The sequence below is a fragment of the Mucilaginibacter sp. GW821-FHT07G05 genome, assembly GCF_059418565.1.
In genome coordinates, this window is sequence record NZ_JBWKQC010000003.1 from 688,580 (window position 1) to 743,852 (window position 55,273).

General features: G+C 41.0%; 41 protein-coding genes and 1 other RNA gene (1 of these 42 only partly in view). 19 read left to right on the forward strand and 23 right to left on the reverse strand.

Annotated features, from left to right (window positions below; all coding sequences use genetic code 11):
• The 9 genes from AC07NA_RS11025 to AC07NA_RS11065 all read left to right on the forward strand — a co-directional run.
• Positions 1-2,428, forward strand: partial view of a SusC/RagA family TonB-linked outer membrane protein gene (locus AC07NA_RS11025; RefSeq protein ID WP_494897618.1) — the 3' portion only. 638 nt of this gene lie to the left of the window's left edge; 2,428 of the gene's 3,066 nt are visible here — the last part of the coding sequence; the start codon falls outside the window, past its left edge; the stop codon is at positions 2,426-2,428.
• 30 nt (positions 2,429-2,458) lie between these two features.
• Positions 2,459-4,045: a RagB/SusD family nutrient uptake outer membrane protein gene (locus AC07NA_RS11030; RefSeq protein ID WP_494897619.1), complete on the forward strand. Its 1,587-nt coding sequence runs from the start codon at positions 2,459-2,461 to the stop codon at positions 4,043-4,045.
• Positions 4,046-4,063: 18 nt separating this feature from the next.
• The gene (locus AC07NA_RS11035) at positions 4,064-4,702 is read left to right on the forward strand and encodes a fasciclin domain-containing protein (RefSeq protein WP_494897620.1); all 639 of its coding nucleotides are present in this window, start codon (positions 4,064-4,066) and stop codon (positions 4,700-4,702) included.
• A gap of 9 nt (positions 4,703-4,711) precedes the next feature.
• The gene (locus tag AC07NA_RS11040) at positions 4,712-5,554 is read left to right on the forward strand and encodes a hypothetical protein (RefSeq protein WP_494897621.1); all 843 of its coding nucleotides are present in this window, start codon (positions 4,712-4,714) and stop codon (positions 5,552-5,554) included.
• A gap of 11 nt (positions 5,555-5,565) precedes the next feature.
• The gene (locus tag AC07NA_RS11045) at positions 5,566-7,203 is read left to right on the forward strand and encodes a LamG-like jellyroll fold domain-containing protein (protein ID WP_494897622.1); all 1,638 of its coding nucleotides are present in this window, start codon (positions 5,566-5,568) and stop codon (positions 7,201-7,203) included.
• An 11-nt stretch (positions 7,204-7,214) separates the two neighbouring features.
• The gene (locus AC07NA_RS11050; RefSeq protein ID WP_345210773.1) at positions 7,215-7,703 is read left to right on the forward strand and encodes a hypothetical protein; all 489 of its coding nucleotides are present in this window, start codon (positions 7,215-7,217) and stop codon (positions 7,701-7,703) included.
• A 40-nt stretch (positions 7,704-7,743) separates the two neighbouring features.
• Entirely contained in the window at positions 7,744-9,282 is a 1,539-nt protein-coding gene (locus tag AC07NA_RS11055) for an Ig-like domain-containing protein (RefSeq protein WP_494897623.1), read from the forward strand.
• A 272-nt stretch (positions 9,283-9,554) separates the two neighbouring features.
• Positions 9,555-10,931, forward strand: coding sequence for an aspartate aminotransferase family protein (locus tag AC07NA_RS11060; RefSeq protein ID WP_494897624.1), 1,377 nt, complete (start codon positions 9,555-9,557; stop codon positions 10,929-10,931).
• Positions 10,932-10,962: 31 nt separating this feature from the next.
• A complete protein-coding gene (locus tag AC07NA_RS11065) occupies positions 10,963-11,904 on the forward strand; it encodes an alkaline phosphatase family protein (RefSeq protein ID WP_494897625.1) in 942 nt (313 codons plus the stop codon).
• 105 nt (positions 11,905-12,009) lie between these two features.
• On the opposite strand, the gene AC07NA_RS11070 is transcribed toward AC07NA_RS11065, so the two are convergent.
• On the reverse strand, positions 12,010-12,693 hold the full coding sequence (locus tag AC07NA_RS11070; protein ID WP_494897626.1) for an HAD-IA family hydrolase: 684 nt from the start codon (positions 12,691-12,693) through the stop codon (positions 12,010-12,012).
• A gap of 154 nt (positions 12,694-12,847) precedes the next feature.
• Between AC07NA_RS11070 and AC07NA_RS11075 the strand changes: the two genes are divergently transcribed.
• Both AC07NA_RS11075 and AC07NA_RS11080 read left to right on the forward strand, forming a co-directional pair.
• Positions 12,848-15,319, forward strand: coding sequence for a phosphocholine-specific phospholipase C (locus AC07NA_RS11075; RefSeq protein ID WP_494897627.1), 2,472 nt, complete (start codon positions 12,848-12,850; stop codon positions 15,317-15,319).
• Positions 15,320-15,509: 190 nt separating this feature from the next.
• Positions 15,510-16,769: a YdcF family protein gene (locus AC07NA_RS11080; protein WP_494897628.1), complete on the forward strand. Its 1,260-nt coding sequence runs from the start codon at positions 15,510-15,512 to the stop codon at positions 16,767-16,769.
• Positions 16,770-17,006: 237 nt separating this feature from the next.
• Here the strand turns inward: AC07NA_RS11080 and AC07NA_RS11085 are convergent, their stop codons facing one another.
• Complete coding sequence (locus tag AC07NA_RS11085) at positions 17,007-18,122, reverse strand: TlpA family protein disulfide reductase (protein ID WP_494897629.1); 1,116 nt, start codon at positions 18,120-18,122, stop codon at positions 17,007-17,009.
• 612 nt (positions 18,123-18,734) lie between these two features.
• On the opposite strand from AC07NA_RS11085, the gene omp85 reads away from it, so the two are divergent.
• Both omp85 and AC07NA_RS11095 read left to right on the forward strand, forming a co-directional pair.
• Positions 18,735-20,147 carry an Omp85 family outer membrane protein gene (gene omp85, locus AC07NA_RS11090; RefSeq protein WP_494897630.1) on the forward strand — a complete coding sequence of 471 codons (1,413 nt, stop codon included), beginning with the start codon at positions 18,735-18,737 and terminating at the stop codon, positions 20,145-20,147.
• A gap of 209 nt (positions 20,148-20,356) precedes the next feature.
• A complete protein-coding gene (locus tag AC07NA_RS11095) occupies positions 20,357-20,668 on the forward strand; it encodes a hypothetical protein (RefSeq protein WP_494897631.1) in 312 nt (103 codons plus the stop codon).
• Positions 20,669-21,188: 520 nt separating this feature from the next.
• Here the strand turns inward: AC07NA_RS11095 and AC07NA_RS11100 are convergent.
• From AC07NA_RS11100 to AC07NA_RS11110, 3 genes are read right to left on the reverse strand one after another with little or no spacing between them, the layout of a single operon-like run.
• Positions 21,189-22,916, reverse strand: coding sequence for a DNA-binding transcriptional response regulator (locus AC07NA_RS11100; RefSeq protein ID WP_494897632.1), 1,728 nt, complete (start codon positions 22,914-22,916; stop codon positions 21,189-21,191).
• Complete coding sequence (locus AC07NA_RS11105; RefSeq protein WP_494897633.1) at positions 22,867-23,577, reverse strand: hypothetical protein; 711 nt, start codon at positions 23,575-23,577, stop codon at positions 22,867-22,869. The genes AC07NA_RS11100 and AC07NA_RS11105 overlap by 50 nt, the downstream gene beginning before the upstream one ends.
• Positions 23,574-25,841 carry a reverse transcriptase family protein gene (locus AC07NA_RS11110; RefSeq protein WP_494897634.1) on the reverse strand — a complete coding sequence of 756 codons (2,268 nt, stop codon included), beginning with the start codon at positions 25,839-25,841 and terminating at the stop codon, positions 23,574-23,576. Before AC07NA_RS11110 ends, AC07NA_RS11105 begins: the two co-directional genes overlap by 4 nt.
• A gap of 281 nt (positions 25,842-26,122) precedes the next feature.
• Between AC07NA_RS11110 and AC07NA_RS11115 the strand changes: the two genes are divergently transcribed.
• Complete coding sequence (locus AC07NA_RS11115; protein WP_494897635.1) at positions 26,123-27,142, forward strand: helix-turn-helix transcriptional regulator; 1,020 nt, start codon at positions 26,123-26,125, stop codon at positions 27,140-27,142.
• Positions 27,143-28,270: 1,128 nt separating this feature from the next.
• Here AC07NA_RS11115 and AC07NA_RS11120 read toward each other — a convergent pair.
• The 14 genes from AC07NA_RS11120 to AC07NA_RS11185 all read right to left on the reverse strand — a co-directional run bounded on the left by AC07NA_RS11120 (position 28,271) and on the right by AC07NA_RS11185 (position 45,322).
• Positions 28,271-29,194 (reverse strand): restriction endonuclease, encoded by a 924-nt coding sequence (locus AC07NA_RS11120; RefSeq protein WP_494897636.1) that lies wholly within the window; start codon positions 29,192-29,194, stop codon positions 28,271-28,273.
• Between the two features lie 11 nt (positions 29,195-29,205).
• Positions 29,206-31,842, reverse strand: a complete 2,637-nt coding sequence (locus AC07NA_RS11125; protein ID WP_494897637.1) for a restriction endonuclease — start codon at positions 31,840-31,842, stop codon at positions 29,206-29,208.
• On the reverse strand, positions 31,839-32,447 hold the full coding sequence (locus tag AC07NA_RS11130) for a hypothetical protein (protein WP_494897638.1): 609 nt from the start codon (positions 32,445-32,447) through the stop codon (positions 31,839-31,841). Before AC07NA_RS11130 ends, AC07NA_RS11125 begins: the two co-directional genes overlap by 4 nt.
• A 2-nt stretch (positions 32,448-32,449) precedes the next feature.
• Positions 32,450-35,575: an HsdM family class I SAM-dependent methyltransferase gene (locus AC07NA_RS11135; protein WP_494897639.1), complete on the reverse strand. Its 3,126-nt coding sequence runs from the start codon at positions 35,573-35,575 to the stop codon at positions 32,450-32,452.
• Positions 35,576-35,577: 2 nt separating this feature from the next.
• Positions 35,578-37,419, reverse strand: coding sequence for a site-specific DNA-methyltransferase (locus AC07NA_RS11140; RefSeq protein ID WP_494897640.1), 1,842 nt, complete (start codon positions 37,417-37,419; stop codon positions 35,578-35,580).
• Between the two features lie 34 nt (positions 37,420-37,453).
• The gene (locus tag AC07NA_RS11145; RefSeq protein ID WP_494897641.1) at positions 37,454-38,317 is read right to left on the reverse strand and encodes a nucleotidyl transferase AbiEii/AbiGii toxin family protein; all 864 of its coding nucleotides are present in this window, start codon (positions 38,315-38,317) and stop codon (positions 37,454-37,456) included.
• Positions 38,317-39,063 (reverse strand): type IV toxin-antitoxin system AbiEi family antitoxin domain-containing protein, encoded by a 747-nt coding sequence (locus tag AC07NA_RS11150; RefSeq protein ID WP_494897642.1) that lies wholly within the window; start codon positions 39,061-39,063, stop codon positions 38,317-38,319. The genes AC07NA_RS11145 and AC07NA_RS11150 overlap by 1 nt, the downstream gene beginning before the upstream one ends.
• Before the next feature lie 150 nt (positions 39,064-39,213).
• The gene (locus tag AC07NA_RS11155) at positions 39,214-40,419 is read right to left on the reverse strand and encodes a relaxase/mobilization nuclease domain-containing protein (RefSeq protein ID WP_494897643.1); all 1,206 of its coding nucleotides are present in this window, start codon (positions 40,417-40,419) and stop codon (positions 39,214-39,216) included.
• Positions 40,416-40,826, reverse strand: coding sequence for a plasmid mobilization protein (locus tag AC07NA_RS11160; RefSeq protein WP_494897644.1), 411 nt, complete (start codon positions 40,824-40,826; stop codon positions 40,416-40,418). The genes AC07NA_RS11155 and AC07NA_RS11160 overlap by 4 nt, the downstream gene beginning before the upstream one ends.
• A 28-nt stretch (positions 40,827-40,854) precedes the next feature.
• Entirely contained in the window at positions 40,855-41,145 is a 291-nt protein-coding gene (locus AC07NA_RS11165; RefSeq protein WP_494897645.1) for a helix-turn-helix domain-containing protein, read from the reverse strand.
• Positions 41,146-41,524: 379 nt separating this feature from the next.
• On the reverse strand, positions 41,525-42,781 hold the full coding sequence (locus AC07NA_RS11170; RefSeq protein ID WP_494897646.1) for a site-specific integrase: 1,257 nt from the start codon (positions 42,779-42,781) through the stop codon (positions 41,525-41,527).
• Between the two features lie 247 nt (positions 42,782-43,028).
• Positions 43,029-43,397, reverse strand: a transfer-messenger RNA (tmRNA) gene (gene ssrA / locus AC07NA_RS11175).
• A gap of 140 nt (positions 43,398-43,537) precedes the next feature.
• Positions 43,538-44,764 carry a pyridoxal phosphate-dependent aminotransferase gene (locus AC07NA_RS11180; protein ID WP_494897648.1) on the reverse strand — a complete coding sequence of 409 codons (1,227 nt, stop codon included), beginning with the start codon at positions 44,762-44,764 and terminating at the stop codon, positions 43,538-43,540.
• 147 nt (positions 44,765-44,911) lie between these two features.
• Positions 44,912-45,322, reverse strand: coding sequence for a DUF1573 domain-containing protein (locus AC07NA_RS11185; protein WP_345210377.1), 411 nt, complete (start codon positions 45,320-45,322; stop codon positions 44,912-44,914).
• 135 nt (positions 45,323-45,457) lie between these two features.
• On the opposite strand from AC07NA_RS11185, the gene AC07NA_RS11190 reads away from it, so the two are divergent.
• The 4 genes from AC07NA_RS11190 (at position 45,458) to AC07NA_RS11205 (ending at position 50,837) form a co-directional block, all read left to right on the forward strand.
• Complete coding sequence (locus AC07NA_RS11190) at positions 45,458-47,890, forward strand: alpha-ketoacid dehydrogenase subunit alpha/beta (protein WP_494897649.1); 2,433 nt, start codon at positions 45,458-45,460, stop codon at positions 47,888-47,890.
• A 35-nt stretch (positions 47,891-47,925) separates the two neighbouring features.
• A complete protein-coding gene (locus tag AC07NA_RS11195) occupies positions 47,926-48,648 on the forward strand; it encodes a hypothetical protein (RefSeq protein WP_494897650.1) in 723 nt (240 codons plus the stop codon).
• A gap of 63 nt (positions 48,649-48,711) precedes the next feature.
• On the forward strand, positions 48,712-49,293 hold the full coding sequence (locus AC07NA_RS11200) for a nitroreductase family protein (protein WP_494897651.1): 582 nt from the start codon (positions 48,712-48,714) through the stop codon (positions 49,291-49,293).
• Between the two features lie 752 nt (positions 49,294-50,045).
• On the forward strand, positions 50,046-50,837 hold the full coding sequence (locus AC07NA_RS11205; RefSeq protein WP_494897652.1) for a murein L,D-transpeptidase catalytic domain family protein: 792 nt from the start codon (positions 50,046-50,048) through the stop codon (positions 50,835-50,837).
• Positions 50,838-50,911: 74 nt separating this feature from the next.
• On the opposite strand, the gene AC07NA_RS11210 is transcribed toward AC07NA_RS11205, so the two are convergent.
• Entirely contained in the window at positions 50,912-52,444 is a 1,533-nt protein-coding gene (locus tag AC07NA_RS11210; protein WP_494897653.1) for a L,D-transpeptidase family protein, read from the reverse strand.
• 122 nt (positions 52,445-52,566) lie between these two features.
• Here AC07NA_RS11210 and AC07NA_RS11215 point away from each other — a divergent pair, with 122 nt between their 5' ends.
• On the forward strand, positions 52,567-53,082 hold the full coding sequence (locus tag AC07NA_RS11215) for a DinB family protein (protein WP_494897654.1): 516 nt from the start codon (positions 52,567-52,569) through the stop codon (positions 53,080-53,082).
• Positions 53,083-53,086: 4 nt separating this feature from the next.
• Here AC07NA_RS11215 and AC07NA_RS11220 read toward each other — a convergent pair whose 3' ends face one another.
• From AC07NA_RS11220 to AC07NA_RS11230, 3 genes are all read right to left on the reverse strand, one after another.
• Positions 53,087-53,851, reverse strand: coding sequence for a hypothetical protein (locus tag AC07NA_RS11220; protein WP_494897655.1), 765 nt, complete (start codon positions 53,849-53,851; stop codon positions 53,087-53,089).
• A 48-nt stretch (positions 53,852-53,899) separates the two neighbouring features.
• Complete coding sequence (locus AC07NA_RS11225) at positions 53,900-54,295, reverse strand: VOC family protein (protein WP_494897656.1); 396 nt, start codon at positions 54,293-54,295, stop codon at positions 53,900-53,902.
• A gap of 96 nt (positions 54,296-54,391) precedes the next feature.
• Positions 54,392-55,018, reverse strand: a complete 627-nt coding sequence (locus tag AC07NA_RS11230) for an HAD family hydrolase (RefSeq protein WP_494897657.1) — start codon at positions 55,016-55,018, stop codon at positions 54,392-54,394.
• Between the last annotated feature and the right edge of the window lie 255 nt (positions 55,019-55,273).

A 55,273-nucleotide genomic window follows, 5' to 3' on the forward strand; every position in this document is an offset into this window, starting at 1 on the left:
GAGCGATATTGAAGACGTGGTAGTATTGAAAGATGCTTCTGCCGCGGCTATTTATGGTTCGAGGGCGGCAAACGGTGTAATTTTGATCACCACCAAAAAAGGAAAGATAGGCAAACCGCAGATCAATCTGAACATTCGTACGGGTATCAACTTTGTACCGCAATTGCTTGATGTTGCCGGTGGTAATAAAGAGCGCGAGCAGGTTACCCGCCTTTACAATCAGTACGCCCCTTACGGTGTATTTATGCCTGCCATGTATACCGATGTAACCAACCCGTTCTATGGTAATTCATCCGACTGGCAAGGGTACCTATACAATACTTCTGTTACCCAGGATTATAATGGTTCTATCAGGGGCGCGGGCGATTTTGGTCAGTATAGCATCAGCTTAGGGTATATGGATAACAGGGGTATCTTGTTCAATACCGGCTTCAAACGTTACAGCACTTTGGCCAGTACCACCTTTAACGCTTTAAATAAGAAACTCATCATTAACAATACGCTGGCTGTTTCACGTACAGATCAGGGCCGTAACCCCGATGCGCTTTCTACAACCTACTCATCTTTACTGCCGCTGCCTGATAATCCTTTGGTGCAGGGTGCCGAAGTATATCAACCAGGCAATGTTTCTAACCTGAACGACAGGGTACGTTTCAGTTCGGATGCTACATTGAATATCATTAAAGATTTGAGCTACAAAGCCAGCCTGAGTTTAGAGTATCTGCGCTTAATGCAGGATTCTTACTCGGTATCGCGCCGTACGCTCAGGGCAACCAATAGCAGCGGTGCCGGTGAAAACCGAAACCTGCTTTTTCAAAATACATTAACCTACGCGCCTAAGTTTGGCGACGGCCACAAGATCAGTTTATTGGTTGGGCAAAGTGCCGAGAAACTGGAATCGAAAATTACAACCGTAAACAGTGTAAGCGCTGCGCCAACCTTGTCACAAACGGTTAACTGGCCAAAGGGAAACAGCATAGGCAGCAGTAACTATACCGCCAATACGCTGATGTCATACTTCAGCAGGTTAGATTATTCATACAAAGAGAAATACCTGTTCGGTGCTTCTATCCGTACAGATGGATCATCAAAATTCGGCGCGGCTAACCGCTGGGGTATCTTCCCGTCTGTTTCGGCCGGTTGGAACTTTAGCAAAGAAAAAATATTTGAAAACTGGAACTGGTTATCAAGCGGAAAGATCCGCGGTAGCTACGGTTTATCAGGTACCACGTGGGATAACGATTACCTTGCCCTTGGTATCATGAACGGCGGTACGCTCGATCAGTACAATTCATTGCTGCAAATCTCTTACGGTGGTATCTCCGGCTACACACCTACCTGGTATAACGGTTTCAAAAACGAAAACCTTACCTGGGTAAAAACATCAATGAGCAACATCGGTGTGGATATTTCCTTATTCAAAAACAAAGTGGAGTTCATATTTGATGCTTATGAAAAGTTAACCAAAGGCTTGCTGTTAACCACGGCATTGCCAACTACCTCAGGTTATAACGAGGTTTACCGTAACGCTGCCAACGTGCTTAACCGCGGTTTAGAGTTTACCGTTAACACCAACATGAACTTAAGTTCAAAATTTACCTGGAGCACAGGCTTAAACTTTGCCTACAACAAAAACCGTGTGATAGCGCTGCCTGACGGTAATGCCGATATCATCAAAACCAGTACTTCCGGTCAGGATTTTGGCTCGATAGTACGTTCGGGTACCCCGCTTAACGGTTTCTTCTTCTACGAATCGCAGGGTATTTACCAAACAGAAAGCCAGATCCCGGTGAATCCTAAAACGGGCGCACGTTTAATAGGCTTGCAAGGTAAAACCCTTAAAGTGGGCGATAGGAATTTTAAAGATCAGAACGGCGATTATAAGATAGATGTATCTGATCGTGTTTACGCAGGCGACCCTAACCCGAAATGGACCGGTGGCTGGACGAACGACTTTAACTACAAAGGTTTCGGGCTAAACGTGGTTTCAACCTTCGTTATAGGTCGCGATATTGTGAATACGGCACTGCTTAACAGGCTGAGGTTCGGTAAAGATTTTGCCGGTAGCTCATCAATGCCAAATTTTGATAACTACTCTATATGGGAAAAAAGCGGCGACAATGCCAAATATCCAACCCTTAACCCATGGGGCGATGCTTCGCAGATTGTAAACTACGATTCGGAATACATTGAGGATGGTTCTTACTTCAAAATTAAAGCGGTTACATTTTCATACAATTTCACTAAGAAGATTATACCACGCCTGCCTTTCGACAGGATGAGGGTGTATTGCACTATGGATAACGTGGTCACCTTCCAAAAATACAGCGGACCCGATGCGGAGCTGGTGAGTATAGATGGTTTTGATATGTCGGGAGGTTACCCAATGCGCAGAATGTTACTGTTCGGGGTTTCATTAGGGTTTTAATCTGACGGAGAGATATAGGTTCAATTCAATATGAAGGCCGTTGTGATGAAAGATCATGATAGCATCATCAAAAAAATAAAAATTAAAGAGATGAAAAATAAGGTAATTGCCATGTTCCTGCTGGTGATAATGATTGCCGAAACAAGCTGTAAAAAGTGGCTGGACGAAAAACCGATCAATACGGTAACAGAAGACCAGGCCTGGCAAACAGGTGCCGATGCTGAAGGCGCGGTAGCAGCAGCTTTCGCTATTTTCCGAAGAGGATTGTCGGGTTTAACAAAAGACGATACCCCTTCAACTACACGTAACGGCTCATGGGGTGATTATTATTTCTGGGGTGATTCGCGCTCAGGCGACTGGATCACACCTAATAACGACGGCGACTGGAACGCGGGTTTCCAAAACCACCTGATACAGCGTACCGAGTTGGAGCCGATGACCAACTGGCGCCTTTTTTACAGGGCTATTGAGCAATGTAACCTGGTGCTGGAGAAAATACCGGCCATTACAAACGGACTTACCAATGAAAGAAAAGCCCAGCTATTGGCCGATGCACGTTTCCTGCGTGCTATGTCGCATTTTTATGCAGCACGTATTTGGGGCGATGTGCCTATTAACCTTACCGCGCGTAATGTAGAGGCACTGGGCAGAAGACCGCTTGCCGAGGTAATGAAAATGGTGGTTGATGAAGTGAACATAGCACTGCCCGATCTGGTATGGCAAAATAAAGGTACCCGTAAGGAGTCGATGTCGAGAGGTACAAAAGGTGCTGCCCTTGCCCTTAAGGCGCATGCTTTAATGTGGCTGAAAGATTACCAGGGTGCTTCTGATGCCATTAAAGAGATCATGGATTCGGGCGTTTTTAAACTGGTAACAATGGATGGCCTGCGCACTTTGTTTGATACCGGCGAATCTGAAGAGATCATCTTTGAGATGTACTACGATGTTAAAAAAGGGGAGTATTCAGATTACTACGGCCACATCATGACGTATTATCTAACCAACCCATACACCTCAAGGGGCGAGCTTTCATTAGCTGTGCCAAAATCAAAAATATTAGAGATCTATCCTGACTACGCGAGGGATAAATCAGACAAACGTGTAAACGAGTTTTTTCAAAGTATAGACTTTTCGGTAAGCAGCAGCGAGCTTAGACCAATATTCCCTGATCCATTGCAAAATGGTGAGCGTGCTATCATGTTCGCCAAATTCAGAAAGGTGAAAGACAGAACTTATAACCTGATGGATGCGCCGGTACCTATTTTCAGGTATGCTGATGTGCTGCTTCTGAAAGCTGAAGCCGATGCAAGGCTTGGCCGTGTTCCGGAAGCGTTGGAGAACCTGAACAAAGTACGTACCCGTGCCGGTATCCCGGTATTTACAAGGGATGATGCACCGGTTGTTATTGAAGAAGTACTGGCAGAAAGACGTAGAGAATTGATCGGTGAGTTTCACCGTGTGTATGACCTGGTTCGCTTAGGCCGCCTGCACGAGTTTAACAGCTTTATTACCGCTCAGGGCGAAAAAGACGGTGCCGGTTTCTTCCCGGTTAGCGACGAGGCCTTTGCCAACAACCCTAATATGGAGCAAACCTATTACTGGCAGTTTAATCAATAATATAAACACGCATTCGAAATGATAAAACTAATCAAAGCAATCGCGTTAATAGGTGTCCTGTTTGTAGTGGGATGCAAAGACGCCTATTTTACTGACGGGGGTAATGTACCCGCCGAGCAATCAGGTGTTTTGGGTGTATCCACTATGGATTACCTCACCAGTCACCCTGCTACGTTTGATACGCTGGCCCGTTTAATAAAGCTTACCGGCCTTGAAAGTGCTGTTAACGCCAAGGGCAACACATTTTTAGCCCCGAGGGACTATTCAATTCACAACTATTTTAAACTGTTATACCCTGATCCGGAGAAAAGACCTGCAACGTTGGAGGCCATTCCGCAGGAAGATATGGTGAAGATAACGGAGATCCTTAAAAACTATATTATTCCTAACGAAGAGATAGTTCGTAATAAACTGGCTACCACCTACAGCTACGCCACTACATTTGATGGTAAAAAAGCCCGCTTCAACATTATAACAGATGATTATTTGGGCAATGTTAACATGGGGGCCAAGTATGTGGTTTTCTCGCTTAACATCAGTCCTGATGGACAAAAAGAGGTTTACCAATCAGTACAGGTGGCCACTGCCGATCTGCGGTCGACCAACGGCATAGTGCATGTACTCAATTCAGACACACACATTTTTGGATTTAATTAAGTAATGGTGATGAAACGCAACAGAAAAATATCCTTGTTTTTGATAACGGCGGTTTTTGCCTGCGGTACACTGCTCATGAGTGCCTGTACCAAAATTCCGCAGGAGGGAAGCCTTGCACCCGATATCAGCTACAAGAACAGGAAGCAATACGCCATTTCGGGCTTGCAGCAAAACATCGGCAATTTCCAGGTATCTACCTCAACACTGCCGCTCAATTTTGAAATTGTTGAAGTGCGCGAACTTAACGGGCTTAAAACAACTGCCTTAAACGAAAATATACCGGTAGTGCGCTACAAAGAGCCTATTGTAGGTAACGAAACACCTGCCGAGCTACTACTTAAAACAGATACGGTAATGACACCGGCTGTAAGCATTAATCAGCATACCGGCCAGCTGGAAATACTGGAAGGTAACAGGATCCCTGCCGGCGAGTACCACTTTGATATAAGGGTGGCTAACCAATCGGGCGGCAGGGTGCTTAAAGACGCGCTGGTAATTGAATTTAAAGAATTTGAAGTGAAAACATGGTCGGCAGGGATGGCTAAACAGCCCGAAATAGAACGTGTTGGCGATACGCCTAACCAGATCAAGTTTGTAGGTTATTTGAACGGTACCCCGCTTGGCGGCGATCAGATCGACTTTACCAAAGATCGTGCTATGGGCTTTAAGGGCACATTTGTTAACGATGCCAATGACGGCGAGATATGGAATGTGAAATTCCCGGTAAAGGAGGCAGATACTTACTGTACCTGGAAAATAACAAGCAGTACAGGCGTAGTGAGCTATGTAAGCGAGAACTTCAATTTTGTGATAGGTCTGCCGGGTAGTTACGTGATTCGGTTATATAAATAAGGAGAAGAGAAATGAAACGTATTTTTAAATATTCCTGCTTAATACTGGCCCTCTTTTTAGGCGCCGGTGAAGGAGCTTACGCTCAGACGGCTAAAACCAAAAAAATACTGGTGATCGGCGTAGATGGTATTATCAATACTGCCATTGATTACGCGGCCACACCGGGTATTGATAAAATAACCGCTGACGCTTCGTACAGTATGAACGGTTATGGCGGTATACCTGCCTTTTCAAGTTCGGGTTGGGCAACCATGCTTACCGGTGTATCATCTGATAAACATGGGGTAACAATAAACAAATCGTACTCGGGTAATAAGTTTACGCAATACCCTTCGGTAGTGGCACGTATTAAAACAGGGGCGCCATCTATAGTAGTAGCTTCTATTGTACGTACACCCGAGATCAATACCTTGCTTAACCAGGCAGCCGATCAAAAATTTCAGTACGGTACTGATGAAGAAGTGTACAAAAAAGCTGCCGAGCTTGTAAAGCAGGCAGATATGGGCGCGGTATTCGTACAGTTCAGCAGCCCGGCCGAAGTGGGCGAGCAGGTTGGCTTTCAGCTTCGCCAGGCACGTTATGTACTCGCTATCCAAAAAATTGACGAATATGTTGCAGGCTTAAACGCGGCTATTGAAGCACGTACAGGTTATGCTAATGAAGACTGGGATATTTTCCTGGCATCTACCCACGGCGGTACAGAATCAGGCGTGCCTCAAAGCACAAGTCCGGAAGAGATCAACGTGCCTATCATTCTTTCGGGAAGCGAGCTGGATAACAAAGAGCTTGTAGGCGCGTCACTGGCCCCGAGAGAAAACGCGGATAATATCCTCACGATCAATAAAGCCAGTTCGGGCGATCGTACCTATGTGCGTGTGCCTATTAAAGGGACACCGCTACAGGGTATGAACAAGTTTACCATAGAAACATGGGTAAAGGCAGGCGCTAATACCAGTGACCCATCTATCATTGGAGATAAAAACTGGGATTCGGGAGGTTTACCGGGCTATACTATTTGCCGCAGCGGCTCAACCTGGAAGATCAACATCGCCAACCAAAAATCAGAACGTTACGATATAGGCTCAACCAAGGCGCTGGAAGACGGCAACTGGCATCACCTGGCCGTTACCTTCGATAAAACAAAAGTTTGCGCAGTTTACCAGGATGGAGTAAAGGTAGCCGAATCAACCCTTACCTATAAGGATGGCGATAATATGGCTTCACCTTATGATTATTTGTGCCTTGGGCAGGATGGTACGCAAACCTACAGTGGTGGCGCGCCAAACTGGGCCGGTTCATTCAACGAGGTAAGGATCTGGACAGATGTGCTTTCGGCCGCTACCATTCAAAAATATATGTACCTCCGCAATATCGAAACCAGCGATCACCCTAACAAAGCCTCTTTAAACCTCTACCTGAAAATGGATGATGTAAGGGGAACTATTGTAAAAGATTATAGCGGTAAAGGTAACAACGGCGAATTGGTTGGCCCGGCGAGCGAACGTCACCCGTATTACCCTATCGGCCTTACTGATGTATCAGTAAATATTTTGAGCCACCTGGGCATGCGTGCCGATGGTAGCTGGGGTTTAGAAGGAAGCGTACTGAAATCTAACGTTCCGTATCGCCTGTTTAAAGTGAACAATTAACACAAAATGATATGATAAAGAGATTTAGCTTAAGATCGGTTTTTATTGTGCTTGTGGCATTGATTGTTGTAGCAGGAGCTACTTCGTGCAACAAGGATTTGGTGCATCCCGATAACAACCTGAGTGCAGACCAACTGGTAGCAGGCAGGCTCGACGGTACCTGGGCAACGCCAAGGGATATTGTTACGCCTGAAAATGTACCGGCAGAAGTGTTTGGATCTATGCGTTTGGTATTTACCACAGAGGCATCTGGCAACCCGGCCAGGTTTATGGCGCAGGATTGCCCTGTTGTATTTGGCAACAACGCTTCGGGTACCTGGAGTGTGAAACAAACTGCCGATAGCGCCAAAGTTAACGTGGCAGGCATTGGCCCGGTGGACGACTTTAATATAAAGGTTTCATCAAACTCCTTAACTATCTCATTTTTTATGGGATGGGAAAATACCGATACCAAGGCGACCGGAAAAGGAAACTTCAGGGTAACACTTGCCCGTCAATAATAGCTGCACTGAAATATATAAAGAGATTTTCAATTAAGATATGAAGAAAATTTACACTAAACCATTTGCTGTATCATGCACAATGGTTATGCTTGGCCTGGCCTTGTTCACGTCATGTAAACAGGAAAACGATTATACAGTTGATACGGGTAACCCTGTTGTTGTCAGCTATAACCCTACTTCGGCCGTTGAGGGTGTTGCAGTAGGTAGTAACCTGGTGCTAACCTTTAACGAAATTATTAAAAAAGGTGCAGGTACCGTGGTAATTGCCAGTAAGGTAGATACCCAGCGGATAGATATTACCTCTGACGCGGTTACTATTGCCGATGATAAACGTATCCTGGTAATTAATCCGGTAAACGATCTGGAAGCAGATCAAAACTATACCGTAACCATTGAACAGGGTATTGTTACCGACTTGCTTGGCAATAAATTTATGGGCTTGCCCGATGGTTTTACCTGGACGTTTAAAACGGTTGGCTCAAGCGGACTTCCGCTTACTTCACTTAGTCCGCTACCGGGTAGTACCGATGGTTCTTTGTTAAAGCTTGAACTTACATTTGCCAACAACGTAATAAAAGGCGCTGGAAACATCGCGGTATATGAAACTACAGGTAACGTAAAAGTAGCAGAACTTGCAGTAGGCAGCCAGTCGGTTGTGGTTGAGGGTAAACGTGTAACAGTTAAACTGGCAACGCCGCTTAAATTTGGTACCGCTTACTACGTACTTGCCGATGCCGGTACTATTGTGGATGCTGATGGAAAAGCCTTTGAAGGGTTTTTAACCCCAACTTCATGGAGCTTTACCACTACCAGCGGCAGTAACACCGCTTTGGTTGCCTGGTTACCAATGGATAACGATCTACACGATGCCAGCGGAAACAAGCTTGACGCGATGTTGGGCGAGCATGCTACTGCCAGTGTAAGCTTTGTTAATGACGCTGACAGAGGTAGGGTTGCATCGTTTGTTTCCGGCTCGTATGCGGTATTCCCTAAGCATAATTTATTAAAACCGTCACTTACGCAAAACTTCAGCTTCAGCATTTGGGTGAAACTAAAAGGTATCGGTTCTGACCCTGCATTGTTCTCAAACTCTAATTGGGATAGCGGTGGTAACCCGGGCTTCGTGGTAGCTACCGATGGTGGCGATACCTATACAGGTCCGGGTTCACCAGGCAGAGGCTGGTTGGTGAAAATAACAGGTGATGCAGGCGGTGTAAGTAACCGTATGGACTGGAGAGCTAATGAAACTACCCCCCAAGCAGCGGCAGTGGCCGATGATAAATGGCACATGGTAACTGTAGTGGTTGACCAGACTGCTAAATTACTGCATGTATATATCGATGCCAAAGAAACCGTACAGGCTACAAAACCTGCCAGTTTTGACTTGAATACGTTAAAAGGTCCGCTTTGGGATAGCGCCAACGATTATCCGTTCACGATATGGGAAGATGGATCAGGCGTTTACAATAGCGGCGACGATACCCGCAAAACACTTAGCGGTTTAGTAGATGATGTAAGGATCTACAACAAAGCTCTAAGCGCAGTAGAAGTATCAGGCCTTTACGTAACTGACTAAATAGAGAATGTGCGATTCCCTCCCTCGGGAGGGTGCAGGGAGGGGTTTCATCAACAGGGCTTTTATTTAAAACTGCATAAACCCCTCCCTGCCACCGCAATAATCAACTCACCCGGTCTACGCTTCGCTGGACCACCCTCTCTACGGCTTTGCCGCAAAGAGGGTAGGAAGAAATGAAAAATAAAATCCCCCTCTTTCCGCTTGCGGAGAGAGGGGTGACAAGCGAAGCGATGTCGGGGTGAGTTAATACAAGCATTATAAAATTGAACTAAATGACAAACCGCGAAGGATATCTGCATACAGAGGGTGATCTTAATTTAAGTGAAAGCCGCGAACGTTGGAATCAAAGTATTAATGATCCGGCTTCGCAAGCTGCGCTGAAAAACGATTCGGATCATTTTCTGCATCAGGCCCTGTCTACGCCTTGTTTGGATGTACTGGAATCGGCAGAAGGTATCAGGATCACCAACCTGTCGGGGAAATCATATATTGATTTTCACGGAAACAACGTACATCAGCTGGGATACCATAACGAGTACATTATTGGCAGGGTAAAAGAGCAGTTAGATACACTGGCTTTTTGTCCGCGCCGGTATACCAATATCCCGGCTATAACGCTTGCCGAACGGCTTTCGGCATTAACGGATAATGCCTTGTCGCGGGTACTGTTTGCTCCGGGAGGAACATCAGCCATAGCGATGGCCATGAAACTGGCGCGTATTTATACCGGAAAGTACAAAACCATAGCCATGTACGATTCCTTTCACGGCGCATCTATGGATAGTATTTCGCTTGGCGGCGAATACGTTTTTCAGCAAGGGCTTGGCCCGCTGATGGCCGGTAGTGTACACGTGCCACCGGTTGATAGCTACAGAGGTATGTGGTTCAATCCCAACAATACCGACGGTGGCGATATGGCTTATGCCGATTACCTGGAGTATATTATACAAAAAGAAGGTGATGTGGGCATACTGGTGGCCGAAACTATTCGCAGTACCACTGTGCATGTGCCATCAAAAGCGTACTGGCAAAGGGTGCGCGAAATATGTGATAAGCATGGCGTATTACTGGTATTCGATGAAATCCCTATCGGGATGGGCCGCACCGGAACCATGTTTGCCTATCAGCATTACGGCATAGTGCCCGATATACTGGTACTGGGTAAAGGGCTGGGTGCCGGTATTATACCAATGGCCGCTATAGTTTGTAAGGATGAACTGAACGTTGCCGCACAGGTATCATTGGGGCATTTCACCCATGAAAAAAACCCTTTAGGCGCTGTTGCTGCCCTGGCCGCTTTCGATTATATGGAAAGCAATAACACCCTGGCGCATGTAGCACAAGCAGCCGAATTTATGGACAATCGCCTGCAAGCGATGAAACAGCGATTCGCCTTTATAGGCGATGTGCGCGGCAAGGGCCTTTTATGGGGAATTGAACTGGTAAAAGACCGCTCGACAAAAGAGAAAGACACGCAATCCGCAGAAAAAATATTGTACAAATGCCTCGAACTGGGCTTGAGCCTTAAGGTATCAGATGGTAATGTGCTATGCCTTTATCCGCCTTTGATCATTACCCTGCAAGAGCTGGATGAAGCCCTGAATATATTGGAACAAGCCATGGTGTATGCCAATGGTGGTGCAGAATAAACAATAGAAAACAAACAGAAGAAAAACTACTATGAAACGTATTTTAAGTGTATTGGCGATTATCGCTTTAGGAGGTACAAATTTGCAGGCCCAGCAAAGGAGCGGTAAACCGCTGGCTGAGCATGTAATAGTTATCGGTATTGACGGATTAAGCGTTAACGGTTTATTAAAAGCTAATGCCCCGGTTATGCACCGCATGATTGAGGAAGGCGCTTTTAAACAAAACGCGCGTACCGTATTACCATCATCAAGCTCATCAAACTGGTCGGCCATGATTTTGGGTGCAGGCCCTGAAATAACCGGTATCACCTCAAACGATTGGAAACCCGATGCTAAACACATGACCCCTGTAGCGGTTAATAAGGTTGGTCGTTCACCAAGCATTTACGACATTATTCGCCAGCAACGCCCGCAGGCCGAACAAGGTGTTGTTTTCCATTGGGATGATTACGGCCGCCTGCTGCAAAAAGAAATGGTGAACCATTACGAATATGCCAAAACAGAAACAGAGGCCGCCGAGAAGTTCGCGGATTATATCACTGCTAAAAAACCTACGTTCGCGTTGCTTCATTTTGACCACGTTGATGGTGCCGGACACGACAAAGGCCACATGACCCCGGAATATTTGCAATCTATTGCCAAAGCCGATAGCCTGATAGGCACGGTTTTAAAAGCGATTGAAAAAGCAGGCATAAAAGAAAATACAATGATAATAATTGTTGCCGATCATGGTGGTATCAACAAAGGCCACGGCGGCGAATCTGATGAAGAGATCAACATTCCGGTTATTTATTATGGTAAAGGCGTAAAAAAAGGCTACAAAATTCAGCAACCGGTATACCAGTATGACCTGGCCGCTACCATAGCCTTTGTATTTAACCTTAAGGTGCCTTATTCATGGACCTCGCGCCCGGTAAAGGCTGCCTTCACTGGTTTTTCTGAACCTGAAAATCTTAATGTAGGGCTTAACTAAGCGCTATAACCAGCTTATAATTTCTTTCACATAACAGAGCACGCGATTGTAAAGATCGCGTGCTTTTTGTATATATAAGAAAAGAATAGGGGCTTGGGGATGGTTTTAGTAACGATCTATGATGGGTAATAATTCCATCAGGTTATCGATAATATGATCCGGGTTGGCCGACTGTAATTGCCCCGGTGTATGCGCACCCGTGGTTATGCCAATGCTTAATGCGCTACCGGCATTTTTGCCTTCTTCAATATCAATTATCGAATCGCCTACCTTTATTATTTCGGCAGGTTTTATGCCAAACTTGTCAGCCGCGAAGAGTATCATATCCGGCTCGGGGCGGCCGCCGCTTACATCGGTAGCGGTAACCAGTTGGTCGTATTCTGTACCTTCTTTCCAATCCAGTATGTCAATAATAGATTGCGCTACCGGCCTGCTGTAACCCGTGTTCAGTACCCTGAAGATATTACGCTCTTTCAATGCCGAAAATAAATCAGCAGCATTGGGCTGCGGCAATAACTTAGCTGTTTGGTACGCCTCGGTCAACTGAACCGAAAAATTGCTGTAAATACGGTCGGCAAGTTCGGTATCGGTATTGCCTGCATAAGCTTTTAGTATGCTTTTAATGGCCTGCAATTTTTCTTTTCCGGCACCTTCCGCTAAAACTTCGTCAAGTGTAAAGTTATATCCGGCCTCGTTGATGGCCTTTTGTAGTGTTCTATAAACTATGTTGTTTTCGTTTACCGTAGTGCCGGCCATATCAAAAACAACCATTTTAATTGTTCTGCTCATGTTAAAGTATGTTTAGCAAAACTAAACATACTTTATTATTAATAAACAAACATTGCGTTAAATTTTAGTTAATGTGGCTTAATTATCTTTGGTTGGTGAAAAAGAATGTGCTTAATTAGTACGCTGTTCTGAAAAGCAATAATATTATATTTTTATGAGTGATACACGCCGTGAGTTTATAAAAAAAGCGACCCTGTTAACAGGTGCCGCCGGATTATTTTCGGTACTGCCCGAATCAATACAAAAGGCTTTGGCCATTGATGCCGAAAAGGGGAGTACCTACCTTGATGCCGAACACATTGTATTTCTGATGCAGGAAAACCGCTCGTTCGACCATTGTTATGGTACCTTACAGGGCGTTCGCGGTTTTGATGATCCGCGGGCTATGCATTTGCCTAATAATAACCTTGTTTGGCTGCAAAGCAACAAGGCAGGCGAAACGTATATCCCGTTCAATCTCGATATTAAAAACTCAAAAGCTACCTGGATGCAATCGTTACCACATTCGTGGGATAACCAGGTTGACGCGCGTAACAAAGGTAAAATGGACGGCTGGCTGGAAAGCAAGAAATCGGGCAACCCCGAATATAAACACATGCCACTAACCATGGGCTATTACGATAGGAGGGATATACCTTTCTATTACGCCCTTGCCGATGCCTTTACGGTTTGCGATCAAAACTTTTGCTCATCCTTAACAGGTACCAGCCCTAACCGCTGTTTTTACTGGTCGGGCACTATCCGCGAAGAGCAGAACGAAAACTCGCAAGCCAAAGTATATAACGGACAAATCGATTATCACGATCTTAACTGGAAAACGTTCCCCGAAAGGCTTGAAGAAGCTGGTGTATCATGGAAGGTATACCAAAATGAATTGAGCGTAGGTGTAGGGCTTGAAGGAGAGGAAGACGACTGGCTGGCCAACTTTACCGATAATGACCTCGAATTTTTTAAACAATACAACGTGCGCTTGCACAAGGCCTACCGCGATAACCTTCCGAAAGAATTGGCGGCGATTGAAAAATCGATCAGCGAATTGGAAAAGCAACCATCAACACCGGAGATTGCTAAAAAGCTTACGGAACAGAAGGCACAGCAGGAGCGGGTAAAAAAAGAGATAGCCGAATGGACTGCCGAAAGATATGATAAGCTGTCTGACTTTGAAAAGAACATCCATCAAAAGGCATTCGTAACCAATGTGAACGATCCTGATTATCACGAGCTGGAAACACTTGTGTATGATGATAACGGCGTAAAACGCGAAGTGAAAGTGCCAAAAGGCGATGTGCTGCACCAGTTTAGGGAAGATGTGAACAAAGGTAAACTGCCTACGGTATCGTGGCTTACGGCCTCGTCTAATTTCTCCGATCACCCGGGATCGCCATGGTATGGTGCCTGGTATATATCGGAGGTGATGGATATTTTGACCAAAAATCCGGAGGTGTGGAAAAAGACCATCTTTATCCTTAATTATGATGAGAACGATGGCTACTTCGACCACGTAGCCCCTTTTGTACCGCCGCATTCTGCAAAGCCAGAAACCGGTAAAAGTTCGGCAGGCTTGGATACCAGTGTTGAGCATGTAACCAAAGCGCAAAATGAAAAGGGCGGAAAAGATGGCGACAGTCACAGGGAAAGCCCGATAGGGCTTGGTTTCAGGGTGCCTATGGTAGTCGCCTCGCCATGGAGCCGCGGCGGCTGGGTAAACTCGCAGGTATTTGACCATACTTCGTGCCTGCAATTCCTGGAAACCTTTTTAAATAAAAAGAACGGTAAAAAACTAAAAGATACCAATATCAGCGACTGGAGGCGTACCGTATGCGGCGACCTTACCTCTGTGTTCAGGCCTTACAATGGCGAAAAGATCGCCTACCCGGTATCGTTAGATAGGGACAAAACCATACAAGGCATCTACAACAGTAAATTTAAAGCACTGCCGCACAACTATAAAGAGCTAAACGGACAGGACATTAAAGAGGTAAATGAGCATCCCGCTTCATTTAAAGCCTTCCCACAGCAGGAAAAAGGCAAAAGACGATCATGCGCTTTGCCTTATGACCTGCACGCCAACGGGCACCTGAACAAAACCGGCGACAGCTTTGAAATTTCGATGAAAAGTGCGACTGGCAACGGCGCGCCTTTTAATGTTGCTACCCATACATCAAATAGTGAGATAGGAAAAATGCAGGTATGGGATTTCGCAGTAAAGGGTAACGATGAAATTAGCTATGCATGGCCTTTAAATGGTTTTGAGAACAATACCTACCAGTTAATCTTAAACGGGCCTAACGGTTTTTCAAGGCATTTTGCAGGTAGTAAAAACGATCCGGAAGTTTCTGTTAACGTAGCCTACAGCAAAACAGGTGAGCTGCTGATCGATCTGGTTAACTTAAGCAAAACAAAAACATTCCAGCTAACCATAGCCGACCTCGCTTACAAGCAGCCAGCCCAAAAACTTACCCTCAAACCAGGGCAAACAACCAAGAAGGTGATCAACCTGCAAGCCAGCCACCATTGGTATGACCTGGGCATAGCAGTAGATGGAAACGACACCTTTTTACGCAGGTACACCGGGCGTGTAGAAACCGGTCAGCATGGCTTTACCGACCCGGCGATAGGTGCGTGAGGAATTTATTTTAATTACCCGGATACGGGTTTATTGAAGCCCGGGCCTTGTAATTGACAATTTGAGAAAGCGTATATTCAAAAAGGGGTATACGCTTTCTGTTTTTTTAGCAAGGCATATTTTAGCAGCAAATTTACATTCGGTAATAAAAGTACTGCAATAGTTCAACTATCTTTAACTCATGTACACAATGTTAAAATACAGATCAATTTTACTGGCCCTGTTGTGCTTATTTTTTTACAGCGGCGTTTCCGCGCAGGTAGGGCAGCCAAGAGCCGGGTATAAGCTGATATCGGGAAACGATTGGGTAAAAGCTAAAAACTATTATTTGCTCACACTGCTGCAACATGACAAAAGTGCCGGGGCACTTTTAGCTGCCGATGCCGGGCTTACTGAGCTTGCTCAAAAAAAACTAAACGCCCTGAATATCTCGCTTACCGAATGTAAAGATGCCTTATGCCTGCCGGGGCGACTGAAATTTAGTGTTGAAGAGATAAGCCAGGTGAGTGCCCGCCTTACCGCTCTGTGTAAACCCGGTAACGCTTTAGATAAACTGGTAAAAGAACATCTTGCGCCATCGGGTACCTATATTTATTACGATGCTAAAAGCCCTGCCGAACTATTGGTGAAAGCATGGGAGCAGGATGTAGACGCTGTAAACCATGCTATTGAAGTTTACGCCGAAGGCAAAAAGCCCAATTATCCCCAATCAGACTCTATAAGCTTTGATGTAACTAAAAAAGACTATTATATATTGATGTACGATTGCTCGACCGAAGTAGCCGATGTTGTTAACCGGCATTCGCTTTTCTTCGAAGCGCCGTTGCATGCCGCGCTGGTGTATCTCGAAATTAATGAACGACGGAACGCGGCCGATTGTGAACCTATGGCCACCACTGCTAACCGTGCCGCTGCCGAACGGGTAAAACAGATCAGCTGGGCATCGTACCCTTACTCGCATATTTTGGTGCCCGGTGCCGGGCCCGATAACCTGACCACCCCGCTTAGCGGCGAAGGTATGCTGCGTTGTAAGGCGGCCGCCCGGCAGTATTTTGCAGGGAAAGCACCTTTTGTTGTAGTATCAGGCGGGGCGGTACATCCGTTTAAAACTGTTTATAACGAGGCTGTGGAAATGAAGAAATACATGATCAACAGCTTACACCTACCCGAAAATGCCGTGATTATTGAGCCGCATGCCCGCCATACCACAACCAACATACGTAATGATGTGCGCCTGGTTTTCAGGTACGGCATGCCATTAACAAAACCCGGATTAGTAGTGACCGATAAATATCAGAATGATTTTATAATTACAATGGACAAGCGCTGTATTAACGAACTGAAATATGTTCCGTACAAGCTTGGCAAACGTTTATCTGAAACGGCACTGGAGTTTTATCCTGTTATCACTTCCTTGCAAATAGATGCCGACGAACCGATGGATCCGTGATTGGATTAAGTCTATGGGAGCCAAGTTGGAACTTATCATCGATTTTGTGTTTTGCCGGTTACAGATAACTATAAACGTAGCGATTTCTTAGCAAAAACTTACAATATAAAACATTATGTATATGTTGATACTAAACGAAAAAAGGAAATTGAAATATTATTATCCCGATAATAAAACGTTATGCCCACGTTTTGGAAAAGTAGATGGAAACGCTGAATTTCGATAATATTTTGTCTTCTATTTCATTGTATTTAATTCTTCAACCATTTCGTCCTTAAGTTTTTGGTAATAGCCTGTATAGCTTTTTACTATAGCGCCATCTTTATCAATTAAATAAAAGGTAGGGATGCCATCATACGGAAAAACTTGTTTCACATCGCTTTCCGTGGTATAGGATAAGTATTTTACCGCGAATTTTTTATCAAATTTATCGATAGCGTCATGTTTGTCAAATGGGTAAGCACTAATAATGACAAGATCATTGTATTGGGATTTTAATTGATTCATTAACTGGACTGCGTTAACGCAATGCGGACAGCCCAACCCGGTAAAATTTAATAAGACCATTTTACCTTTCATTGCTTCTAAAGTAATGGTTTTACCAGCGGCGTCATATAACTTAATACCCGGCGCTTTGGTGCCTTTGGTCAGCAGTTGATAGGTTTTATGAACCGGCGCTTTAAAATTAGCGGGAACACTGGCTATGGTCAGATCCGGAAACCTGGCAGGGTTTAAACTGTAATTGCTGTAAAGATGCTCCTCTACCCAACCACCAATTTCACCATCACCACCTATACCCTGCACTTTGCTGGTGATGCTATAAGGTAACAGCGTGTTTTTATTGATCAGCAATTCGGCGAAAGTATAACAATGCTGACCATTAGTTATAGCATCATAAGTAGTAATTCGTGTGTGGCTATAAGCTATTTTATTGATCAGCGTATCCTTCAAATTTTTAACATGGTCCGGTTGCTTAAGATTTGCGCCAATATATTGCGCCCAGTAAGCTAAAGTACGGGTATGTTGCCCGCTAATGGGTTTGTCGCTTAGCGTGTAAGTAGTGTCGCTCAAGTTAAGGCTGATCAGTTTATTACCATCGTATGAGGCGGCCATATTATTGCCGGTGACCTTAAAATAACCGTTGGTTTTGTTTTCGCGACTTTTTAAGGTTGTAAAGCATTTCAGCGTATCGGCAGAAAACTCATCCTGAAAAGACATTTTAGATCTGATAATAACCGTGTAGCTGATATTTTTTGCAGTTTGGAGCTTTTGATATGTTTTTTCCAATACCTGGGCATCAGCACTTATGGTAATAGACGATATAGATAGGAAAATTAAAAGCCAATGTTTCATAAACTAATTTATTAGGTAAATATATCAGGATTGTGATGGAATGAAGGCTAAAGACAAGCATTTAATTATAATGGAAGATTAAATGCTTTTTATTGTAATGAATTATAAGTATTTACATAGATTATTTAAAAGAGATTGATCTATGGTAAATTAGGAACATAGAATCATAAGCAAAAGTATATTCAACGTATTGTCGCAGGTATCACCTCCCTAAAAGAAACAAAAACCTTCAAAAATAATTTGAAGACTCTTCAATAGGGTCAGATGGATTCTAACCTTCATCCAAAAATGGTATAAGACAAGCTATCTATATGCTTAGCTTCTGTTAAATTATCGGACGTTGGCGAAGCCTGCTGTACCATGTTCCGTAGGTACTTTGATTGATATTAGTTAGGCCTTATACTCCTGTCATGCCCTTCCCATAATTTGGGATAGCCCAATGGATTATTCGATGTTTTTAACGTTTCTAATTGTTCTCTAATACTTCTCTAATCCCATTTTAATATTTTCAAAAAAATATATCATTTTTTGAAAATAATTAAAAAATGAACAGAAAAATTCAGAATTTATCCAGTATTCAGCAGGAATTTCAGGATCAAAACCAGTAATCCTATGAAATATCAGCTAATCTTAACAATCATTTTCGGCTTGCATTTTGCCGCCGCGGCACAGCAAACCGACAGCCTGTCACAAAACAAAGACAGCCTGTCTTTCATTAAATCCAAACGCATGTCTGATGCCGATCTCGCCAAAAAACGGGAAGGTAATTTTGTGACCGGCTTGCCCGATCTTTCTTCCGACCCGGTGACCGGCTTTGGCGTTGGTCTGCGTGCAAACCTGTACTTTAACGGCCGTCGGAACAATCCTTTGTTTGCCTACACCCCATACCTGATGAAACTGAAGGCTAACGCGGCCTATTACACTTCTAATGCAAAAGAACTGGTATTAGGTTTGGATATGCCTTACTATAAAGGTACCCGCTGGCGTTTCAGGGTAGATCTGAAACTTCAGCAGAACCCATCTAATCTATATTTCGGCCTGACTGAGCAGACCCTTGGCGATCTGCGTTTACCATCAAATCCCGGAGCTACTTTTAGTAAATATGAAGATTTCGACAATGCCAGAAAAACCCTGCGCCCCGGCGGCCCCGGTGAAGCGGAGCAGGTAACGGACGCGCTTTCAAACCGTTTCCGGGAAACAGAATTCATGCTGAACCTTAAAGCGGATTATGCCCTGGGGCAAAAAGGAAAATTTAGGGTTATGGGCGGTTATGAGATCCAGCACCTGAGCTATAAAACCTTTGAAGGGTTTGAGACGGATGCCGCTCAGCCGGGTACGGGGCAGGAAGTGAAAGCGCCTAATGGCTTTTCACTGCTTAAAAGGGATTTTGACCAGGGCCGGACATCAGGTTTTAACGGGGGATGGGTGTCACTTATACAAACCGCGCTGATTTATGATGTACGCGATTTTGAACCCGACCCTACACGCGGTGCCTATGTTGAACTGGCTAACGAATTCTCGGGTAAAGTGATCGGTTCGCAGTTCTCTTTCGATAAAGTGTTTATCCAGGGCAGGTATTATCAAAAGCTGCCTTTCGGCTCGCGCACTTTGCTGGCCGGGCGTGTAGCCGTGGGTAATATATTTGGCAGCAGCGCCCCATTCTTTGAGTTCCAGGATCAATGGTCGCCCGATGGTAGCATCAATTCGCTGGGCGGCAAGCAATCCTTGCGTGGTTATCGTGCTAACCGATTTTTGGCCAGGTCGTTATGGTTTGCCAACCTGGAACTGCGGGTGAGGCTTGCAGAAGTACGCCTGGGCAAGCAACATTTCGGTTTTGGCGTAGCGCCGTTTTTCGATGCCGGTACTGTACGTGATCGCTGGCAGGATCTCAGCTTTCGTCAAATCAAAACCTCCTATGGCGCCGGCGCACGCATAGCCTGGAACCAGTCGACAATCATATCTTTTGATTACGGATTTTCCCGAGAAGACAAGCTTTTCTTCTTTGGTATTGGGCAGGCATTTTAGATGCTGATAGTTCTCAAAGAATATTGACAGGGATGGATGATGATGTATTTCAGCCTGTGATTGTTCTGCCAACGCGCCATTTAATAGAAAAAGCCCTCAAAATTAATTTGAGGACTTTTGATCAATAACTTGCTTAATGCTGTCGATGTAATGAAAAAATCAGGTAAAAGGATTGAATCTTATTAAAGTAATCCGCTAACTTTATACTTATGAATACTAAACCTATCAAAGGTGTTTTTGCTGTAATTGATAGTTTTGCAATAAAGAGTAGAAATGAATTTTATTTGATAGGTGAATTAACTGAAGGTGAAATAGAATCAACATGGTTTATTAACGTTTCTCTAAATAAATCCTTGAATATCACCGTCAGAATTAAATCTATCGAAGATGTTGATTTTACACAGGAGAAAGGCCGTTACAAATTAATTGTTGTTGATAGTGATTCAGAATCTACAGAATTACTACTCGGACTTAATATCGGAAGTGAAACGGTTAATATTACCATTGATGGAGAGGCCTAAAATTTCATAATGAAAAAAGCTATCTTTTTATTGATCGTATTTCTTTCAACACTAAAATCATTGAACTAATTATTCAGGTGTAATTTTCAAATAACGGCAGGAGTTATAGAAGAAATTTTTGAATACCTGTTTTTGATTGAGATAATACGATAAGTATCATTTAATCAGGTGGTTAATTGAATAAAAAAGGAGATAATTTTAATTTAGTATCTACTTCAGTGGAGCCGGAGGGAGTTTTTTTAAACTCGAAACAGCTTGATATATAGTGTGTTACACTACCGATATTTTACAGGTCTCTGAATAGGTCTCTCAATAAAAAAGAAGCCAAAAACGCTATGCTTGTGTTCAAATTTAATGATTAATTTTCAATTGTGCGAATCAAGCTTCATACGGTATTATTGTCTGCGCATTTTAATGTATAATCTATGTTTTTGAGTATATGAACTGAAACATTACTGTAATTTTACGACATCATTCAGAAAGTTGATACGGTATTATCTAAATAGTTCAATGATCAATATTATTTAGTTAAAAACAGTTCAACAATCGCCAGCAGTTCGTTTAATTCCGTCAGTGAAACGAAATTGCCATTATTTCCGTGTCCTGCTTTCTGATTCCGTATCTTGTTGATTTTTCCCCATTTCTTTAAGTCATTGTCTGTTTTTACAAATTGAAAGGCCAGGATAAAGGATACTTTTGCTAACGTGCCTACTGATTGTGTGTACTGGACATGGGGATTCGGGTGTTTACTGAAATAGTCGCCATTGAAAGAGTCGGCGTGATGGGTTAATTCCCACTCGGTATCCGTACCGTTGTCAGTGATCACTTGGCGGGTGCCGTTGTCCACGTACCAGTCTCGGTTTACTAGTTCCAGATTTTCATGCTGAGCTGCGAAGTCTTCTAACAGTTGGTAATAGGTGAGATAAGCCAGGTTAAAATACTTTTTACTATTTACGGTCTTTTTCAAAAGATTCACACTGATGTCCAATGAGGCGATGCAGCGATCGTAAAATTGTTGATAGCCAGGAGATACAGCGCCATAACGCTGATTAATATGTGCAATAATGCTTTGATGTAAGATGACGATCTTTTTAAGGAATCTGAGCTCAAAGCATTGGTTGACTTCATTTTTAAAGTTTCGATAGTTTTCTTTGGAAAAGTTGAGAGGAAAATTGTACTCGGGAGATTCTTTAATATAATAGCCGTCAGCGCCGGCGTCCAGCAGCGATTTCATGTTCCAGGCTTTGTTTGATGCCGTGAACATGATGACCTGATTGCCTTCATTCTTGTCTTTGATATACTTCAGCAATTTAGCGCCGGAGAAGTCTTTCGGAGAAACGGTGTTTTCTTCATCTGTTCCGTCCAATCTAAGATCGATCAAGTAAAGATCGAAGTTATCACTGTCTATCAGTGTCTTGTTTTCGGCTGTCAGTTGGTTGATGTCTTTGATCTTTTGATTAATAATCTGGAAATCGTCAGATGTTGTTGTTTTAAAAATTTTGCGTAAAACGCTGCCCCAGCCTTTGTCAGCTTCATCGTCTATCAGCAGAATGCGTTTGCCGGCCGACTGTATTTTATCTGCAGGATCCAGGGAGATATGACCGACTACACGCAGACGTGCCGTACCGAGGCTGCTGTAGTTGTCGTTCCAGGCGTTGATATATTTAAAGTAAAGTTGTTTATTGCTCTTGCTGAGTTCAGTGTCGGCCGTTAGGTTAAGGCTAGCTGCACGGCTTAAGCTGGTGGCTCCCCATTGGTTGGCTAGAGAATGTTTACCACTGGTTTCGTCGGGATGAATGATGACGGAATTCAAAAATTGTGATTTATATGCGTCAACGCTGATGGGTTTTATTAATGTTATTGCATGGTTGATCGCATCTTTTTCATATTGTATGAATGCGCATCCTGCGGTACTTAAAAGATTACCCAGTGGGCCTGCTTCTCTATGTATTTTGGCGAACCGGTCGTTAGATGTAAAAAGGATCGGAATAAGACGTTTTTCATACAAGCTTTCGGTCAACCTGATATGCAAAGCGATCTTCAGTCGAAGTAGAGTTTCGCCCCGTGGAATCGGGATGACCAACATGTCGGGTACAGAGCTTTTTAAGGTTTCCTCGACAAAATCGTGTATTTCTTCGTCCGTGGAGATAAGCGGCAAATCGATAACCGGGTAACCGAGGTTTGTCGGTATTGCTTCGCTATTTCTTCCAATAATGAATATTTGTGCCATAGATACTGATGCTTTCATTAATAAGGGAGATATTGTCTTTAATTGTTTTAAACGTGGTTTCTGATTTTTCCAGATCCTTAATGAAATCACTGAAGGATCCTGACATTCCAGTGTACGGGTAGAAACTTTCAAACAGTTTCAGATCAACCAGATCCGTTCGGAAGACCTGTTCCGCTGATAATTTGATCAAACTGTCGAGGAGTTGGTTCGCCAGTCGATCTGCTGCTGCCGTTTGATAGTCGACACCGTCTGTTAATAAGCGAAACTCGATTTTTTTCTTCCGCTGATACAGATCGACGAAGTCATGCAGCCTGCTGTAAAAAAGTGTTTTATTGATTTGGAAAACACAGTCGGGATCATCAATCGGGTCGTACTGGGTGGTTTTCATTTTATTGCTAAAAATGACTAGTGGAATTTTCGAACCGTAATCGGCAAGGTTTTCTATAATTTCTTCCACGTTTTTATGGGAGTTGTTCAGATAGTTCCCGGCGGTGTCGCAGTCTTCCATTGTTTTGTGGATCAGAATACAGGCGGCATCTTTTAAAAAAGAAAGGTTAGTACCTTCAGTCAGTGCGGTCACCGGTTTTAGCACTGAATTATATGTGCCTTGCTCAACGAAGAAAACTCCGAATTGGCTTGCACGCATGTTATTTTTGTTGTCGTCGATCAGGTAAATCATTTTTGATAAAAAGTTAATAAATGAGTGAAGCCGTCTATGCCTGTCTGTACAGCTTCTTCCGCAGTTAAGTATTCGATTTCTTCACCCGGCCCAAGCAAAGTAATCCTGACTGGTTTACCCTCCCAGATAGTTTCTATGGTCCAGTCGCAATAGCCTGTCAGTTTGTTCCGTGCGTCGGCAAGTTCTCCTTTGCCTTTCCCGAGATCCAGCAGGAAATCGTCTAAAGGCTTCATAGGGAAGGAGCCGATGTGATTGAGTCTGATGATCCGCAGGCGATAAGAATCAGTTTTTTCCCTGGTGTAGGTGACTGAGATTTCTTTGCAGTCTTCAATTCGTTTATAAAATCCGTCCAACAAGAGTTTTAAGGCTTCGCTGAAATAACCGACATGCGTGTAGAAGTCTGCTTTTTCACAATCTTTAAGCTTGATTTTACAACTGCCGTATTTGTCACCGAGTTTATCCCTCAGGAGTTGGTTGATCATTTTTTTTAATTCCGGCGCTTCGATTCGAGTCAGTTTTCGGAATGATTCAATGGTGGCAGCGAATGTTTCGTTTCTTTTTAGATGGTGTTTTTTGTCGACAGACCATTTGATGCGATCCGGCCGCGACCAGCCGTCCTTGCAGCCCTTATTCCAATTCGGTGTTTCCGAAAATGCAAATTCATTGACAATTGCCCAAAGCGATTGCGGAATAGTCAGGTTGCCGGGTTTGGTGCTTTCCTCAAATACTTTGTGAGCTGTAGGTAAGAAGCTTTCGATATCAAATATCCGATCGCTTTCGTCAAAGTCGTGGGTCAGGTATTTCAGGCCTTCGGGATCATCGAAAAGGCTCATAAAGACCGCAACCCGCTTGGGCATATTTATTTTTTCGTTGTCCGGGACAGTAAATTTTCGTGATGGTTTCGCTGTTACTGTTTGAACCGGTATCTTTTCGGCATCGGCCCCGCTTTGAATAAGTTTAATCAGTTTTTTTTTCTGTCCGGTGTCCTTAACGGTTTCGCTTAATAGTTTATCCAGTAATTTATCAGCTGTTGTAGTACCCGCTTCTTCCTTGAAGCTTTCGAAGGCCGCCCGGAGACCGTGCTGCTCCCAGTAATTCAGCAGGCGATCAATCAGCGATACTTTTTCATTTTTTTCCTTGAGGGCGATATAGCGGCTGTTGAGGTGCTGGTAAACTTTATTATCTGACCCTTTGACCATTTTTAAAAACTCCAGCTTTCCGCGCAGCAAATGGCTCATATCTGGGGCTTTTCTCTTTATATGCCCCATGTCATTAATATAGTCATTTAGAAAAAACAGATAGGCTTTCTCATAACCGTATCGTTCCCACAGATACAGCCAGGAGCGCATTTTTTTTATATAATCACGCGGTACACTAACGTTTTTATTGACGACCAGGCCGGTAACGGTTTGACGTTCGTGTTGTTTTTGCAACCTGGTTTTTGAGGTGTTGATCTGAAAACCCTGTTCTTTGATGATGCGCTCGATCTCCGTAATAAAGGCGCTGTCTGTTTGGTAGACATTATGCAACGATGAAAAAGTAATGTCGTCAGCATAGCGAGAATATTTCAGCCCGAACCTTCTGGCGACCGCGGTCAACAGATAATCCAGCCTTTGACAGATAATGTTAGTGATGATCGGTGATGTCGGTGCGCCTTGCGGAACGACGTTCTTTTTAACAGCGACCGGTATATCTTCAGTCTGCCGGGTGCCGGTAACGATTTCGGTGCAGCATAAGGCACTGATGATGTTGACGACATCCAGATTTGGTTTTTCTCTGCTGAAGGGTTCGGTAACTTGACCGAGTAAAAAGGGAGGCAACTGAAAACATTTCCAGACCCGTGCCTGGTCTATACTGAAAAAAAAGTCTTTCAGATCAATGTTATAAACATAATAGTTACCGCTGTGAACGGCAGCATTATCGCGGATTGATCTGCCAGGTATAAAGCCATAAGCAGCTGGATGAGCCTCAAAAACACAATGTAAAATCAGGTTTAATGATTTCTGAAGTTCCAAAAGGCCTTTAACGGGCGCATGAATGGAGCGCACACCGCCCGATTTTTTTTTTACTGTAAAGGTTCGGTAACGGTTTGGGTTGACGCGTGGGTTGGAATAGTAAGTAAGTTGGTTTAATCTGAATTCGTAAGCGTTCTTTCCGTAAGTGATTTTTTTGGCGTAATTAAGTAGGTGAAGCAAATCTTCCTTGGTCACGGCTTCCCGAAACCTTTTGATGATGTATTCAGATTGATTTTTTTTCAGCTTCATAATAAAAATGTTCTTTGAAGCCTGCTGACCATTCTTTGTATATGAAAGATAAAGAACACCCAATAAATAAAAACAATAGTATTAATCGTAATAAAATTACGAGTCGACATTGTGTTATGCGGATTTACCGCAAGCCGGCCGATCTGATATTTGAAAACAAATATCCAGCGGGCGAATTCAATGTTTTCAGCAGGCATTCAAAGAACTAGACAAATATAGTTTTCAAGTGTGCAGATTTGCTTCACAGTTCGTATTTATTTATAAATTCGACTAAAAAAGTCATGTCTATTACAAAAAACCCTCTAATCCGCTATAAAATACTCGATCAGTGTTTTAGAAATCCCGGCAAACGATATTTTATTCATGATTTGATAGCTGCCTGCGACGAGGTGATGGTCGAACTTGACCCTGCATACCGAGGGATTAGCCGTCGACAACTGTTAGATGATATCTCTTTTATGGAAAGCAGTGAAGGTTGGAGTGTTAATTTGGTTAGATCCCGTGTCGGACGAAAGGTTTTTTATAGGTATGTGGATATGCAATACTCTATTAATAATATGCCTTTAAATGCTGTAGAGTTAAATCAACTCAGGTCTGCAGTTGCTGTGTTAAGTCAATTTAAAGGAATGCCGCAGTTTGAAGGACTAGATTCTTTGCTGGCAAAAATTCACTACGGTACTGCTAATGGAGTCAGTGAACTAAAAGCCGAATTTGATCATAACAGGTTCCTGAAAGGCAATGAGCATTTGGGAGTAATCTTTAATGCTTTACATTATCACATACCGCTCACAATCACCTATCAGGATTTTAAAGCAGCCGAACCGTACCGTGTATTATTGCATCCATATCATTTGAAGCAATATAACAATCGTTGGTTTTTATTTGGATACAATCCCGAGCGCTCAAAAAGTGATTGGAATCTGGCGTTAGACCGAATTATTTCCATAGAAGAAACAGATTTGAGTTACGTTGAAAGCCTTATTAAAGATTGGGAGAAATATTTTGACGATATGGTCGGTGTTACCAAACCTGAAGGTGCGTTGCCCGAGCTAATTAGGCTGGAGATTTACGGCAACACTGCAAAATATGTCTTAAATAAGCCAATTCATGGCTCTCAGAAATCAAAAGATTTGGCTGGTCGCTCTGGTATTGAGGTGAGTTTACAGTTAATTATTAACTACGAAATTAAGCATTTTATCTTGTCCTACGCAGACAGTGTAAAGGTTATTACTCCACCACATCTTGCTGATTCGATAAAAAAACATTTCGAAAATGCCATTACTTTGTATTCGGGACAATAAGCCTATCCTTTACATTAAAAATATAGGGAAATTGAATATAAAATAACTTTTAAATAAAAAGCATCCTTTCAATATGCCTTTCACCTCTAATTTGTCGTTAATTTACAGTTAATTTAGGTAACCAATGTTCCTAATTCCATAGTGATGCTAATGAGTTTGTCACAGAATTAGGGTAAATTTTACGATTTTTTGTTTCAGAATTAGGGTAAATTAATTATCGACTCAATGATTCTATATTTAAGGTAACGTCTATCTTTTTCAATTCGTGTCTCACTGCGTAATGAATTGAAACACATGATTTTCTGTTACATATGAAATTTAATATGGGTGGTATAACTTTAATGAGGTGATAATATGATTTGAGACTATTGAACAAACCATCCCATATTTACAACTTAAGCAACCAAAAGCGCGAGCCGGGTAAATAGTCAAGGCCGGGCTACCGCTAAAAACAAAACACATTAGCCCGCTCTGCATTGCCTTGACTTTTTATCCCGGCGGTAGGCTATCTTTGCGAGTGTGGTGATTATGGAACTTGAAGAGCCTTTATTTATATTAACTTGTTAGTTTGTTATTTATTGGAATTGAACTGCTCGAACAATTCGAGTAGTTCAATAATCTTAAGCAACAATTTTATTATAATCTCCAACTATTTCCATTTTGAAAATAATTAATTATCTGTTGTAATTAGTTTAAAGCGAAAAGGAAATGCTTTGACTATCTGCCTTTTGGAACTGTTTCCAAAATGGAAATAGTTGCTTTTTTTTCCATTTCACTAATACTAAAATATTGGATAATTCTTACGACTGGCTTGAAAACCCTTTAGTATGTCTTAATCCAATTCTCCACGCAGCGCGTAGAGAATTGGCGGAAAGAAACCCGCCCCAAGATCGTGCGTGGATAGTATATTTCCTTGCCGAAGTGCAGTGCAAATAAGTAAAAAAACCCAATAGCTTCGGCCGCAAATGCTTTAGGCACTTAATATTTATGTTTTTATACACAAATCGTCCGCAGTGCGGACGATTTCGAATACATCAAAACCCAAATACTTCTTCGAAAATCGGAAAAGCAGGTTCGCCGTTAAAACAAAGTAGTCCGTTCTGCCTCGCGTAAACAGTTATAACATATTTACTCATCGTCGAAGTAGTCACTATCCAATCTTTTTATTTCATAAACTCTTTGTGAAGAAACTCCAAGATTATAATCAATCATAAGCTGTGTTAGCTGTACGCCGTCTATAAGAACAATTTTAGTTTCATTACGCGGTGTATAATTTAAAGCATCTTTAGTAAATGACGATGTCGTAATGAATATACCTTTTTTTGCGCCTTGGCCAGCCAAAGCGCCTACAAATTTATGAAGTTCAGGTCTGCCGACTACACTTGCAGCTTGCCATCTTTTGGCCTGTATATAGATAATATCCAAACCCAATTTATCCTCTTTAATGGTTCCGTCAATTCCCTCATCGCCTGTTTTACCAATAGCTTTTCCAGCGTCCTTAATTGATCCTCCATATCCCATCTTAACCAATAATTCAACTACTAAACGTTCAAAAAACAATGGAGATAATCTTCTAACGGCATCTAATAGCTCTTGTGCCAATGATTGACGAATAGCTTGATATGAATTTTCAATTGTTTCTTCGGGTGTTTTTTTATCCGAATCCTGGAATACCTCAACTGACAATGGCTTGTCACCCTCTTCCTTTTTATAGCTTTGAAAATCAACAAATTCTGAAAATCTTCTTAGTAGAGCATTATCGATCTTTTTGGGCTTCTCTTTTAAAACGGTTAATACTCTTGGAGTAATCGCTAACGTTCCTCGTTTGGGTGAATCGATCAATCCCGCCTTTTTTAAATATGTTCTGGCCCATCCAACACGATTAGAGAAAAGAAACGCTTGGCCACTCGGTAATAATTCCTTTAAATCTTCTTCTGTAAGCTTGAACTGATGCCCTAATAATTCAACTACATCTTTAAATAAATAAGTTTTTTTGTCAGCAACCTGGTTTAATAGCGGCAACATCACGGATTGATAATCAGGTATAGGCATATTGGTTTGCTTTAGTTAAGTTCGCTTACTTTGGTAACTTGTTTATATATTACATCTTCAAAGTTTTTGAAGTGTTCTTTACCGCATTTAATCTTTAATTTTTCACTGCCTCTTAATTCCTGTCCGGCACTTTTTGTTTCGGCAACAAAATATATCTTCTTTTCACCTTTAAATACTATTGCCCAATCGGGATTATACTTGCCTATAGGTGTATCTATTTTGAACCAAAAGGGAAGTTTAAAATAAAACTCTATGTTTTCGCTGCTTTCACAATCTCTTGCAAAGTCATTTTCTACTTTAGAATCCAGTGGTATATAATTGTCATAAATGGTTTTATCAGGGGCATTTACTGTATGAGTGAATTGGTCAAGATATATTTCCAGTTCGTTATCTTCAAACAATTGCATTTCGTAAACTTTGGTGCCTATCCTTTCATACTTTATGCCGTCAATCATTAAATCGTAAAGGGCAGTCTTAATTACATTTACCGAATTATCCATAAATAATTGAGGATTAAGCAACAGTTCAGTTATTCTTCCCGACTTTTTGAGAATATCTAAAATTGTGCTTCGTGTTAACTCCGTCTTAGCTTGTATATAAGCTAACATATCAGGAATATCAAAAGTTAATCCATAACTATCATTCCCACTATCACTTACCAATACCCCCTCAACTCCTTCATCTGTAATTAGCAATCTTTTTTTAGTTGATCTTATTGTGGGCTTTCTTGTTTCTGGCATTTCTTTTACCGCTTTCGCAGCCAAAGTAATTAAGTCACCCGTATTGTACGATACGCTATAACGGGTACGGAATTTTATCTTTCCCCAAATCTCCAAGAATTTCGGATCAGCTTCAAATCCTTTACGTAAATTAACTTTTCGCTTTTCCCTCTTGTCTTTTATACGGCCCGAAAAATCCACACCACAATCCTGCTCAATTTCCTGCTGTAGTGCTTTCGCAAAGTCATCATAGGATTCATTTGCAATGACAGTCAACTTGTTAATGTTACGGTCAAATATCCGCTCGCCTTCCTGATTAACGGGTAGGCGTAACCCGCGCCCAATCTCCTGTCTTTTCTTGATTTCTGATTTGGTTTCATTTAAAGTACAAATCTGAAAAACATTAGGGTTGTCCCACCCTTCCCGTAATGCCGAGTGGCTAAAAATAAACCGAAGTGGAGTCGTAATGTCCAATAGCTTTTCTTTATCCTGCATAATGAGTTTATAAGTATCGTCATCTGCCTGGGTCTCCCCACCCGTGTCTTTGACTTTTCCTTTATTATCTTTTGAGAAATAACCATTATGTATTTCTTCAACTAAATAGGGGATTAAGCCGCTAAAAGTCGGTTTGGCTGATTCATGATTATAAATTTCTTCAAACCACTGCGCAAATTTTCCCTTAACCTGATTTCCATTCGTGTCATATTCCCTATAGTTTTTTACCTTGTCAATAAAGAATAGGGATAATACTTTAATACCTTTATTTCGATAAGCTCTTTCCTTTTTAAAATGCTCCTCTACTGTTTTACGAATCATAAATTTCATTATTTCATCGTTCATTCCCCCTCGCGTTTCACCAATATATAAGACCAAGCCGTTCGTTAATGAAATACTTCCGTTACCTGCATCAATTTCATCAACTATAAATCCATCCTTATAAATTTCTCTTTGGTTACTATGCTTATATAGATCATCGCCAGATTTGACAGAAATAGATTTTTTGACAACACCTTTATCAGTATTACAATCTATTTTAACCTTAGCTGTAATTTTAGTTTTTGACGGAACTATACTTTCCAACTGCACAAATGCCTCGTTCATAGCATTTTCACTCAATATCGAATCTACTTCTATTTGCTTAACCAAGCCTAAGTCATAAGCTTTTACAGGATTAAGTGAGTACATTAAGTTATAGAGATTGGTATGTGTCGCAGAATAACGAAGCGTGCAAAGCGGGTTTAAATTTGCTATGGCCTGTCTGCGGATTGCAGTCTCCATATTTTGCGGTTCGTCTACAATAACAATAGGATTACAACTTTGAATAAATTCAATGGGCTTTTTGCCGGTAAGCTTATCGTTAGGCTTATTTATTACATTTTCATCTTTTGCAAATGCATCAATGTTGATTACAAGAATCTGAATAGCATTATTAGAGGCAAAGCCTCTTAAATTGGATACTTTTTTACTGTCATAAATATCAAAATTTATAGTTGCCCTATCATATAACGAACGAAAATGATCCTGGGTTATTTGAAGATTTTTCAATACCCCTTCTCGGATTGCAACAGACGGTACTACAATTACAAATTTTTTAAAGCCATATAGTTTATTGAGTTCATAAATTGTTCTTAGGTAAACATAGGTTTTGCCTGTACCTGTTTCCATTTCTATAGAAAAATTCATTTCTTGAAATGTTGTATTGGCATTTCTTATCTCGTTTCGCTGTTGTATGGCTTTTATATTTTCCCAAATCTGATCTTCATTTAAAGTAAGATTGTTGCCAAAGCCATCCTCAGATAATAATGCTCCTGTGGATTTTATTGTGAACTCAAAATCGCCATTACTCAATGGCTGGCCTTCAAATATATCAGTGATAGCTTTTATAGCATCTATTTGGTATTCCTGGTTACTATCGAAGTGTAATTTCATGCGGTAAAATCAAAAATTAGATGTTTTAAACTATCTATGCCCGAGTGTGAAGATTCATAGTAACAATTATGTAGTTCAAAAATTTGCTTTCGTAAAACCTCGGTGTCTCTTTTATCTTTTTTTAACAAAGAATTAATTCCATCTATAGTCAAATCCAAATTCCCTTCTAAAAGATAACCGGCCAAGCATCCATTTTCATATTTCTTTGAGATATAGCTGTCAATGCCTGTTTTAATATATCTTCGCTTCAACGAAGAATCTTTTTCCTTTAAATTTTTTGCCTCAAGAAAATATCTATATTCATTCTGAGACTTAAAGGTTGTAAATCTTAAGTCAATTCGAGGAAATTTAGCTGAAAATCCTTTTTCTTTTTTAATGGAATTTTTAGATAAATGATGCTCTACATTACTTGAAATAGACCATTTTATCCTTAAAGGATTACAAGTAATATGCTCATGCAGCTGAGCAGTAATATCATTTTCAGCCCAGTCAGTGGATACGGATTTTTCTTTAATAGCACTATTGTAGGATGCTATTATTAATTCTATACAACGATTATTGAAGCTGGCTCTAAAAGCAATCTTAATGTTATTATTCAGCCTCATACTTAATTCTCATTTAAAATTTCAAGGATCAATTCAGAGGCATCTTCTATAGCCATTGTCTGTGTCCAGAATCTCCGCTGATTAGGCCGAATTATGTAAATATCATTGGCATCATAATAATTTAGTTTTTTCCTAAAATAGATATTAGCAGCTTTTTCTTCCCATAGTTTTTTATCTATTTTCTTCAACTCAACACTTATATCTTCTGTGGATTCAATCAACTCTTCCTTTTGTTTTGTAAAAGAAATTTTAACCATTATGAGAGGTGAAAACCTGTTTATGGAATATGTTGTAGCATTTACAAATAGTTCTTGCCCGTCTAAAAAGTCGTTTAACTCATTGCAGACTTTCGTTACATAAGCTTTTTTTTCATTGGAAAATATAGCTTTATTTGCCTCAGAGTTAGTTTGTTTGAGAAATAAGTCAACCGAAATATTTAAAAAATCATCAATCAATTGTTTTTCAAATTGAGATATTTCATAAGATTCAAATACAATGTCATTTATTGTATTTTCCAGCTCTCTAATGTCTTGTACTAATACTTCATCATTTAACTTTTCCTCTATTTGTTTATGTAAATCGATTAATAACTTGTAGTTTTCTTCACTTATTTGTAATGGAAATTTATAAACTTCATTGGGTTTTATTCTTTCTCTTTCGATTCCCCATGAATTAGAAATTATCAAAAGAAAATATGAGGCTAATTTTGAATTCAGGACTGTAGATAATAATCGTAGGTGGTCTGTTTTTTTAGTGTAAAATCCGAGCATAGTGCTATTATATGCAACGCTTGAATTAATAAAACTAAAGCATATTTTGTTGTTTTTCAGCCCTTCTTTGGTTAACAACATCGGCCCTTTATATACCAATTTAGCACCTAATCTTCTAAAAACATTAATTATTGGCAAATCATTAATATTCGCTTTCTGAAAATAATTCAAATATTTTTCGATTGTTTTTTTATCTTTTAATAATGAATTAATACCTGAAAAATTTGATTCAGGTGTATAAAAACGACGTAATTTTTCTGGCCTTATAAATCTCAATTTAGCAATATCATTGTCTATTATAGGTTTTTGGGTTGAGTCGTTTAATGGCTGTAATCCTACGCCATAAATAATGTCTTCTTTTTTCAGAAAAGTATCAATATTAGTTTTAATACTTAAAAGTCTGTCAATTAAAACAAAGTCATTTTTTCCTCCCCACATTGCTATTTTCCAAATCTTAGTATTTGGCTTTTGGCATTCCTCTCTTGGTAAGTATTTTATGTCTGTACTGTCTATTGCTACGCCTTCTAAGACATTGGATTTTATAAATGTTTTAGGTGCATAATAAACTATTCTATCGGAAGGTAGTATCGGAATATTATTTCTGTAAAAAACTATACTTATTGGGCCTGTTGCTGAACCAAATAGTTGTCCTCCAAAGTTCTTGGGGGCATTTCTTAAAATTGAAAAATTAAATATTTTTTCTACGTAACAATCATTAAACAGCCATTTTCTAAACTTTTGATAGGTACTATTTGTGTTTGTAAGAACTTTAGTATTAAAAATGAGAGCTATTTCTCCGTTAGGAGAAAAGTTTATGGCCTTATGTAAAAATGGCAATACCATTTCCTTTGCAAAGCCAAATTGATCACAATATTTTCTCAAAGAAGGCAATAAATCTTTTGTACCAAATGGGGGGTTTCCAACTACTAAATCGAATTCTATCGACTCAATTTCTTTGTTATATTCAATTGTATCCCTACAAAAAAGATTGTTCCCTTGCTCTTTAATTGAAGAATCTTTAGGATTGTTTATAAGATTTGGTAATTCTTTATTTTCATTTTGCCAAATCGTTTTAGGATTCAAATTATCTACTAATGCTAAATATAAGCTGAAGGCAGCTACTTTTATGGACTGAGGATGAAGTTCAACCCCAAAGATGTTATCTGTTAAAAGTTTCTTTAAAACTTCAAAGTCAGTAAGTTGTTTGTTATGCTTATTTTCATAACGCTTTACTAAACGTTTAAAGCTTTCAACCAAAAAAATACCTGAGCCACATGCTGGGTCTAATATTTTAATATCATATTCATTTTGCTTATTGTTGACAGGGAGTTTTTCGTTTAATATAAGTTCTACTAATGACGGCGGGGTATAGTATGTGCCTGTTTGTTGTTTTATATTTGGTTCTATTTCTGCAAGGAAGTTTTCATAGATTTCACTTAGTAACTCAATCTGAATGATACTGAAATCAAACAATCGCCAATCCTCAAAGAGATTGCTCTGAGAAGTGCCGTCATTCCCACTTATGAAGCACTTCTTCACCAATTGGAGTTGTTTTATATTTATAATTTCTCCATCTTCTAAAGTAAAAACATTTCCATTAAAATGGTTTTCCAGTTTTTCATAAAGTGCATAAGTAGCCTCTACATCATTTAATATATCAAAATATGATTTTGCATCAGGTTTGATTTGAGCGTAAAAGTTCACATCAGTAGCTCCCCTGTCTTCGAGATATAAAAGAAAGAGTGAACGCATGATAACTTTATGTATCAGGCTAATGTTTAATCCTTCTTTTTGTAGTTGTTTAGCTGTTCTAATCAAACTCTCCACAAGGTATTTATCGACCCTTCGTTGCAAATTAATTTTTTTTCGAATTGGTTCAGCCTCGTTCAACGTCCATATAATTCCGGTATCGATACTTATCGAAGAAAATACAGTTATTAATTCATTTAGCTTATTCTTGTCAGAAACTGTACTTCTATTTAATTCTAGTTTGATTAATTCTTTTTCGAAGTCGGTATTTTCTTCCTTGATTACAAAAGGCTTTTCTGCACAATTGTAGATGCGCATTTCAATGTCATTACATACATATAAGAATAGCACTTTTTTATAGTTCCAAATTTGGCGATGCACATGGGCTATAGACTTTAATGTACTATCATCAAATGCTAAAACATTTTTAATAAATACAGCAGGATAACTATTGTCATTTTCATCATCACAGAAATATACTTCGTCTATTTCAAAGTGTTTTATTTGTTCCAAAACATCCCGACGGCTATCTGAAATATTTTCTAAATCAGAACCCGTTGGAATAGCCCTCTCAAAACCTAACAGTTCTATGATTGTTGAAGTTGCCATATCTAAATAGTTTTAAAATCTATTCCCGCATCACGCATTTGCAAAACAGTATTAGTTTTCAATTGGTCATTTCCTTTAAAAAGATTATCAAGTGTTATGACTTTTTGAGGCTTACATGCTATAATTTTATCAATTACAGGTTCGCTAATTTCCTCCAAGGCAACAATTAACTCTCCGCCATTTATTGAAAAGTAATTATTAAAAGATTCCACCTTATCTGTTAATGAATAACCAGCTTTAACCATAAGTTCGTAAAGCATATTCATTAACAGACTACCTTCATTGACAGGATTAGTAAAAGCGTCTAATTGTTGTACTAAGTTTTCTTCGTTCACTTCATCACCTTGCCAAATTTTAAAGTTTGAAGAAGTAAGTTTAAACGCTTTAAAACCCATTAGTTCACCAGACGAAAAAAGTGTTTTTTCCGCTTTTTTCTCTTCAATAAAATTCTCAATTCTAAGCTTAGCTATATCCGCTATAGACTTCAACCTTTCTTCAGGTTTAGGAAGGGGCTCCGCTAACTGAACAAGGATAAATTTTCGTCTTCCATTGTCTTCCATATTTTTTGCTAAAACAGCATGGGCTGTTGAACCACTACCGCCAAAAAAATCTAATATGATATCATCTTCGTCAGATGTGGTTGAAATTTCTAAAATTCTCTTAAGTAGTCTGGTAGGTTTAATTGTATTAAATGAATTTTCATCGTTGGCGACTATTACGTATTTTTTTAATTCCTCTTTAGCTTCTTGAGTATGGCCAACGTCTTTGTATGACCAAAAAGTCTGGGGAACGATTCCTGCCTTAACTTCAGAAAGAAATCTTTTTAATCGAGGAACATTGTCATTGGTTTCACCCCACCATATTCTATTGTCCTTTTCAAGATCTAAAAATCTTTCTTTTGAAAAACGCCAATATGTTCCTTTGGGGTTTGCAAATTTTCGGCCATTGGGTCCTGTTACTTCGTATTGACCTTTGCTATAATAGTTTCTTGCTTGTAACGCTCCTGATAACCATGGCCCTCTTAAATCATTATCAGGATTAGTATATCTCTTTGTTGCATCCTCTCCTCTTTCTAGTAGTTCTGGACGCCAAGTATCTTTAGATTTGGCATAGCATATTACATACTCATGATCCTCTGAAAAATATTGAGCAGTATTTTTGGGTGAAAAAACCTTTTGCCAAATTACTTGAGCAACGAAATTTTCCTCTCCGAAAATTTCATTCATCAACAACCGAAGATTATGAACTTCATTATCATCAATATGTACAAAAATGACCCCATCTTCCTTTAATAGGTTTTTAGCTAAAAATAGCCTGGGATACATCATACTAAGCCAGTTACTATGGAAATGGCCGCTATCTTTATTGTTCTTTCTAAATAATCCTTCTTTTAGCAAAAGTCCTTCTTCATCCTTGTCCCCAACACGTTTTTCGTAGTCTTTTTTATTTTCCTTAAAGCTGTCAGGATAAATAAAACTATCGCTTCCTGTGTTGTAGGGAGGATCAATTATGATACATTTTACCTTACCATAGTAAGATTTTTGCAGCACTTTTAATACTTCTAAGTTTTCGCCTTCAATAAAAACATTTTGTGTGGTGTCAAAATTTATGGATTCCTTTGGCACTGGTTTTAATGTTGCAGTAGTTGGAATTTGCAAAGCTTTAAAAGCATCGGCTTTGCCCGCCCAATTCAGTACATAACGTTCATTCGCAAAATTAATATCATCACTAAAAGCAGCTTTTAGCTTTTCCCAATCAAGTTTACTCTCTGAAAACACTTCAGGAAAAATCTGTTTTAGTTTTTCGATATTATCTTGTGCTATGTTTAAGGATTCTCCGTTCATAATAGGATTTAATTTTACTAAAAATATTAGTAATTTAAGAATAAAATATTTTATTAAAAAGCACTAACAAATCTTCTTTCACCTGATTATAAGGCGGTAATTGTTCATTAGGTATTTGATGGGCAAGACTATTTTTCCACGCACCTGTAAGTTTTTTATCAACATCATCATTTAAAAACTGATCTATGCCAATAAACTCCAATTTTTTAAACTTCATTTTCTCATGAAATGCAGTTACTATTACCGGCCATTCAATTTCAGTGAGCTTTTTTGATAGATACCATATATCAAAGTAATCCCTCGGGGCAGAATAAGAACGTTGTATTAACGCTCTTAATTTCTCTGACATTACTTCCCGCAAATCATAGCATGGGATGGTTTGATCCGCTAAGGCCAGTTTATCAGAATACGCATGTGTTATAGATCGCAAGCTAACCGGGAACAACATTTTTTCATAAAGAATGATCTCTACTTTTATGCTCGTTGCCCATCTTTCCGGTGGAGGTGGTGCCTGGTTCTTTAAATGATCAGCACCCCAAAACTTAATGATTGCTGCATAGCCGGTAGGCATTTCCTTGTGTTTCAGTTCTTTTATAGAATCAATAAATAAAGGAATTTCTGTTCTCTGTGTTATTAGCTCTGTTATTTCCTGTAATAATTTCCGATCTAATGCAAAGTCAGGGTTTATAGAAGTGAAGTCGAGGTCTTCTGAAAATCGGTAATCGGGTATATAACACTTCTTTAAACAGGTTCCACCTTTAAAAACAAGGTTATCCCGGCATAATGGCATAGAGAATATTGCATCGATGAAATGACCTAATATCCAATCTTTATCTACGGTACTACGCGATACATTTTCTTGCAGGGCAATTTTTTCTATTTCCTTTTTAAGTATCATTAGTATTGTTTATCTGATAGGTTAAGCAATTCATCTTTGCTGATATTTAATCTCAACTTCCAACTCGCCACAAATTCACCTTTCTCTGTTCCCTGTGGATCGAGCAGGTTGTATTTTCCATTTACTTGAGCTTTTGCAAAATCAGTAAACTTCTTCATTAAAGGCTTTTCGAATAACTCCGTCAAAAATCCTATTCTTTTGGTAACAGCAGTATTATTGACCGACTTACAATAATTAATAATTTTATCAGCATTAATATCTGCTTGGGATAAAGCCCTTATTAATTCAGCATAACCACCTGAATATTGCGGCTGATCGAAACAGTCTACAATTGTTTTTTCAATATCCGTTATAGGATATTTTGTATTGCCGTAACCATTCCATATTATACCAGTACGCTTAGTCTTATTTATAGTGATAAATTTATAGGGAGTTCCTAAAAGGGTTTTATCTTCCTTCCTATGTGTAGTCTGAATAAATATGGTGTTTGAAAATTGCTCGGTTAGCCCGTGTAAATTTAAAGCTGACCAATAAGCTACAGCACTATTTTTCACTACAAATGTTCCGATAACATTTTCATCACGGAAGTTAACTTTGCAAAACTTACCTCGCTCAATTCGGGAAATCAATTCTTTATGGACTAAGTTCTCAAGAACCTCGTTAAGATTATCGAACTTTCTATTGATTTGGTTTTCAATCTCATCGAATTGAAATAGCTCAATTTCATAGTCATCCAGCAACTTCATGAATTCAAGTTGTTGCTGTGTAAGGTTGGATGATATGTAAACGCTATGTGCCATTATTACTTCGAGTGTCATTATAAGACCTAAAAAATGAGGCTTATCGTTACACAAAAAGTAAATATACAAAGTTCTTTTAAATAAGTAATTAATTTGTTAGGATAATCTGTGTCCACGCCTCTTGTTCTTCTTACGCTTAAACTGATTCACCGCATTTTGATCCATATTATCAGCATTGTTATTAACGCCGAGCAAATCCCCGACAAAATCGCCACCAGGTATAGCCGAATTACCCATCTGCTGCCGACCCGATTGTTGGATTGATAGATCTGCTCCGCGCTCGCCACGATCCTTTGTATTTGAAATGATAGGTTGGCCGCCGTGCTCTCCAATTGATTGAGCCGCCTTGCTGTTGTTTCTATTTGCTTTTCCGATTTGATCCTGTAATTTTCCAGTGCCCTGCTGTACATCATTTCTATTTCCGGCAGTAACTTTTGTATCTGCGATAGTTCGCTGGGTTGCTCCGGTAGAGATTGATTGTCCGATTCGTTCAGGCTGGTTGGCTCTTGTCCTAACATTTGCCTGGTATATTGCTGTGCGATCTCTTTCTTGTTCATAATTGATAGCATTTTTTATAGCCTGCCATTTGTAAGCGTTCCCTAAATGAGCGCCTTTGAACTGCATATCTTCATAACCGTATGATATGCCGCTTACGAAACCTGTGCTGGCTTGGTTAAATAAAACATTAATACCCTGTGCTTCTAAAAGCTTGATAAATTGCTCTGCGGTTGGCTTTTGACTTAGTATGTTTTTTATAGTAACCTGTAATTTCATTTTTACAGATGGCTCGTCCGTCCGCTTCATCATTTCCAACTCATTCTTAGTCATCGCTCTTTCCTTTGCCTGGCGACTGGATATTACTTCTGTTAATCCGTATTGCTTTTCTAACTTCCGCAGTATCTGTTCGCTTCGCTGATAGTCTTTACTATCGGAAAGGACTGTACCATCATAACCAATGCGGTTAACCAAAATGTGCATGTGGGGGTGGTCTGCATCAAAGTGACGGAAGATTGCATATTGGTGTTGGTCAAATCCCATTGCTTCCAGATAATCTTCGGCAATGGTTACCATTTGCTCATCCTTCAAATTTTCATGTGGCGGGAAGTTAACCGAGGTATGATAAAAGTATTTTGCCAAATTGGGCCTTAATACCCGTATCATTTTTACCTCATCCATAATTGTCCGCTCGTTGTGTTGTGCAAATGAAGTATCAAGCCACTTTGCTACACCCTTATTTACTTTTTCAAGATTATAATTAAGTGCTCCTCTAAAACCCTTCCCTTTAACCTGATCCGCTGTCATTTCAGTAAACAGTTTAAAATATCCTTCTGCGTTTTTATTAATCCTAAAAGGATAGAAAGGTAGGCCGGTGATAATTTGCCAGCGTGTAATTGCTTTACTGCTTGATTGAGATTTACGCCAACCTTGTGCAGCTCACGGTAAAGCGAGGCATTTACAGGCGATAACTTTATAGTGGGAAATCTTCCTGTAAAAGCTTTCTGCCTGATCCAGTTTGCCGGGGTCATTCCAGAAGCTTCGGCATAATTTAAGACGGTATCATTTTCATCTTTTGTCAGGCGGATATTCACTTGTATGATTCTTTTTTCTTCCTTTTGCAATGTTGGCCTTCCCATGATTTTAGATTTTAAACGAAGTGCAAAATCAATTTTACTCCGAAGGAGCAAGCCGTTTAAGCGTAGCGAAAACATGGCTTGCTCCTAACAGATGAACACACATTTATTTACTGAAGCTAATACGTTTGCTTTTTACTTCCCCTCTCAAAACTTTCATAATATCCTCATAATTGTAATAAAGGATGCCACCTATTTTAGTGAATGGTATAGTTCCATTCTGCCGCAAGTTTTGCAGGGTGTTGTCGGAAATTTTCAGAAGATTCTTAACCTGGTAACTCTTTAAAAACTTTTTCTGTTCCTCTGTTGAGCCGCCGCCCAACAAAGCTTTCATTTGATTTATCAATCGTTCTCCAAACTCTTGCAAATCTTCCCTGGTGATAATTTCTGCTGCCATAATAAATATTCGTTTTTATTTGTTAAAACTTAAACCTATTGCGATATGGTATTAGACAAGTCCAACCTCAGGCTGCACCCTTTGCACAAAGTTGTACCCTTTGTTTAAATAAATTCACCACTCGTACCTAACTTATGTGTTTTTTTTAATGCAATGATTTGTTGTGTACTAGCACAAAAGTGAAAGTCTTGCTTGAAAAAACTTCACACCTCATGTACGAGGTAGGTGTTTTTTTTAACAAAAATCAGCGAATGGTATTGGAATTTACTCCGAGTTTATCCGAGTCGGACTTGAAATTTTTAAAAGCAAGATTGGGCTTGCCATTATAAACAACTTGATGTTCCAATTTGGAATATCAAGTTGTTTAATTTACTAACCATTACTGATTGGTGACTTTATTAAGGACGGTAGATTTTTTTGCTTCCATCTTACCTCTAAGCATATCCATATCCCGGCTAACTGTACTATCTAAAATTTTTGCATAATGCTGGGTAGTGCGAATATTCTTATGTCCCAACATTTTTGAAACGCTTTCTATAGATACCCCGTTGGCAAGCGTAACCGTAGTGGCGAACGTGTGCCTGGCGATATGAAACGTCAATTCTTTTTCAATGCCGCATACGTCAGCTATCTCTTTTAAATAGGCATTCATTTTTTGATTACTTAAAACTGGCAGCAATTTCCCTTCATTAATACATGCCGGATAATCCTCATACTTTTTCAATAGGTCAAGGGCCACGGGCAGCAAAGGGATGCGGGAAGCAGTATCAGTTTTTTGTCTTGTTGTAAATATCCACTTCTGGCTATCAATACCAGTGCTTATTTCAGAACGTTTCAATTTGTTCACGTCGGCGTAGGCCAGGCCTGTATAACAACTAAACAAAAATACGTCACGAACTTGGTTAAGTCTTTCTGAAACAAAGCGCTTTTCACTAATCGAATCCAGCTCGTCGCTTGATAAGAAATCTCTGATTACTTCTTTGATCTTCGTTTTATAGTTAATAAAAGGGCTGCGTACCAGCCAATTATTAGCCACGCATATATGTATTATCTTTTTTAGGTTCTTGATATATTTAACAGCTGAGTTATTATTACAATGCCTTACAGTTCTAAGATAAAATTCAAGGGATGTTACAAACTCATGGTCTAAATCCTGAATATTTATATCAGATACTTTATACTTCCATTTTAAGAAGTTTTTCACATGTTTAATTGTGGTCTGATAACGAATGGCTGTAGCAGGTGCATACTCTTTTCCAATCAGCGCCTCAACCTGCCTGTTGTGATCTTCAAAGATTGGGATCAACATACGGCAAACAACTTCCTCTTCAATGCCGTTCATACGGTCTTTAAAGGTTTGCGCGGTGATGGCGATTTTCCGCTCGATCATTTCCCTATAAACTTCATAGGCTTTTTGTTCAACCGTTTTTAAATGGTTGTTGACGGATTTGGCTTCATCAGTGTTACCGATCACTTTTTGGGCGATAGTATTCCATTTATCAGGAGGGGCATTTCTCTTAGTTGCGATCTCAACTCGCTCACTATCAATAGTTATCCGTAGATAAATTGGGGCGTTTCCATTGGGTAACACCTTAGTTCGTTTCATCTGAAACAAAAGGGCAAAAGATTTGGTCATTTTTAGTGCTATTAAAGGTGAAAAAATTAGTCCTTTACACTACCGTTTTTAATGAGTTTATCTTAAATAACACATTGAAATACAGTAGATTACAGCGTTTCCAGAGACCTAAGGTAAGAAACCTTTCGAGGTCTCCGAATAGGTCTCCAGAACGTTGAGCATTTTTGACTTCTTTTGAGGTATAATTCATAAAAAAAACGCTATAAAACCGGGTTTTATAGCGTTTTGGCCTATTTTAAGGCTGTAAAAGTGGAGCCGGAGGGATTCGAACCCTCGTCCAAACATGGTATAAGGTAAGCTTTCTACATGCTTAGCTTCTGTTAAATTGTCGGGAAGGGGAAGGTCAGTTGCTTACCTGTACCGTCTTCCGTAGGTGCTTTATCTCGCCCGCTGTGCGCACCTTAAGCAGGCCAGTTTCATTTTTCGATGCCCCTGGTGCCGATCCAATGAAACGGAAAACCGGCGGGACAAAAGCTATGCTAATTCTAAATTAGGCAGCTAAGGCGTAGTTATTTTCGCCATTTGAAAGTTTGAGCGTTCAGATTTTAGCGCTAATTCACCCAACGCGCTGCATGCTTACTTACTTATCTCCATCCTGTCAATTCCGGTCGACCCCATTTTTGTATTTGTTGCTTGCCGGGAGCAGTATGCAATTAAATAGACTGCAAATATAGTAAATAAATTACAGTGGACGGTTTGCAGTAACCGGTTTACATACTTAATATGCGCTAACTGCCAACCGTCCACGGTAAAAGTTTATTTTCCTGCAGCCAGTTGCTCACTGTGTACCGTGCGGCCTGGGTATGCTTTCAACGCTTCTTCTAAACAAACGATGGCGGTTTTAAGGTCGTCATTGTTTAAAACGTAGGCAAAACGCACTTCGTTGAGGCCGGTATTGGCGCTGCTGTAAAAGCCGGTTGCCGGGGCAAGCATTACGGTTTGGTTGTTGTAGCTAAATTCTTCAAGCAGCCATTGGCAAAACTTGTCGGCATTATCAATAGGCAGTTTAGCCACTACGTAGAATGCGCCACCCGGGTTAGGGCAGTACACGCCTTCAATGTTGTTGAGCGCTTTTACCAGGGTATCGCGCCTGCTGGTGTATTCTTTATTTACCTTGATGAAGTATTCATCGGGTGTATCAACGGCGGCTTCGCCTGCAATTTGCTCTACCATGCCCGGGCTTAACCTGGCCTGCGCAAATTTAAGGGCAGTGTTCCACACGTTTTTGTTTTTGGTGATGAGGCAGCCTAAACGGGCACCGCATGCACTGTACCGCTTGCTGACGGTATCCATTACAATTACGTGCTCATCTAAACCTTCGAGGTGCATGGGCGATATAAATTCGCGGCCATCGTAACAAAACTCGCGGTAGGCTTCATCGCAAAACAAAAACAGATCGTACTTTAAGCACAAAGTTTTTAACGCCTCTAACTCTTCGCGGGTATACAAATAACCGGTAGGGTTGTTAGGGCTGCAAATAATAATGGCGCGGGTTTTATCGGTGATCAGTTTCTCAAATTCAGCAATAGGGGGCAGCGCGAAATCATTTTCAATAAAGGCTAATATCGGTTTTACCACTACATCGCTCTGGCTGGCAAAACCGTTGTAGTTGGCGTAAAACGGCTCAGGGATGATCACCTCATCGCCCGGGTCAAGGCAGGTCATCATGGCAATGGTTATCGCTTCCGAGCCACCGGTAGTAACAATGATGTTACCGGCATCAATATTATAGCCTAATTTATTGTAGTACTCCGTAAGCTTTTTACGGTACGATAGCGTGCCCTCTGATGGGGTATAGGCCCAAATATCAAAGTCGATATTTTTAACGGCATTCAGCATGCCTTCGGGCGTTTCAATATCGGGCTGGCCGATGTTTAAGTGGTAAACTTTTTTGCCCTCCTGCTTGGCCTTATCAGCGAAGGGGGTAAGTTTACGAATAGGCGAGGCGGGCATTCTGAGCCCTTTTTGCGAAATTTTTGGCATCTGCAAAGCTATTAAAACAAGTAAAGCAAACGGGTAACAATTTTGCTTATTTACAATTTTATTAATAAAACAACAAAGGGGGCACGAATGTTCGTGCCCCCTTTGTAAGCCCCCTATGCCGGGGCAATAGCATATATAAGGGAAAACTTATCTGCTTGTAGTTTTCGCTACAACTTCCCCTATGATTATCAGGTTCTTCTGTGGTGTTTTAGCGTTCGAGGTTACAACAATGGTTTTGTTGAACGGCGATACGGCAGCAGCGTTATAGGTGATTTTGATATTGCCTTTAGCGCCTTTTTTAACCGGAGTTTTAGTGTAATCAGCAATGGTGCAACCACAGGTTGGCCTTACGTCTGATAATATCAACGGCTCTTTACCTACGTTGGTAAATTCAAATACGGTTGATACAGGAGTACCTTGCGGAACTTTACCGAAATCGTGTTTTTCTTCAACAAATTTAAATTCCGGTTTAGAGTCGTCTTCGGCCTTGGTATCTTGTGCCGAAGCTGAGTATGCGAAGCCGAATATAACCGCGCAAATTAATATCAGTTTTTTCATAGTCATTCTATTGAATTGATTAAACAAATATACTTAATTATTATAAATCAAAAAGCAAATGTTAATTGTTTGAATGTAAATATTGCCAATTACAAAATAGAATTTCATAATTTTACCGCGCTAACAGAATTATATATGCCAGAAACTGCCCTTGATAATACCGGAAAGCCTGATGCTGTTGAACTTAGTTTTGATGATTTCAAAGGCATAGTTATCAATGATTACCGTGTAGGTTACGAAAGCCGACAGGCCAGCCTGCTTGGTCGTCGTGAGGTGCTTACGGGTAAGGCTAAGTTTGGTATTTTTGGCGACGGTAAAGAGGTTGCGCAGATAGCTATGGCCAAGATGTTCCGCAAGGGCGATTGGCGCGCGGGCTATTACCGCGACCAAACCTTTATGTTCGCTACCGGCATGAGCAACCTAAAGGAGTTTTTCGCGCAGCTGTATGCCCACCCCGATGTGGAGAAAGATCCGGCATCGGGCGGCAGGCAAATGAACTGCCACTACGCTACCCGCTTCATCAACCCCGATGGTACCTGGATCAACCAGGCCGAAAGCATGAACTGCTCTTCAGATATGTCGACCACGGGCGGGCACATGCCGCGTTTACTGGGTTTGGCTTATGCCTCAAAACTATACAGGCAAAATCAAGAACTGGCCGGTTTCGATAACTTTTCGGTTAACGGCAACGAAGTAGCTTTCGGTACTTTAGGTAACGGCTCCACTTCCGAGGGTTTGTTTTTCGAAACCTTTAACGCTGCCGGCGTATTGCAGGTGCCTATGGCCATCTCTATTTGGGATGATGCTTATGCCATATCGGTACCCGCCAAACTGCAAACTACAAAAGAAGATATATCAGAGGTGCTGCAAGGCTTTCAAAGAATGCCGGGTACCAATGGTTACGAAATATTTAAGGTACGCGGATGGGATTACGTTGCCCTTTGCGAAACTTACGAACGTGCTATCACGATGTGCCGCGAGCAGCATGTGCCGGTATTGATCCACGTTACCGAGATGACACAGCCGCAAGGCCACTCTACTTCGGGCTCGCACGAGCGTTATAAATCAAAAGAGCGTTTGGCCTGGGAAGATGAGTACGATTGCCTGCTGCAAATGCGCCAGTGGATGATCAACTCGGCTATTGCTACTGCCGAGGAGATTGACGAACTGGAAGCCGCTGCCAAAAAGCACGTACGCGAATGCCAGCGCGAAGCCTGGAACGAGATCAGCAATGAAATAAAGACTGAACTTGATGAGGCTTCTAAACTGATAGATCAGCTGGCTTTGTATTCCGGTAAAAACGAGGAGTTATCGGCTATTACGGCCACTTTACGTGCCTGCATTGATCCGGGTCGTAAGGATATTATGGAAGCCATACGCAAGGCATTGCGCATCACCGTAACTGAAAATAATGCCGAAAGGCACGAACTGCTGAATTGGTATAATACCGAGAACGCCCGCAATAAAGATCGTTTCAACTCAAAACTGTTCAGCGAATCGCCGCAGTCGCCTTTGAATGTGCCGGTGGTAGCGCCTGAATATGATGAGGATGCTAAATTATTAGACGGTCGCGAAGTATTGAACGCTTGCTTTGATGCCAATTTTGAACGCGATAAAAGAATTGTAGCCTTCGGCGAAGACGTAGGTGCCATTGGCGATGTTAACCAGGGCTTTGCAGGTCTGCAAAACAAATATGGCGATCTGCGCATTACCGATACCGGTATCCGCGAAGCTACCATTATAGGGCAGGGGGTAGGTTTATCAATACGTGGATTGAGGCCGATTGCCGAAATTCAGTACATGGATTACCTGTTATACTCCATCAACGTATTGAGCGACGATTTGGCCAGCTTAAGCTACCGCACCAGCGGCGGACAAAAAGCGCCCCTGATCGTACGTACCCGTGGGCACAGGTTAGAGGGGATTTGGCATTCGGGCTCACCAATGGGTCTGATACTGAACTCTATGCGTGGCTTACACATTTGCGTTCCGCGTAACATGACACAGGCTGCCGGTATGTACAACACCCTGCTGCGTGGCGAAGAGCCAGCACTGGTAGTAGAGTGCCTCAACGGCTATCGCCTTAAGGAAAAATTACCGGCCAACGTAGGTGAGTTCACTGTTCCTTTAGGCAAGGCCGAAGTATTGAAAGAAGGTAGTGATATTACCGTAGTATCTTACGGTTCAACCCTGCGCATTGTAATGGAAGCGGTGGATGAACTGGAGAAGCTGGGTATCAATATAGAAGTGATAGATCCGCAAACGCTGTATCCTTTCGATACCGACAATGCCTGCGGAAAATCATTAAGCAAAACCAACAAGTTATTGGTGGTTGATGAAGACCTGCCGGGAGCAGGCTCTGCTTATATTCTCCAAAAAATAGTAGAGAACCAAAATGGCTATTACCATCTGGATAGCCAGCCGCGCACGCTAACAGCTAAAGATCACCGCCCGCCGTATGGTTCAGATGGTGATTACTTCAGCAAACCATCACTGGATGATGTTATCGAAGCGGTTTACGGCATGATGAGCGAAAGCAATCCAACCAAGTACCCGCCGATCTATTAATTGGTGAGAATATATATTGATAATGTGAGTGAATAATGAAAAAACAAATACTCATTTTATTAATGTTGCTGTTCGCAAATTTTTGTTTTGCGCAATATCCATTTGAAAAATATCCGGCTGTTAAGTACATCAAAATACCCGTTATTGCAACTCAAAGTAAGGTTGATAAAACGTATATAGGTACAGCTAAGTACAAAAAATATAAGCTTGTTGTACTTGAAAAGGGATTAACTGATAAGAGTAATCTTCTATTGTATTTTAATAATAAGTTATCAGCTAAAATTGTTGCGCCTCTCGATGTTTCTGAGATGATGATGGATCTCCATACTCTCTATATTGCCGATATTGATGGAAATGGCTTATTAGATTTTAAACTAAGCGTAAGAAATAATGGAAGTGGTTTGGCAGGCAGTGTAATGCACAAAATTTACCTGTTCAATACAGGTAATAATCAATTTAAGAGTATTATTTATGACACTTTTTCTGACGAGCCTGAACGGGATTTTAATGGCGATCATAAATTTGAGATAATAACCCGTAATTATTTGTCGTACAAGGACCATGCTTATTGGGTTGTCGATCTTTTTACTTATAAAAACGGTAAGCTTGTAAACATCAGCCGAAAATATAATTACCCAATTTTGATTGATTTTTTGGAGAAAGAAACCTTTACTATATCCAAAAGGATAAAGCGATCAAAAATGAAGATGTTCTCTGCCAAATCCCCCGATTATTATGATTACAGGACTTTAAATTAGGTTGTGTTATTCCTTCATCCATTTTAAATTCCTAATTTCGCCCCGTTTAAAAGCACAAATATTATGGATAGCAACACATTTTCAACTATATCAACCATCATCAAAAGTCGCCGTACTATTAAGCCCGGCATGATGAATGGTCAAAAAATTCCTAACGGACATATCGCAGCATTATTAGAGCTTGCCGACTGGGCTCCAACCCACGGTTACACCGAGCCTTGGCGTTTTGTGATCTATGAAGATCCTACCCAGTTTTGCGAAGCACATGCCGAGTTATACAAACAACACATCGCTGCCGAAAATTTTAAGGAAGCTACTTACAACAACCTGAAAACAATTGGTAACAATGCATCGCACGTGGTAATTGCCAGCATGAAACGCGGCAGTAACCCTAACATACCGGTTGTAGAAGAAGTTGCGGCGGCATCAGCGGCTATACAAAACATACTGCTTGCAGCCAGCGCGCTAAACATCGGCTCATTCTGGAGCACCGGCGGCATGACGCTTAAACCGGGCCTGAAAGAGTTTTTAGAATTAGGCGAAGAAGACCAGGTATTAGGTCTGCTTTACTTAGGCTATACCGATCAGCATCCCGAAGGTAAAAGAACTACCCCGTTGGAAGCGAAAGTTAAATGGGTTAAATAAACCGGCTTAAATACATTTACTTTAAATGCCATGTTTTGGGAGTTATTGCTTCCGGGATATGGCATTTTTGTTTAGAGAAGATTAATGTAGAATATGTAATGCGATTCGATAATCAGTTGGTTATAAAGTATTGTCATTGCGAGGTACGAAGCAATCTCGTCGCTTTCTGAGCTCATTAAATAAACCTGCGTCATTGCGAGGCACGAAGCAATCTCTACTTAGGCTTGAGCTTGTGCTGTTATTAAAGCCAGTCTGCTCATTGCCGCAGGGGCTACTACTTTTGGCTATGCCCCAAAAGTAGCAAAAACGCAAGTCCAGCAAAAGGCTTCCTTGCCGCACAAGGCCACTACCCTGCAAACCGTGCAGAACTTCAGGGCTGGAACTTTTGCCCGCTCGCTCATTTCCTGCCCGCATGCAACAAGTTCGCTATGCCCGCCTTTACGCTCATTGCCTCCACAGTTCTGCCCGCTTTCGCCCGAAGCTGTTTGCTGACGGGAGAAGGAGCCTATCCCCAAGCTGTCATCCCGAAACGTATTGAGTGATCTTCTTCAGTATGAAAGTCTGCTGCCTTTATACCCTAAAACAAACTATTGGATAATAAATTTTCTTAAAAATATAAATTTCTGAATTTGCTGTGACATTATTGCTTAATTTTTGCCTATCTTTGTACTATCCAATTCACAACAGCGTTTCTTGCTCAATACCTAAGTCTGTTTGCTTTTATAAATTATTGTAACTAATTTTAAAAGAATATGAAGAAATATTTTTGGTGGATAATCTGTGGTTTCTTGATATGCTCAATAAGCGTTATCAGCTGGAGGCCTGCAAATGCAGTAAAATCGAACATTAAAAACAGTACCAAAACTACTTTTACTACTAAAGAACTTTTCGGCCAGTACATCAGCGATATTTATAATACCGCGCAATTACAACAAACAGGCATGGATATGGCCGTTCTGCAAAAAGCAATTACAGGCTACATCAACCTTAAACTGGCGCACAAGCTATCATCAAACAGCAGCGTAATTACCGTGGTTGATTTTAACAAACCCAGCCGCGAAAAACGCATGTGGATAGTTGACCTGATCTCTAAAAAACTGTTGCTTAATACCTGGGTATCTCACGGACGCGGCAGCGGCGATGATATGGCTACCAGCTTTTCTAACATTAACCATTCGCATCAAAGCAGCCTTGGTTTTTATGTAACAGATGATATTTACATTGGTAAACATGGTCGCTCGTTAAGATTGGACGGCGTAGATGCCGGTTACAACAGCAGTGCCCGTGCACGTGCCATTGTTGTACACGCCGCCGAATATGTGTGCGAAAATACCATTAAGCAAATGGGTAGGTTAGGCCGCAGTCAGGGTTGCCCTGCTGTATCGCCAGAAGTATCTGATATGGTGATCAACACCATTAAAGGTAAAAACATGCTGTTCATCACCGGGAGAACTAACAACTATTCATCAAAGTATTTAGATGAAACCCTGGCCGAGCACTTCCTTTATCCCGACAGTGCAGGCGTTACCATGGCAAAACTTTAATTTTAAATCCAAACATAACAAAACAGCCCTTAAGAAAAACTTAAGGGCTGTTTTATTATAATATGTTTCGCTTATTAAACGGCAAGCATCTTTTTCATGTGGGCATACAACACAACATCCAAACCATACACATCCGGCCTGAACTGTAACGTACCATCGGCCGCAGGCCAGCAGGTAATATAAGTAAGGTATACCGGGGTTTTGTTGGGTAACGCGATATTAGTTGGTTCGGGGTTATCCTCTTTCATATCTTTAGCTATGGTTTGATATTTGTTGCCTTCACCAAATAATGATAGTGCCAAGTCCTGCGGTTTTTCTAAACGTACACAGCCATGGCTTACAGCCCGCATGGTTTGTCCGAATGCCAGCTGTGCGGGTGTGTCATGCAGGTACACGCTGCTGCTATTCTTAAACAGGAATTTGATCTTTCCTAACGAATTATCATCACCGGGGCGTTGTTTAAAATCGTATTCGCTTTTTGAAGCATTAGCCCAGTCGATGGTTTCCGGATCATCCACCTTTTTACCGCCTTTGTATACATCAATGTTTTTGTTAGATAGGTAATAAGGATCCTGCGCGGCTTCCACCATAATTTCTTTATTGGCTATGCTTTGCGGAATATTCCAGATGGGGTTTACCTGCACGCTGTTGATCACGCTGTTCAGCTGTGGTGTTTCGCGCGAGAATGGGCGGTCTATCTTATCGCTTTCATCATACTCCACCAAAGTGTTATTGTTATCCATATTACGACCTTCACCCACACAAACCTTCATGTTAAGGGTCGATTTCCCGTTCTCCATTACATCAAGCCTGTAGTCGGGTATGTTTACAACAACGTATTTATTGGCAGTCGGCTTGTTCTTCCAGCGCAGGCGCTCCAGGCTTACAATCAGGTAACGCTGGGTTTCTTCCTTGCTTATTTCGGGTGCGGTAATGCCTTCGGCCAAGGCCTTTTGCATTAGTTTGTATTGAGGGTCTTTAGGCTGGATGCTATCCAAATAGTTCTTTAACGCGGTAACCTTTAAGGCGTGCAGCATAGAAGTGCTGTCGGGGCGTTTGGTTTCAGTATAGTAACGGGCATATATCTTACGCGGACTGACCAGGCCATACTGCATGGCATTTGAATATTTGATAAGTGAATTGGCAATCGCCAGTTCCAGCTGTGCCATAGTTTCGTAAGCATCGTTTACGGTTTTAATGCTCTTTTTATCGTGGATCTTATCCAACAGATCTTTCAGTTCAACCGCCTGAAATGTTTCGGGTTTGATGCCATGTTCGTTGGCACGACGTAGGTAGTCGCTCAGTACTTTCAGGTCGCCGTTTTTGAGGTGTTCCATAATCAGCACCGGGTCGTAATCATTACCCGCGTAAAACGAAGCGATGAGTTGTTGATTGCCCAGGGTCGATTTTTTTTCGGCCAGCGCTTTTTCAAACACAGGGGCAAAGCCTTCGGGGGTAACTTCTTTAAAAACTTTATTTTTGGTGATGTGGGCGAGTTCTTTGCCCATATCTGATCTGCTTTTTTTACAACTTTGAAAGGTTAGGGTAAACAGCATGGCCGCCAGTAAAAACAGGAAGCCTTTTTTATTATTTGTATAGCTTATCATAAATGGTAAATATGTTGTACCGTGTATAGCAATACCTATACCATATTATAATATGAAGTATAGGTGATATATAATTACATTTAATAAATACTTAGCGCCGTAAAGCTTTTTAGCTTTGCAATATGGCAACCAACAAATTACCCGAAGTATGGCAGCGAGGCCCTGTTGATGGCATTGCGCCGCTGTTACAGCCTGTTGCGCATGCTTTATTGCAGGCGCGTGAAGAACTGAACGAATTAATGACCGATTTTCCCAAGGATAAGCTATCTGAAAAACCTGCCGGTTTAGCGTCTCCGGCCTTCCATTTGCAACACCTTACGGGAGTACTCGACCGGCTTTTTACCTATGCTAATAATGAAATGCTTAACGAAGAACAATTGCAATACCTGGCCGCCGAAGGTAAACTGCCCGAAATACAATACAGTGTTGCCCAACTTACAGCCGCTTTTAATAAACAGGTAGATAAGGCGCTGCAACAGTTGAGTAATACCAACGAAGCATCGTTAACCGAAACACGATATGTTGGCCGCGCACGTGTACCCTCAACCGTGATAGGCCTGTATGTGCATGCTGCCGAGCATACCATGCGCCATTTAGGGCAGTTGCTGGTTACGGTGCGGGTATTGCAGCAGCGGTAAGGTTTTATTGAATGCGGGTGAGCTTGATGGGTTTAAGCTCTTTCTTTTTATTGCTAATGTTTAGGAAATAGCCACATTCATCAGCTGTTTGGCACATTTGCCAATCGTGTACTATGTAATTCCAATCACCGCTTTTGAAGGTCCATGTCCAGCCGCCTGCGGTGCCTTCGGCTTCTTCTGTGCCGTAAAGTATGAGGTCGGGTTTGGTATCCATTGTACGCCCTTTGCTCCACGAGGCATATCTTACTCCTTTTTTAGTATAATCTATACGCAACAGCAAATTGCCCGATTTGCCTATTAAAATATTCCACTCCCACGAATTAATACTTGGATGAACGCTTTTCTTATTTTTTACAGTAAGGGCATCCTTAAGCACTGTTTCGGCTTTGGAGCTATAGTTTAGTGTGGTTATCTGCCCTTTACTGTTAAGCCATATTTCACCACGGAATGTGCCGCCTACCAGTCCATAGAGCGTATGATTGTTATCAACCATAATTACGGTATCGTTATACAACTTTAGTTTCTGTTTAAAAGCATTATCAAAAATAAGCTTGAATTTAGCGATGAATTCATTGGCGTTCCTTAACGGGGGCAGCGGATTAGGACGATTAAGCGGATATATTACCAATTTAGATAGTTCGGCTGCTTTGCCCTGATTTATTAACTGTATAATTTGCTTGTAGCTGCTTTTTATATTGGCAGGTACTTGCTGTGCGAAGCAGGTATTAGCTATTAACAGATATACGATAAGGTAGGTAATGCGTTTCATGGGGATGTTTTGTTAGGCGATAGTAAAGGTATGATAAGGTTTGAAGCGTCAATGAGCCAATGGCGTAAAAATTTCCCAATGATGCCCAAACGGATCGATAATATGGCCCAGCCTGTAACCATAATGCTGATCTGCCACGGCATATACTTCTTTTGCTCCGGAACGTACGGCTTGGTTTTGAACAACATCAGGATCATTAACCAGTAACCCTATGCGTACCGGTGTGCCACCCAGCGTGTCCGGACTTAAATTGCCGTAATCGGGTGCTTCATCTGCCACAACAAAGCGAGCCTCATTAATAGCCATTTCGGCAACAACCGCACCATCAGGATCAGTATTCGACATTAAAATTACCGCCCCAAAAGCTTTTTGATAAAATTCAATTGCCGCAGTGCCGTTTTTCACGTTAAGCGTAGGTACAATGGCTGTCTGCAAATGTTTCATAATCTTGTTTTATACTTGGGCATAATAAAGGTAACAAATTGTTTTTGATGTGTTTAGCATGAATTTATCACATTCAAAAGTAAAAGCAAACAAATGTTACATCAGCAATAGTTGCGTTATCTCCTGATGATTAGTGATCTGGTAATCGGCTTCGGTGGTTTTGTATTTCCTGCCGGGATCATATAGTACTGTCTTTAAGCCGATGAGTTTACCCTCGCTGATCTCAGATTCGGGGTCATCGCCAACTATCAGCACTTCTTCTTTGCTGTAATTATACTTTTCGAGGATCTCGGTGAAGATATCTTTCTTGGTTTTGCTCGTAGTTTCGGGATCAACAATATAGATCTGCCTGAAGTCTTTTTGAATATCCAGCCACTTTACCTTACTGGTTTGCATCCTGATAAAACCGGTAGTCACCAAAAACTTGTCAACCGTAAGGTTTTTTACGTATCGATAATCATCAAATGCAGAGATAGGCTTATGATAGGTTAATCCGCTGATGAGTGTTTTGGCCTGCTGCACCAGTTCATCGCTAAAGCCAAACTGATCGACAATCTTTTGAAACGGACGGCGGGTTACCTCTTCTTTCGCCAGTTGCTTATCAGTATTGCTGATGGTATCGTCGTTGTCGATCAGCTTAAACAGATCGGCAAACAACTCATCCGAAATAGATTTAACCGGATACACGGTATTATCAAGGTCGTATATTAAGGCACATATCATGTTATGATAACGTGGTTGAGTGGAGCTTGTTTGATAGGGAAGCTAAGAATCTCCTATATAAACTTGAAAACTAAACAATTTTAACTCACCCCGACATCGCTGCGCTCGTCGACCCTCTCTCCGCAAGCGGAAAGAGGGTTTTCCTTTTTATTGTTTTCAACCCTCTTTACGGCAAAGCCGTAGAGGTACTGTCTTTAAAAGCAAATAATATTTAATAATTTTGATCATTCAATGAGGGCCTCCACTTGGAAGTTC

Bases quoted from the DNA above. Each gene is read 5' to 3' on its own strand.
- AC07NA_RS11030 (WP_494897619.1), top strand. From the start codon at position 2,459: ATGAAGGCCGTTGTGATGAAAGATCATGATAGCATCATCAAAAAAATA.
- AC07NA_RS11185 (WP_345210377.1), bottom strand. From the start codon at position 45,322: ATGAAAAAACTGATATTAATTTGCGCGGTTATATTCGGCTTCGCATAC.
- AC07NA_RS11085 (WP_494897629.1), bottom strand. From the start codon at position 18,122: ATGAAACATTGGCTTTTAATTTTCCTATCTATATCGTCTATTACCATA.
- AC07NA_RS11095 (WP_494897631.1), top strand. From the start codon at position 20,357: ATGAATACTAAACCTATCAAAGGTGTTTTTGCTGTAATTGATAGTTTT.
- AC07NA_RS11125 (WP_494897637.1), bottom strand. From the start codon at position 31,842: ATGAAATTACACTTCGATAGTAACCAGGAATACCAAATAGATGCTATA.
- AC07NA_RS11205 (WP_494897652.1), top strand. From the start codon at position 50,046: ATGAAGAAATATTTTTGGTGGATAATCTGTGGTTTCTTGATATGCTCA.
- AC07NA_RS11110 (WP_494897634.1), bottom strand. From the start codon at position 25,841: ATGAAGCTGAAAAAAAATCAATCTGAATACATCATCAAAAGGTTTCGG.
- AC07NA_RS11210 (WP_494897653.1), bottom strand. From the start codon at position 52,444: ATGATAAGCTATACAAATAATAAAAAAGGCTTCCTGTTTTTACTGGCG.
- AC07NA_RS11200 (WP_494897651.1), top strand. From the start codon at position 48,712: ATGGATAGCAACACATTTTCAACTATATCAACCATCATCAAAAGTCGC.
- AC07NA_RS11190 (WP_494897649.1), top strand. From the start codon at position 45,458: ATGCCAGAAACTGCCCTTGATAATACCGGAAAGCCTGATGCTGTTGAA.
- AC07NA_RS11130 (WP_494897638.1), bottom strand. From the start codon at position 32,447: ATGAGGCTGAATAATAACATTAAGATTGCTTTTAGAGCCAGCTTCAAT.
- AC07NA_RS11140 (WP_494897640.1), bottom strand. From the start codon at position 37,419: ATGAACGGAGAATCCTTAAACATAGCACAAGATAATATCGAAAAACTA.
- AC07NA_RS11035 (WP_494897620.1), top strand. From the start codon at position 4,064: ATGATAAAACTAATCAAAGCAATCGCGTTAATAGGTGTCCTGTTTGTA.
- AC07NA_RS11050 (WP_345210773.1), top strand. From the start codon at position 7,215: ATGATAAAGAGATTTAGCTTAAGATCGGTTTTTATTGTGCTTGTGGCA.
- AC07NA_RS11215 (WP_494897654.1), top strand. From the start codon at position 52,567: ATGGCAACCAACAAATTACCCGAAGTATGGCAGCGAGGCCCTGTTGAT.
- AC07NA_RS11065 (WP_494897625.1), top strand. From the start codon at position 10,963: ATGAAACGTATTTTAAGTGTATTGGCGATTATCGCTTTAGGAGGTACA.
- AC07NA_RS11155 (WP_494897643.1), bottom strand. From the start codon at position 40,419: ATGACAGCGGATCAGGTTAAAGGGAAGGGTTTTAGAGGAGCACTTAAT.
- AC07NA_RS11180 (WP_494897648.1), bottom strand. From the start codon at position 44,764: ATGCCAAAAATTTCGCAAAAAGGGCTCAGAATGCCCGCCTCGCCTATT.
- AC07NA_RS11150 (WP_494897642.1), bottom strand. From the start codon at position 39,063: ATGAAGTTGCTGGATGACTATGAAATTGAGCTATTTCAATTCGATGAG.
- AC07NA_RS11170 (WP_494897646.1), bottom strand. From the start codon at position 42,781: ATGACCAAATCTTTTGCCCTTTTGTTTCAGATGAAACGAACTAAGGTG.
- AC07NA_RS11145 (WP_494897641.1), bottom strand. From the start codon at position 38,317: ATGATACTTAAAAAGGAAATAGAAAAAATTGCCCTGCAAGAAAATGTA.
- AC07NA_RS11195 (WP_494897650.1), top strand. From the start codon at position 47,926: ATGAAAAAACAAATACTCATTTTATTAATGTTGCTGTTCGCAAATTTT.
- AC07NA_RS11075 (WP_494897627.1), top strand. From the start codon at position 12,848: ATGAGTGATACACGCCGTGAGTTTATAAAAAAAGCGACCCTGTTAACA.
- omp85 (WP_494897630.1), top strand. From the start codon at position 18,735: ATGAAATATCAGCTAATCTTAACAATCATTTTCGGCTTGCATTTTGCC.
- AC07NA_RS11225 (WP_494897656.1), bottom strand. From the start codon at position 54,295: ATGAAACATTTGCAGACAGCCATTGTACCTACGCTTAACGTGAAAAAC.
- AC07NA_RS11135 (WP_494897639.1), bottom strand. From the start codon at position 35,575: ATGGCAACTTCAACAATCATAGAACTGTTAGGTTTTGAGAGGGCTATT.
- AC07NA_RS11105 (WP_494897633.1), bottom strand. From the start codon at position 23,577: ATGATTTACCTGATCGACGACAACAAAAATAACATGCGTGCAAGCCAA.
- AC07NA_RS11160 (WP_494897644.1), bottom strand. From the start codon at position 40,826: ATGTTTTCGCTACGCTTAAACGGCTTGCTCCTTCGGAGTAAAATTGAT.
- AC07NA_RS11045 (WP_494897622.1), top strand. From the start codon at position 5,566: ATGAAACGTATTTTTAAATATTCCTGCTTAATACTGGCCCTCTTTTTA.
- AC07NA_RS11230 (WP_494897657.1), bottom strand. From the start codon at position 55,018: ATGATATGTGCCTTAATATACGACCTTGATAATACCGTGTATCCGGTT.
- AC07NA_RS11220 (WP_494897655.1), bottom strand. From the start codon at position 53,851: ATGAAACGCATTACCTACCTTATCGTATATCTGTTAATAGCTAATACC.
- AC07NA_RS11165 (WP_494897645.1), bottom strand. From the start codon at position 41,145: ATGGCAGCAGAAATTATCACCAGGGAAGATTTGCAAGAGTTTGGAGAA.
- AC07NA_RS11120 (WP_494897636.1), bottom strand. From the start codon at position 29,194: ATGCCTATACCTGATTATCAATCCGTGATGTTGCCGCTATTAAACCAG.
- AC07NA_RS11100 (WP_494897632.1), bottom strand. From the start codon at position 22,916: ATGAAAGCATCAGTATCTATGGCACAAATATTCATTATTGGAAGAAAT.
- AC07NA_RS11080 (WP_494897628.1), top strand. From the start codon at position 15,510: ATGTTAAAATACAGATCAATTTTACTGGCCCTGTTGTGCTTATTTTTT.
- AC07NA_RS11040 (WP_494897621.1), top strand. From the start codon at position 4,712: ATGAAACGCAACAGAAAAATATCCTTGTTTTTGATAACGGCGGTTTTT.
- AC07NA_RS11055 (WP_494897623.1), top strand. From the start codon at position 7,744: ATGAAGAAAATTTACACTAAACCATTTGCTGTATCATGCACAATGGTT.
- AC07NA_RS11115 (WP_494897635.1), top strand. From the start codon at position 26,123: ATGTCTATTACAAAAAACCCTCTAATCCGCTATAAAATACTCGATCAG.
- AC07NA_RS11070 (WP_494897626.1), bottom strand. From the start codon at position 12,693: ATGAGCAGAACAATTAAAATGGTTGTTTTTGATATGGCCGGCACTACG.
- AC07NA_RS11060 (WP_494897624.1), top strand. From the start codon at position 9,555: ATGACAAACCGCGAAGGATATCTGCATACAGAGGGTGATCTTAATTTA.